Raw genomic sequence first — 54359 nt, 5'->3', positions numbered from 1 at the left:
TCCAGCAGCGGGGCGCTCACGACACGCACTCCGTCCGCAAGGCGTGACGGGGCGTCCGCGCCTCCAGCGGACGGGCGCACCGTACGCTCCGGACCCCGTCCGCCACCACCGGCGGCGCGAGCACACGGCACACCTCGTCCAGGACCCTGTCGCAGCGGGCGGCGAACACACACCCCGACGGGTCCTCGAGGAGGCTGAGCGGCACGCCCGGGATCGCCCGCAGCCGCGTGCCCCCGCCGTCGATCGCCGGCGTCGACGCCAGCAGCCCGGCCGTGTAGGGGTGGCGTGGCTGCTCGAAGAGGCCGAGCGCAGGTGCCTGCTCGACCACGCGACCGGCGTACATCACGTGGATGCGGTCGCAGACCGAGGCGGCGAGGTCGAGGTCGTGCGTGATGAACAGCATCCCCATGCCGCGCTCCCGCTGCAGCCGCCCGAGCAGCGCGACGATCTCGGCCTGGGTGGTGACGTCGAGCGCGGTCGTCGGCTCGTCGCAGAGCAGCAGCCGCGGGGATCCCATGAGGGCGCCGGCGATCATGACCCGCTGGAGCATGCCGCCCGAGAGCTCATGGGGGTACTGGCGCAGGTGCCGTCGCGGATCGGGCAGTCCCACCGCGTCGAGCAGCTCCAGCGCACGGGCCCGGGCGGCATCGAGGTCGCGTCGCCGACCGGTCAGGCGCGCCGACTCGGTGAGGTGGTCACCGATGCGCCGCATGGGGTTGATCCCGGCCCGTGGGTCCTGGAACACCATCGCCACCGACTCGGCGCGCAGCCGGCGTACGTCGGCGGCCGGAGCGCTGAGCACGTCGACGCCGTCGACCGTCACCCGCCCCTCCACCTCCGCCGTCGGAGGCAGCAGCCCCAGGGCGGCACGCGCGGTCACCGACTTCCCCGAGCCGGACTCGCCCACGAGCCCGACGATCTCGCCGGCGCCCACCTGCAGGTCCACGCCGGCGAGCACGGGCCTCCGCGCCACCTCCGGGAGACGGAGCCAGACGTCGGACATCTCCAGCAGCGGACCGCTCATGCGTCCCTCCTTGCAATCCGGTCGCCGAGCTCCTCGCCCAGCAGGTTGAAGGCGACCACGGTCACGATGACCGCCACCGAGGGCACGACGGCCGTCAGCGGCTGCCCGAGCAGCACCGCGCCGCGGCTCTCGTTGATCATGGCGCCCCAGTCGGAGGTGGGCGGCTGCACGCCGAGGCCCAGGAACGACAGTGCGGCGAGGTCCAGCAGCGCGTAGCCGAACAGGACGGTGGCCTGCGCAAGGACGACCGGGGCGATGTTCGGCAGCACGCGCCGCAGCGCGACGTCGACCGGGCCGAACCCCTGCACCGCGTACGCCGACACGTACGGCCGCGAGCGGGCCGACCGCACCAGGCCGCGCACCTGCCGGGCCACGAACGGCGTGTACGCGATGGACATCGCCATGACCGGCGCGGCGAGGCCCTTGCCGAACAGCGAGACGGCCAGGATCGCCAGCAGGAGGGCCGGGAACGCGAAGGCGATGTCGAGGACCCGGCTGAGGGTCGCGTCCAGCCAGCCGCCGCGCCAGCCGGCGACCATGCCGACCAGCACGCCCAGCACCGTCGACGTGACCACCACCAGGAGCGGCCCGACCAGGCTGGTCCGCGCGCCGTACAGCAGCCGCGACAGGGTGTCGCGCCCGACCTGGTCGGTCCCGAGCCAGTGCTCCGGGCTCGACGGCGCCAGGACGTTGCCCAGGTCGGTCGCGTCCGGGTCGTACGGTGCGAGCCACGGCGCGAACAGGCAGGCCGCGACGAACGCCACCAGGACCACGCCGGCGGCCAGGAGCACGGCGTCGCTCCGCAGCGAGCGGGGCAGGGACAGGCGGCCGGGCCGGACGACCGCGCCGAGCGCGCTCACCGGGCCGCCGTCCCGGCGATGGAGCGCGGGTCGATGACCGGCTGGAGCAGGTCGACCACGAGGTTCACCAGCACGAACGCGGACACCACGATCAGCACCACGGCCTGGACGACCGGGAAGTCCCCCTTGTCGACCGACTGGACGAGCAGCGACCCGAGGCCGCTGAGTCCGAACGCCGACTCGACGACGGCGCTGCTGACCAGCAGGCCGGCGACGAGGATCCCCGAGACGGTGGTGATCGGGCCCAGCGCGTTGCGCAGCACGTGGCGCCGCACGACGGTCCGCCGCGGGAGCCCGCGGCTGGTCGCCACCTCGACGTGCTCGCGGCCGAGCTCGTCGAGCATCGCCGACCGGGTGACCCTCGCGACCAGGGCGATGAACGTCAGTGCCAGCGCGATCGCCGGCAGCACCAGGTGGTAGACCCGGTCGGGCAGGCCCTCGCCGGCACCGAACGTCGGGAACCACCCGAGCCGGACCCCGAACACGGAGATCAGCAGGATTGCCGCGACGAACGACGGCGTGGCCGCCAGCAACGTCGTGGTGACCAGCAGCGCCCGGTCCGCTCGGCGGCCGGCGGTCAGCGCCCCCACGATCCCGGCGGCCAGCCCGGCCACCGTGATCAGCGCGGCGGACATGGCCATGAGCAGCAGGGTGGTGCCGAGCCGGCTGGCCACGATCGCGGAGACGTCGTCGCGGTACTGGAAGGACCGTCCGAGGTCGCCGTGCAGCACGCCGCCGAGCCAGTCGACGTACTGCCGCCAGAACGGCTGGTCGAGGCCGTACTGCGCCTCGACCGCCGCGATCGTCTCCGGCGACGGGCTCCGGCCCTGCACCAGGAAGTCCACCGGGTCCCCCGGCGCCACGTACAGCGAGGAGAAGACCAGGAACGACGACACCAGCAGGGTCACCACCACGGCCAGTCCCCGCCGCGCGACGTACCGGATCGCCGCGACCACCGACTCCGCGCGGGTCACAGCGAGGGCCACCAGGAGTCGTCGGTCCACAGGTCGAGCTCGCACTCCAGCGCGGCGCCGAGCCGGAAGACGGTCGGGTCGTCGTACGTGCGCCCGACGATCTGCATGCCCGTGGGCACGCCGTTCGGGGCGACCCCGGACGGGACCGCGAGCACGGGGACCCGGCCGACCACGTTGAACGGCATGGTCAGCAGGACGTCGGTCCAGGGGTAGGACTCGGAACCCACCGCGACGAGGTAGTCGACGCCCTCGGGCTCCGCGGGGATGGCCTGCGCCCCGACCGTCGGGCACAGCAGGGCGTGGTAGTGCTCGAGCACCTGTCCCAGCGGGCGGTAGAGCTCGGCCTCGCCCATCAGGCCGACGGCGTACGGCGCCGCCTCGGCCGCGCGCTCGGCGAAGGCCCGGGTGTAGGGCATGACCAGGTCGGCGTTGTCCCCGACGACCTCGTCGATGAACGGTCCCATCACCGCACCGAAGTGCGCCCAGGCGGTCTCGATCAGCTGCTCCCGGGTCCAGGGCAGGCTCACCTCGTCGACCGTGACGCCGACCGCGCGGAGCGCCTCGGCGGCCCGGTAGGTGTGGGCGGCGACCACCGGGTCGACGGGGTAGTCACCGAGGTCGACGCAGAGTGCCACCCGGAGCCCCTCGGCGGGCTCGGGCTGCAGCGGCAGCCGCACCTGTTCCCGCAACGAGGCCTGGTCCCACGGGTGCGCCCCCGAGAGCACGTTCTGCAGCAACGCGACGTCGGCGACGCTGCGGCCCATCGGCCCGTCCGCGCAGTAGGTGTCCTGGTTGAAGGGCGGCAGCCCGGGGACCCGCCCGAACGGGGGCTTGAAGCCGACCACGCCGCAGAAGGAGGCGGGGATGCGGATCGAGCCACCGATGTCGGAGCCGGTCGCGAGGATCGTCTGCCCGGCGGCCAGCGCCGCGCCGGAGCCTCCGGAGGACCCCCCGGGGGTGGCCTCGGTGTTCCACGGGTTGCGGGTCACCCCCCACAGCCGGCTGTGCGTGAACGGCGCGCAGGAGAACTCGGGCGTGGTCGAGCGCGCGTGGACGACGGCACCGGCGTCCCTGACCCGGTCGACCAGCGGGTGCGACACGTCGGACACCCGGCCCCTCTCGAGCAGGGAACCCTCCTCGATGGTGCGGCCGGCGATCGGCTGCTCCTCCTTGAGGACCAGCGGGATCCCCTCGAGGGGGCGCGGCTCCGGCCCGAGGCCGGCGTACCGCCGCTCGGCCTCGCGGGCCGACGCGTACGCCTCCTCGCGCATCTCCTCGGTGAGCGCGTTGACGATCGGCTCGGTCTTGTCGATCCGGGTGTTCACGGCGTCGAGCAGCTCCACGGGTGAGAGCTCGCGGCGCCGGAACAGGTCCCGTGCGCGGGTGGCGGTCAGGTGGTGCAGGTCCATCACTTGGCTCCGATCGTTGCGGCCAAGGGGTAGTAGAGGAAGGCGATCGAGGGCTGGACGCCGGTGATCCGGTCGCCGAGCCACATACTGGTGGGGGCGGTGTAGAGGGGCAGCCAAGGCAGCTCCTCCATGGCGATCCGGTCCGCCTCGGCCATGTCGTCGACGCGCTTGGGGTGGTCGACCTCGGCGTCCAGCGCCGCCAGCGCGGCCGTGTCGAACGCGGGGTCGGACCACGCGCCGTAGTTGCTGAACTGGCCGGTCCGCAGGACCCCGAAGAACTCCATCGGGTCCGCCAGCGAGGTGTACCAGTTGGTGAGGAACAGGTCGATCCCCTTGCGTGCCGCGGGGTCGCTGAACAGGGTCGTGTACTTGTCCGGCGAGATCGTCTCGATCTTCGGGTCGAGGCCGATGTCCCTGGCCGCCTGCGCGACGGCGGCGGTGATCACGTCGGCAGCCTGGAAGGCGGGCGTGGTGGCGATCACGATGCGCTGGCCGTCCACGCCGGCCTCCTTGGCCAGGGCCTTGGCCGCCTCGAGGTCGTGGTCGTACGTCGGCAGGGACTCGACGTGGTCCTGGACCTTCTCGTCGGGGACGCCGAGCCAGGTGTTGGCGGTGACCATCGACCGGGCGACGTCCGCCACGCCCTGCTCGCCGGCCTCGACGATCCCCTTGCGGTCGGTGGCCATCAGGAGGGCGCGGCGGACCCTCGTGTCCCCGAGGATCCCGGAGGTGTCGCTCACGATCTCGGAGGTGACCGAGGTGTTCTCGCCGTAGTAGAGGTCGCCGGCGTCGCTCGCGCGCAGCTGCGGGAACGCGTTCGCCGGAACCATCCAGCCCCCGTCGACCTGGCCGGACGCCCAGGCGTTGACGCGCGTGTTGGGGTCGGGAAGGAAGACGAACTCGACCTTGCCGGACCGGGCCCGGAGGTCGTCGTCCCAGTAGTCGTCGTACCGGCTGAGGGTGATCTTCTCGCCCTGCTGCCACGAGTCGAACTGGAACGGGCCGGTGCAGTTGACGCCGGACGAGGCGTTCCCGTAGTCCTTGCCCGCCGCGGCCAACGTCTTCGCCGACTCGATGGTCCCCGGGCTGACCGCCATGTACTGGTTGAACATCGAGTCCGGCTTCTTCAACCGCACGGTGACCTCGTGGTCCCCGGTCTTCTCGATCGACCTCACGTTGAGGAAGACCGGGCCCCCCAGAACGAGCCGACCGCCGGGTCCAGGTGCCGCTGGAGCGAGGCGACGACATCCTCGGGGGTCAGCGGCGAGCCGTCGTGGAAGGTGACGCCCTGGCGGATCGTGTAGACCCAGGTGGTCGGGTCCGGGTGCTCGTACTTCTCGGCCAGCCCGGGCTCGATCGAGAGGTCGGGGTTCCAGCGCAGCAGGCTCTCGCACACGTTGGCCAGCACCTGGTTGGGCGGGTAGTCGAAGGCGTAGGCGTAGTCGAGGGAGAACGGCTCCGCGTAGATCGACCACGTGAACGAGTCGAGGTCTCCCGAGGGCTTCGGGGTGGTCGTGGTGAGCTCGTAGGCGCTGCCTGCGTGCCCGGTCTCCGAGGAGTCGGCGGTGCCGCTGCAGGCGGCGGTCACCAGCCCGAGCGCCAGCAGGCCGGCGGCGGCAGCCGCCCGGCGGGGACCGGGTCGTCCGAGTCGTGGGTTCATGTCTGCTCCGGGGTCGTGGGGTCGGCGGGCCCGCGTGGGCTGCGTCACACCGTAGGTTTGGTCAACACTGGTGTCAACGGTGTTGACTACATCGTTGATGCCGGTCCAGAATCGCTCCAGGTCGCTGCCGTCCGCCGACCGTCTGGCACGATGCGGACGACCCCACGGAGCCGGGAGGACCATGAGCACCGCCGATGCCGACGGCACCCGCCGCAGGGCCCAGCTGACGCGCCCCGCGATCCTCGAGGCCGCCACCCGGCTGGCCGCGGAGGGTCGACCGCTCACGTTCCGGTCCCTGGGCACGGCGCTCGACGCCGACCCGACCGCGGTCTACCGGCACTTCCGCGACAAGGAGGACCTCGTCTGCGGCGTCCTCGACCGGCTCCTCGTCGAGGCCGAGGGACAGGTGGACCTGTCCGGGTCCTGGCGTGAGCAGATCCACCAGCTCGCGGAGCTGACCTGGGGGGTGTGCGCCCGGTACCCGTCGGTGTGCGCGGAGGTGCACGTCCTCACCACCGGCGGGCCCGGCGAGACGGCGTGCATGGAGCTCGTGCTCGAGCGGCTCCAGGACGCCGGGCTGGACCCGCAGGACGCGGTCCGCTTCTACGCGGTGGTGTCCAGCTTCATCGTCTCCGTCGGCTCGTCCGTCGCCGTGGAGCGCCTGCGCGTCGCGGCCGGGTCCCCGCGGACCTCGTGGACCGGCGAGCTCGGGAAGGTCGACGCACAGCAGTTCCCGGTCGTCGCCGGCCTGCGCGGCGACCTGATGGCGCTGGAGGACAGGGCGGTGCACCGGATGGGCATCGAGGTGATCCTGGATGCCGCGGCCGCAGCTGCCAGGCCATCGTCCAGCGGCAGGTCCTGACCGCGGCGCCCGGGCCCTACCCGGCGAGGGCCTCCGCGATCGGAGTCTCGCCGTTGTTGAACCGGATCGTCCGCCCGACCGTGCCGGGGTCCTCGAGGGTGGCGGCCACGACCAGCGCGACGTCCTCGCGGGTGACCGAGGACGAGGTCACGGTCGGGCCGGTCTCGATCCGGCCGGTGGCGGGATCGGTGGTGAGCCGGGACGGTCCGAGCACGGTCCAGTCGAGGTCGGTGCCGCGCAGGTGCTCGTCGGCGGCGGCCTTCGCCTCGGCGTAGGCGAAGAAGCCATCGTCCTCCGGGACGCCGTGGTCCGGCGACGCGCCGAAGTAGGACACCATCACGTAGCGCCGGATCCCGGCCTGGTCGGCGGCCGCCATCGACTCGACCGCGGCGTCCCTGTCGACGGCGTACGTGCGCTCCGGGTCGCCGCCGCCCGCGCCGGCCGACCACACGACGGCGTCGTGGCCGGCCAGCACCTCGGCCAGCTCGTCCACGTCGAGGCCCTCCACGTCCGCGACCACCGCCTCGGCACCCGTCGCCTCGACGTCGTCGCGGTGCGTGGGGTTGCGGACGATCGCGCTGACCTGGTGACCGCGCTCGGTCAGGATCCGGGCGAGGTGCAGGGCGACCTTGCCGTGGCCGCCGATGACGGCGATGCGGGACATGGGACCTCCTGGTGTGGGTTCAGCGTCGACCGTAACGGGTCGTTGGTCCCAGGCCCCGCGGCCCACCGGCCCTCCCCGCGAGGGTCCGCCCGGGCGACGCTGGAATGAACCCACGAACCTCGACAGAGAGACCGAAGGAGGTCGCCATGCGCACCGACGAGCAGTGGTACCCCGGTCATCTCCGCGACCTCGACGACAGCGAGTGCCGCGAGCTCCTGACCGAGAACCGGGTCGGCCGGGTGGCCTGGTGCGAGAACGGGATCCCGGCCATGGTGCCCGTCAACTACCGCTTCGACGGCGAGTACGTCGTGTTCCGCACGTCCGCGCACTCGCTGCTGGCCCGGCACTTTCGCGACGGGCCCAAGGCGTTCCAGATCGACGACCACGACGACTTCCAGCAGTCCGGCTGGAGCGTGCTGGTGCAGGGAGAGTCCGAGGTCCTCGAGTGGGACGAGCTCCCCGACCCCGCCGACCGCCCGCAACCGTGGATCGGGGGCAACCGGAACGTGCACATCCGGATTTCCGCGGAGCACATCTCCGGGCGTCGGGTGGTCCCGGCATGACCCGGCACGGTACAAGTGAGGCATGAGCATGATCCGGGTCTTCCTCCTCGACGACCACGAGGTTGTCCGCCGCGGCCTGCGCGAGCTCCTCGAGAGCGCCGGCGACATCGAGGTCGTCGGCGAGTCCGGCCTGGCCGCCGAGGCCACGGCCCGGATCCCGGCCCTCCGGCCCGACGTCGCGATCCTCGACGGGCGGCTGCCCGACGGCAGCGGCATCGACGTGTGCCGTGAGGTCCGCTCGGTGGACCCGACCATCAACGCGCTGATCCTCACGTCGTACGACGACGACGACGCGTTGTTCGCGGCGATCCTGGCCGGCGCCGCGGGCTACGTCCTCAAGCAGATCACCGGCCACGACCTGCTCGACACGGTGCGCCGGGTCGCCGCCGGGCAGCAGCTCATCGACCCGGCCCTGACCGCCCGGGTCCTGGAGCGCGTGCGCTCCGGCGAGCCCACGACGCCGGAGCTGGCCGACCTCACCGACCGCGAGCGCGAGATCCTCGGGCTCATCGCCGAGGGCCTGACCAACCGGCAGATCGGCGAACGCCTGTTCCTCGCCGAGAAGACCGTGAAGAACTACGTGTCGAGCCTGCTCGCGAAGCTCGGGCTCGAACGCCGTACCCAGGCCGCCGTCCTGGCCGCCAAGCTGCTCAAGTAGCCCTCGTCACACCAGACCGCCGCACGTCCTTGCTTGTGGGGACCAACGTCCTGCGCGGTCGCGACCGTCTCCCCTGCCCGCCGATCCCCCGCCAGAGAAGGCTGGAGCTGTCAGAACAAGGAACGACAGCGAAAGGCACCGAGATGGCCACCCTGCACCGCCACCACTCGCGTGACGCCGGCACCCCGGCGAACGCTCCTCAGGTCACCACCGACGTCGGCGCCGAGTCCGGCACCGTCCTCACCGCTGCGGGCGAGCAGCAGTCCCTCCGCGTGACCGGGTGGCTTGCCCGGTCCCTGGCGGTGCTGCGGATTGCCTTCGGGCTCACCTTCCTGTGGGCCTTCTTCGACAAGCTCTTCGCCCTCGGCTACCACACCGGCTACGACCAGGCCGGCAACCTCGACCGGTTCGGTGACGCCGCCTGGATCAACGGCGGCAGCCCGACCGAGGGGTTCTTGAAGTTCGGGGCCGACGGCCCGTTCAAGGACTTCTACAACGGGATCGCCGGAGACGCCTGGGCCGACTGGCTCTTCATGGCCGGCCTGCTCGGCATCGGGCTGGCCCTCACCCTCGGCATCGGCATGCGGGTCGCCGCCGCCACCGGCGCGCTGCTCTACGTGCTGATGTGGACCGTGGTCCTGCCCCCCGAGAACAACCCCGTCCTCGACGACCACCTGCTCGGTGCCATCTCCCTCGTGGTGCTGGCGCTGGCCCTGGCCGGCGACACCTGGGGCCTCGGGAAGCTCTGGGGCAGCGTGAAGATGGTCCGGCAGCACACCTGGCTCCGGTAACCATCGCCGCTGCGGGACCGCAGCACCTCCGCCCCGGTGGATCCCCCGTCCGCCGGGGCGGTCGCCTGTCAGGAGGACGCCGTGCCCTCGGTCGTCTCCACCGGCACCCGCCACTCCAGCCGGGTGCCGTGCGGCACCACCGGCTCGAGCCGCACCTCGCCGCCGGCGCCCTCGGCCCGGCGGCGCATGTTCGCCAGGCCGCTCTCGGTGCGCTCGGACGGCAGCCCCACCCCGTCGTCGGTCACCCGCAGCACGACGTGGGTGGTGTCCGCCTCGATCTCGACGACGACGCTGGAGGCTTGCGCGTGCCGGGCCGTGTTGGACAGCGCCTCGCGGAGCACGGTCAGCAGCTGCTCCGCGAGCATCGTGTCGGTCACCGTGTCGACCGGACCGTCGGCGCGGACGACGGGACTGAAGCCGAGCACCGCGCCGTACTCCGCGGCGAGGTTGTGCACCGACTGCCGCACGCTCTCCTGGCTGCGGCGGTTCAGCTCGAAGATCGTGGTGCGGATGTCGCGGATCGTGGTGTCGAGGTCCTCCACCGCCCGGTCGATCCGCTCCTCGGCGCCCGGCGTCGACACGGTCAGCCGCAGGCCCTGCAGGGAGAGGCCCGTGGCGAACAGCCGCTGGATGACCACGTCGTGGAGGTCGCGGGCGATCCGCTCACGGTCGGAGACGATCGCGAGCTCCTGCCGGTCCGCGAGCGCCTGGACCCGGTCGAGCGCCAGCGCTGCCTGGTCGGCGAACCGGGTGACCAGGTCGAGCTCGCCGGACAGCGACGGCGACAGCGCGTCGCGGGCATCCAGCACCACGATCAGCGCCAGGCCCGTGGACAGCCGGCCCGGCAGGGGCAGCACCAGCAGCACCCGCGACCGCTCCAGCGGCACCTGGTCCGGCTGCTCGCCGGCGGCCGCCTTCGCCACCACGTCGGCGTACTTCTCGGCCAGGGCGGGCAGGATCGCGGCGTCGCGCCCGTCCGCGATGAGCGTCTCGCAGTCCTCGCCGTCGGACTGCCGCACCACCCCCACCGCCGCCGACCGGGCCACGGCCCGGACCCCCGCGGCGACCTCGGCCAGCGCGTCGGACACCGCGACCGGTGGCTGCAGCGCGTCGGTCAGCCGGGCGGAGGCCTCCAGCCAGGTGCGCTGCCGCTCACTGAGCGCGTAGGCACGGGCGTTCTCGATCACGAACCCGGCCGCGCTCGCCAAGGCGTCGACCAGCACCTCGTCCTGCTCGGTGAACGCCTCACCGCCCTTCTTCTCGGTCAGGTAGAGGTTCCCGAACACGGTGCCGCGGATCCGGACCGGCACCCCGAGGAAGGTGGTCATCGGCGGGTGGTGCTCGGGGAAGCCGTACGACGCGGCGTGCTCCTGGAGACGGGGGAGTCGCAGCGGCACCGGGTGCTCGATCAGCTGGCCGAGGATCCCGCGCCCGCGCGGGAGGTCGCCGATCCGGGCCCGCAGGTCGTCGCCGATCCCGTGGGTGAGGAAGTCGGAGAGCTGGCCGTCGTCGCCGATCACGCCGAGCGCGCCGTACTGCGCGCCGGTGAGCTCGCACGCCGATACCACGATCCGGTCGAGGACGTGGTGCAGGTCGAGGTCGGAACCGATCGCCATGACCGCACGCAGCAGCACCCGCGAGGCGGGGGGAAGCCCCTCCACGTCCGGGGCGAGCGGCGTCGGCTCGGACTCGCTGGCCATGCGGCCATCCTGACATCCGGTGCAACGACGTCGCCCACCCGAATCAGGGGACGCCGGCCGCCACAGGGACCTACGCGGTCAGAGTGCGCGGCGGACCGGAAGCTCGTTGTCGTGGTTCCAGCCGGCGCCGATGCGGCGACCGGTGAGCTCGCGCCAGCGCAGCCGCACGTAGACCGGACGCATCCCGGCCGCCCACGGCCGGGGGTCCCAGAAGGCGCGGATCGACGCCAGCTCGGCGGGGTCGTCGACCACGCCGGCCCGCCCCCGCGCCACCACGCTCCAGCCGATCTGCCGCTCGTGGTCGGCGACGTCGATCTCGAACGCCATCAGGGCGCCCGGCGGCTGGCTGCCGAGCACGCTCCACGGGCTGGTCCGGAACACCACGGACTCGTCGAAGACGGCGTAGTTGACCGGGACGATGTGCGGGCCGTCCGGCGTGCTCACCGCGGCGCGGCCCAGGCCACCGGCGGAGAGCAGCTCGAGGCACTTGGCATAGCTGAGCTCGACGGGTTCGCGCATCACGACCGCCCGCTCTCGAGCGCCGAGAGCCGCTGCAGGAACTCGGTGTCGTCGATCTCGCCGGACGCCAGGCGCCGGCGCAGCAGCGCCTCGGCGTCGTCGACGTCCGGTCCGGCGCCGAGCTCACCGGCGGGGACCGCGTGGCCACGGACGAGCCGGGCCGGGAGTCCGCGCCGAGCAGCCAGCCAGCCGGCCGCGAACGCGGTGACCACGGTCAGCAGCCACACCAGGATCATCAGCGCGGTGACGGCAGAGCCGCCGTCCCCCATCGAGTCCATCATCGGAACACCTCCTTCACTCGAACCTAGGAAGCGGGGCTGCCCGGACCTAGGGCACAAGGTCCCGAGCCCGGGTGCGCTTGGTAACCGCGCGGCGGATCGGTCTGGTCGGGCAGGGTCGGCCCCCGCGTCGACGCGACCGGGCCCGGCGCGGACACGGCCGCCCGATTACCGGTGCCGAACCGGGGGCTGCCCCCTAGGATCGCGTGATGGAGGTCACACGCTTCAACGCGTTGCCGGTGGGAGCGGCACGCGAGGCGGTGGCCGGCTGCCTCGGCGTCCCCCGGTGGGTCGACGAGGTCGTCGACGGCCGCCCGTACGCCGACCCGGCCGACGCCCTGGCCCGCGGCCGGGAGTCGGCCCGCGCCCTGACCGACGACGAGCTGACCTCCGCGCTGACCCGCCACCCGCGGATCGGCGAGCGCCGCGAGGACGACGACGAGGAGGCCCGGATGTCGCGCTCGGAGCAGGCCGGGGTCGACCCGGCGGACGCGGCGCGGCTGCGCGCCGCCAACGCGGCCTACGAGCAGCGGTTCGGCCGGGTGTTCCTGGTCCGGGCGGCCGGCCGGTCGTCCGCCGAGATCCTCGCCGAGCTCGAGCGACGGCTCGGCAACGACGACGCGGCCGAGCGGGAGGAGACCGTCACCGCGCTGCGGGACATCGCCCTGCTCCGGCTGGAGGGGGTGCTCGCGTGAGCCAGGTGACCACGCACGTGCTCGACACAGCGGCGGGGCGTCCGGCAGCCGGGGTCGCGGTGACCCTGGAGCGCGACGACGGCACGGTGCTCGCGACCGGCGCCACCGACGCCGACGGCCGGGTCCGGGCGCTCGGGCCCGACCGCCTCGACCCCGCGACGTACCGGCTGCGCTTCGACACCGCGGCCTATCTCGGCACCCGGGCGTTCTTCCCCGAGGTGGTGATCGTGTTCCGGGTCGTCGGCGACGCCCACCACCACGTGCCGCTGCTGCTGAGCCCGTTCGGCTACTCGACGTACCGGGGCAGCTGATGGGGATCCGGCTCGGCGCCAACCACTACGGCAAGGCGGAGACCCGGGTCTTCCGGATCGTCCGCGACACCGCCCGGCACGTGGTGCGCGACCTCAACGTCTCGACGTCGCTGTGGGGGGACTTCGCCGACGCCCACGTGGCCGGCGACCAGGCCCACGTGCTGCCCACCGACACCCAGAAGAACACCGTGTTCGCCTTCGCCAAGCAGCCCGGCATCGGATCGCCCGAGGAGTTCGGGCTGCTGCTCGCCCGGCACTTCGTGGACGACGTGGCGCCGGTGGCTCGGGCCGAGGTGCGGGTCGAGGAGTTCACCTGGGAGCGGATCGACGACCACGACCACGGGTTCCGCCGCCGCGGCCCCGAGGTGCGCACCTGCACGGCCACGGTCGGGGACGGCGGCGCCGAGGTGGTCAGCGGGGTGCGGGACCTGGTGGTCCTGAAGTCGACCGGGTCGGAGTTCGCCGGGTTCCTGGTCGACGGGTTCACCACGCTCGCGCCCACGCGCGACCGGGTCCTGGCCACGTCGCTCACCGCCCGCTGGACGCACGAGACGGCCGACCGCGCCGACTGGGACGCGTCGTACGCCGCCGCCCGCGACGCCCTGCTGGAGCGGTTCACCGCCGTCCACTCGCTCGCGCTCCAGCAGTCGCTCTGGGAGATGGGCCGGGCGGTGCTCTCCGGTGACGACCGGATCGCGTCGGTCGACCTGGTGGCGCCGAACATCCACCACATCGGGGTCGACCTGGCGCCGTTCGGGCTGGAGAACCCGGGCGAGGTGTTCCACGTGACCGACCGCCCCTACGGCCTCATCGAGGTCACCGTCGAGCGGGACGGGGAGGGCGGCTGATGGAGTTCCTTTCCCCCGCCACCCTCGACGAGGCCCTGGCCGCCAAGGCCGCGCACCGCGACGCGGTGCCGATCATGGGCGGCACCGACGTCATGGTCGAGCTGAACTTCGACCGACGCCGCCCCGACGTGCTGCTCGACCTGACCCGGGTCACCGAGCTGCGCGAGTGGGACGTCGTGGACGGACACGTCCGGCTCGGCGCCGGCGTGACCTACGCCCGGGTGGTCGACGAGCTCGGCGGCCACCTGCCCGGCCTGGCCCTCGCCTCGCGCACCGTCGGCTCGCCGCAGATCCGCAACCGGGGCACCGTCGGCGGCAACCTCGGCGCCGCGTCCCCGGCCGGCGACGCGCACCCGCCGCTGCTCGCGGCGTTCGCCGAGGTGGAGCTGGCCTCCGCGGGCGGCGTACGCCGGGTTCCCGCGGCGGAGTTCTACACCGGCGTGAAGCGGCACGCGGGCGCCGACGACGAGCTGGTCACCGCGGTCTGGGTCCCGACCGCCACGGGGCCGCAGCAGTTCAGCAAGATCGGCACCCGCAACGCGATGGTGATCGCGGTCGCGGCGTTCGCGCTGGCGCTGCACCCCGAGGAGCGGCGGGTGGGCACCGGCATCGGGTCGGCCGCGCCGACGCCGCGCCGGGCCCGGGAGGCCGAGGACCTGCTGGCCGGCGAGCTGGACTGGGAGGGCCGCGGCGCGCTGCGCGAGACCGTGGCCGCGGAGTTCGGGCGGCTGGTCGCGGCCGCCGCGGACCCGATCGACGACGTACGCGGCACCGCGGCGTACCGCCGGCACGCGCTGGGCGTCATGGCCCGCCGCTGCCTGGGCTGGGCGTGGGCGGAGCAGCAGGACAGGCACCGGGAAGGGGGGCACTGATGCGGGTCACGGTCACCGTGAACGGCGAGCGCCGGACCGCGGACGACGTCTGGGAGGGCGAGAGCCTGCTGCACGTGCTGCGCGAGCGGCTCGGGCTGCCCGGGTCCAAGAACGCCTGCGAGCAGGGAGAGTGCGGCTCGTGCACGGTCTACCTCGACGGGGTCACCTGCTGCGCCTGCCTGGTGGCGGCCGGGCAGGCCGACGGTCGCGAGGTCACCACGGTGGAGTCGCTCGGCGACGCCGAGGCGCTGCACCCGCTGCAACGGGCGTTCGTCGACGCCGGTGCCGTGCAGTGCGGGTTCTGCACGCCCGGCCTGCTGGTCGCCGCGCACGACCTGCTCGCCCGCGACCCCGACCCGGAGGACTCCGACATCCGCGAGGCGCTGGCCGGGAACCTCTGCCGGTGCACCGGCTACGAGAAGATCATCGATGCCGTGCACCTGGCTGCGGAACGGATGGCTGCGCCGGCGGACGGGGGTGCCCGATGACCCGGACCGTGCTGGACGGCTGCGCCGTGGTCACCATGGACGACGCCCGCACCGAGCACGCCGCCGGGCACGTCGTGCTCGCCGGCAACCGCGTCGAGTCCGTCGGCGACGGCCCGGCGCCCGCCGATCTCCCGGACGCGACGTACGTCGACGCGCGGGGGTGCCTGGCTACCCCCGGCCTGGTCAACACCCACCACCACCTCTACCAGTGGCTGACCCGCGGGCTGGCCGTCGACCACACGCTGTTCCAGTGGCTGACCACGCTCTACCCGATCTGGGCCTGCCTCGACGAGGACACCGTCCGCACCGGCGCCAGGGGCGCGCTGTCCCAGCTCGCGCTGACCGGCTGCTCGACCACGATGGACCACCACTACGTCTTCCCGGCCGACGGCGGTGACCTGCTCGGCGCCGAGGTCGAGGCCGCCCGCACCGTCGGCCTGCGGTTCCTCGCCACCCGCGGCTCCATGGACCTCGGCCGCAGCCGCGGCGGCCTGCCGCCGGACCACGTGGTCGAGGAGATCGACGCGATCCTCGACGCCACCGAGGCCGCGATCGACCGGCACCACGACCGCTCGCCCGACGCGATGCTGCGGATCGGGGTAGCGCCCTGCTCCCCGTTCTCGGTCACCGGCGAGCTGATGGAGGAGGCCGCCGACCTGGCCCGCGACCGCGGGGTCCGGCTGCACACCCACCTCGCCGAGACCACCGACGAGGAGGACTTCTGCCGAGAGCACTTCGGCTGCTCCCCCGTCGAGTACGTCGAGCGGCTGGGCTGGCTGGGCGAGGACGTCTGGCTGGCCCACGGCGTCCACCTCGGCGACGACGCGATCAAGGCGCTGGCCCGCACCGGCACCGGCGTCGCCCACTGCCCGTCGTCCAACGCCCGCCTCGGCGCCGGGATCTGCCGCACCCACGACCTCGTCGACGCGCAGGTCCCGGTCGGGCTCGGCGTCGACGGGGCGGCCTCCAACGAGGCGGCCTCGCTGGTCGAGGAGGTCCGGCACGCGGTGCTGTTCGCCCGCGCCGCCGGCGGCCCGCAGGCGCTGACGGTCCGGGCCGGGCTGGAGCTGGCCACCATCGGCGGCGCGCGGGTGCTCGGCTGGGACGACCGGATCGGCTCCCTGCAGCCGGGCAAGCAGGCCGACGTCGCGCTCTGGCGGCTGGACGGGGCCGCGCACGCCGGCATCGCCGACCCGGTCGCCGCCCTGGTGCTGGGCTCGCCGCCGCCGCTGGAGCTGCTGCTGGTCGACGGGCGCGCGGTGGTGCGCGAGGGCCGGATGGTGACCGTCGACGAGGAGGGGCTGGCGCACGACGTACGCACCGCGTCGGCGACGCTGCTGGAGCGAGCGGAGGCGCGATGACGGACACGACCAGTGGTTTCGGGACGGGTTTCGAGACGCTCGCTGGCGCTCGCTCCTCGACCACCGAGGGTGGGGTCGGGACGTCGCCGGAGCGCCCGGACGGGGTGCTCAAGGTGACCGGCGACTTCGCCTACGCCAGCGACCTGTGGCGCGACGACATGCTCTGGGGCGTCACCCTGCGCAGCCCGCACCCGCACGCCCGGATCCGCGGCATCGACCTGACCGAGGCGCTCACCCTGCCCGGCGTGTTCGCGGTGCTCACCCACGAGGACGTGCCCGGACGGAAGACCTACGGCCTCGAGCACCAGGACCAGCCGGTGCTGGCGATCGACACGGTGCGCTACCAGGGCGAGCCGGTCGCGCTGGTGGCCGCCGACCACCCCGAGGTCGCCCGGCGCGCGGCCGCCCGGATCGCGGTCGACTACGAGCTGCTGGAGCCGGTGACCGACGCGGTCGCGGCGCTGGCGCCCGAGAGCCCGCAGGTGCACGCCGCCGGCAACCTGGTCCGGCACGTGAAGGTACGCCGCGGCGACCGGACGGTGCGCGGCGAGGTCGTGGTCTCCGGCGACTACGAGGTCGGCATGCAGGACCAGGCGTTCCTCGGCCCGGAGTCCGGGCTGGCGGTCCCCGACGGCCTCGGCGGCGTCGACCTGCTGGTCGCCACCCAGTGGCTGCACGTCGACCAGCGCCAGGTGTGCTCGGCGCTCGGCCTGCGCCCCGACCAGGTCCGCCTCCAGCTGGCCGGGGTCGGCGGCGCGTTCGGCGGCCGCGAGGACCTCTCCATGCACGTGCACGGCTGCCTGCTCGCGCTGCACACCGGCAAGCCGGTGAAGATGGTCTACAACCGCGAGGAGTCCTTCTTCGGGCACGTGCACCGGCACCCCGCCCGGATGCACTACGAGTACGGCGCCGACCGCGACGGCCGGCTCGTCCACGCCACGGTGACCATCCACCTCGACGGCGGCGCCTACGCGTCGAGCACCCCGGCCGTGGTCGGCAACGCCGGCACCATGGGACTCGGCCCCTACGAGATCCCGAACGTCGAGGTCGACTGCTTCGGCGCCTACACCAACAATCCACCCTGCGGAGCGATGCGCGGCTTCGGCTCTGTCCAGGCGGCGTTTGCGATCGAGGCCGTGATGGACCGGCTCGCCGACGCGGTCGGGCTCGACCCGGTCGAGATCCGGGTCCGCAACGGCTTCCACGAGGGGTCGGTGGCCCCGACCGGACAGGTCGTCGACAGCGCGGCCCCGGTGGCCGAGCTGATGCAGCGCCTGCAGGCGATGCCGCTGCCCCCGGGCGGCGCCGAGCTCGACCTGCGCCGACTGCCGGGCGGCGTCTCCAACACCACCCACGGCGAGGGCGTGCGCCGCGGCGTCGGCTACGCAGTGGCCTACAAGAACGTCGGGTTCTCTGAGGGCTTCGACGACTACTCCACCGCCCGGGTCCGGCTGTTCGCCGCCGGCGGGGTGCCGATGGTCACCGTGCACACCGCGGCCGCCGAGGTCGGCCAGGGCCTGGTCACGGTCGAGCAGCAGATCGCCCGCACCGAGCTCGGCGTCGACGTCGTGGTGCTGGCCGCCAAGGACACCCAGGTCGGGTCGGCCGGCTCCAGCTCGGCGTCCCGCCAGACCTACGTGACCGGGGGCGCGGTCAAGGCCGCGTGCGAGAGCGTCCGCCGGCTGACCCTGACGATGGCGGCGACCCGGCTGGGCCGCGACGTCGACGACCTGCGGCTCGAGCACGGCGACGTGGTCGACCGCACCGGCGGCACCGTGGTCGCGCTCGCCGACCTGCTGGGGGACGCCGCCGTCGAGGACACCGTCGAGTGGCGGCACCGGACGACGTACCCGATCGACCCGGAGACCGGGCAGGGCGACGCCCACGTGCAGTACGCCTTCGCCGCGCACCGCGCCGTCGTCGACGTCGACGTGGAGCTCGGGCTGGTCAAGGTGGTCGAGCTCGCCTGCACCCAGGACGTCGGCAAGGCGGTCAACCCGCAGGCCGTGGTCGGGCAGATCCAGGGCGGCAGCACCCAGGGGCTCGGGCTGGCGCTGATGGAGGAGATCCAGGTGGTCGACGGCAAGGTCACCAACCCGTCGTTCACCGACTACCTCATCCCGACCATCCTCGACGTGCCCCCGATGCCGATCGAGGTCCTCGAGTACGCCGACCCCCACGCGCCGTACGGCGTGCGCGGGGTGGGCGAGGCACCGACGATCTCCTCCGGCCCGGCGGTCCTCGCCGCGGTCCGGGCGGCCACCGGGATCGACGTACGCCGGGTCCCGGTGCGGCCCGAGGACCTGACGGGGACGCGATGATCACCCCATCCGAATGCTCGCGTCGCTCCGCTTCGAACGGGGGCCCCGATTGAACACCATCCTCAGCGACGAGGCGGTCGCGTTCGTCGCCGACCTCGAGCGCCGGTTCGGCGGCCGCCGCCGCGAGCTCCTCGACGCCCGCCGGAAGGCCGGCCCGCCGCGCGACTTCCCGGTCGAGACCGCCGAGGTCCGCGTCGCCGACTGGCAGGTGGCCCCGGCACCCCCGGCGCTGCGGGACCGGCGGGTCGAGATCACCGGCCCGACCCAGCCGAAGATGGCCGTCAACGCCCTCAACTCCGGCGCCAGGGTCTGGCTGGCTGACCTGGAGGACGCCAACACCCCGCACTGGCCCAACGTGCTCGAGGGACAGCAGGTCCTGTCCGACGTCGCGCGGCACCGGCTCGAGCACACCTCCCCGGAGGGGAAGCACTACGCGCTCCACGACGGGCCGCTCGCCGTACCCGTGGTCCGGCCGCGCGGCTGGCACCTCGACGAGAAGCACCTCCCCGTCGACGGCCGACCGATGACGGGCGCGCTGTTCGACTTCGGCATGCACTTCTTCCACAACGCCGCCGAGCTGGTCGAGCGCGGCGAGGGGCCGTTCTACTACCTGCCGAAGATGCAGTCCCACCTCGAGGCACGGCTCTGGAACGACGTGTTCACGCACGCCCAGCAGGCGCTGGGCATCCCGCACGGCACCGTCCGGGCCACGGTGCTGATCGAGACCGTCAACGCGGCGTTCGAGATGGACGAGATCCTCTTCGAGCTGCGCGACCACGCCTCCGGGCTCAACGCCGGACGCTGGGACTACCTGTTCAGCATGATCAAGAGCTTCCGCGACGCCGGGCCGGAGTTCGTGCTGCCGGACCGGGCCGCGGTCACCATGACCACGCCGTTCATGAAGGCCTACAGCGACCTGCTGGTCGCGACCTGCCACCGCCGCGGCGCGTTCGCGATGGGCGGGATGGCCGCGTTCATCCCGACGAAGGACCCGGTCACCAACGAGGCCGCGCTGGCGAAGGTGCGCGCGGACAAGGAGCGCGAGGCCACCGCCGGGTACGACGGCTCGTGGGTCGCCCACCCCGGCCTGGTGGGGATCTGCGCCGAGGAGTTCGGCTCGGTCCTCGGTGACCGGCCCAACCAGCTCGACCGGCAGGTGCCCGCGACCGTGACCGCCGCCGACCTGCTCGACGTCGCCTCGGCCGGCGGCGCGGTCACCGAGGCCGGGGTCCGCGGCAACGTGTCGGTCTCGCTGCGCTACCTCCTCGCCTGGCTGTCCGGCAACGGCGCCGCCGCGATCGACAACCTCATGGAGGACGCCGCCACCGTGGAGATCTCCCGCAGCCAGCTCTGGCAGTGGATCCGGCACGGCACCACCACCGACTCCGGTGTGGTGGTCGACCGGCATCTCGTCGAGGGCGTGCTGGCCGAGGAGCACGCCCGGCTCGCGGCCGCCCTCGACGACGCCGCCCGGACCCGGCTGGACCAGGCCCGCGACCTCTTCGGCCGGGTCGCGCTGGCCGAGGACTACCTCGACTTCCTCACCGTCCCCGCCTACGAGGAGTACGTCGCGTGACCAGACCCCGCCTCCGGTCCGAGGACCTGGCGCTGGTCGACGCGGTGCTGGCCGGGGCCGACCAGGAGCTGGCCGTCCGCCATCCCGGGCAGCCGGGCACCCGCCAGCCGGTGCACACCGTCTACGTCCCCGCCGACCGGGTCACCGCCGACCTGCCGGCCCGCTGGGGTGCCGCGGCGCAGGACGCCCTGGACGAGCACGCGCCCGACCCGGACGCGATGGCCGGCGTCGTCGGCGCCGACCCGGCCGCGGTCGCCGACGCCTGGCCGCTGGTGCTGGCCAAGCTGGAGGCCGAGCCGGTCGAGGACCTGCGCATCGACCTGGAGGACGGCTACCGCGGCACTGACGAGGACGGCGACGCCGCCGGTGCCGTCGGCGAGACCGCCCGGGCCGCGGTCGGCGGCACCGCGCCGGCGTACTGGGGGCTGCGGTTCAAGTGCCTCGAGGCGCCGACCAGGGCCCGCGGGCTGCGCACGCTCGACCTCGCGCTGGGTGCCGCGCTGGAGGCCGGGCCGCTGCCGGCCGGGTTCCGGCTGACCCTGCCCAAGGTCACCTCCGTGGAGCAGGTGACCGCGATGGTGCTGGTCTGCGAGCGGCTCGAGGCGGCGTACGCCCTGCCCGCCGGGCGGCTCGGCTTCGAGGTCCAGGTCGAGACCCCGCAGGCGGTGCTCGGCGCCGACGGCACCGCGACGGTGGCCCGGATCGTGCACGCCGCCGAGGGCCGGTGCACCGGCCTGCACTTCGGCACCTACGACTACACCGCCGCGCTCGGCATCGCCGCCGGCCAGCAGGCCCTCGACCACCCGGTCGCCGACCACGCCAAGCAGGTGATGATGCTGGCCGCCGCCGGCACCAGCGTCCCGGTCGTCGACGGCTCCACGAACCTGCTGCCGGCGGGCACACCGGGGCAGGTGCGGGCCGGCTGGGCGACCCACTTCCGGCTGGTCTCGCGGGCCCTGCACGGCGGGCTGTGGCAGGGCTGGGACCTGCACCCCGCGCAGCTGCCCACCCGCTACCTGGCGACGTTCCTGTTCTTCCGGGCGGGGCGCGATGCCGCGGTGGCGCGGCTGGCGGACTACCTCGGCGGCACCGGCTCCGCGGTCCTCGACGAGCCGGCCACGGTCCGGGCGCTGGCCGGGTTCCTGGCCCGCGGGCTGCGCTGCGGCGCGCTCACCGCCGACGAGGTGGCCGCGGCCACGACCCCGGAGCGCCTCGACGAGCTGACCCGGCTGCGGGGCTGAGGGTGGCCGCCGAGCTCGCGATCGAGGGGGAGGTGCTGGTCGACGGCGCGGTCCAGCCGGCGGTGGTCACGGTCGTCGCCGGACGGGTCGCCGACGTCCTCGCTGCCGGTACGCCGGTCGAGGCGGCGCAGCGGGTCGTGCTGGCCGCCGACGAGGTGCTGCTCCCGGGGCTGGTGGACTCCCACGTGCACGTCAACGAGCCCGGTCGGACCGCCTGGGAGGGCTTCGCCACCGCGACCCGGGCCGCGGCCGCCGGTGGGGTCACCACGATCGTGGACATGCCGCTGAACTCGATCCCGGCCACCACCGACGTGGCCGCCCTGCAGGCCAAGCGGCGCGCCGCGGCCGGCCAGTGCCACGTCGACGTGGCGTTCTGGGGCGGCGCGGTGCCGGCCTCGCTCGGCCGGCTCGTCGAGCTGCACGAGGCGGGCGTGCAGGGCTTCAAGTGCTTCCTCGTCGACAGCGGCGTGCCCGAGTTCCCGCCGTTGTCGTGGGAGCAGCTCGACGCGGCGCTGGCCGAGGTGGCCGCGTTCGACGGACTGATGGTCGTGCACGCGGAGGACGCCGAGGTGCTGGCCGAGGCACCCGGGTGCGCCGGCCCGTCGTACGCCTCGTTCGTCGCCTCCCGCCCGGCCGAGGCCGAGCAGGCCGCGGTCACCGGGCTCCTGCTGGCGGCAGGCCGGCACGACACCCGGGTGCACGTGCTCCACCTCTCGAGCGCGGCCGCGGTGCCGCGGCTGCGCCGCGCCCGGCGGGCCGGGATCCGGGTGAGCGTCGAGACCTGCCCGCACTACCTCACCCTGAGCGCCGACCGGATCGCCGACGGCCGCACCGAGTTCAAGTGCTGCCCACCGATCCGCGACACCGCCAACCAGGACCGGCTGTGGGACGCCCTGGCCGAGGGCGTCATCGACTGCGTGGTCTCCGACCACTCGCCGTCGACGCCCGACCTCAAGCGCCTCGACACCGGTGACTTCGACGCCGCGTGGGGCGGGATCGCGTCGGTCCAGCTCGGGCTGCCGGCGATGTGGACCGCGGCCCGCGCCCGGGGCGTGCCGCTCACCGACGTGGTCCGGTGGATGTCCGAGGCACCGGCCGCCGTCGCCGGGTTGCCGCAGAAGGGGGCGATCGCGCCGGGCAACGACGCCGACCTGGTGGTGTTCGCCCGCGACGAGGCGTTCGTCGTCGACCCGGCCCGGCTGCAGCACCGGCACCCGCTCACGCCGTACGCCGGGCAGGAGCTGACCGGCGCCGTGCGCCGGGTCTGGCTCGGCGGGCAGACCGTGGTGGCGGGCGGCGAGCCGGTCGGGCCTCCGACCGGGCGACTGCTGAGGAGGCAGCCATGACCGACTTCCGGGGCCTCACCGACCTGGCCTCGCGCGCGTTCGGTGGCAGCGTGGTGGCCGCGAACGACGAGTTCTTCGCGCCGCGCGAGAACCTCGTCCGGCCGGAGCCGCCGCAGGCGGTGCACACGTTCGGCCACAAGGGCAAGGAGTACGACGGCTGGGAGACCCGGCGCCGTCGGGAGCCAGGCTCGGACTGGGCGGTGGTCCGGCTCGGCGAGCCCGGCGTGGTCCGCGGGGTGGTGGTGGACACCGCGTTCTTCACCGGCAACTACCCGCCCGAGGTGTCCGTCGAGGCCGCGGTCGTGGACGGCTACCCCGCCGCCGACGAGCTGCCGGCCCTCACCTGGACGACGCTGGTCGAGCGGTCCGCCGCCCTCGGCGACACCGCGAACGCCTATCCGGTGGCCGACGACCGGGTCTGGACCCACGTCCGGCTGACCATCCACCCCGACGGCGGCGTGGCCCGGTTCCGGGTGCACGGCGAGGCACGCCCGGACCCGCGGTTCGCCGGCGGCACGGACCTCGCCGCACGCGAGAACGGCGGCAGCCTGGTGGCGTGCTCCGACGCCTTCTACGGCTCGGCGGCCCGGCTCATCGAACCGGGCCGGGCGCGGCACATGGGCGAGGGCTGGGAGAACGCCCGGCGCCGCGACGGCGGCAACGACTGGGCGCTGTTCCGGCTCGGGCTGCCCGGCCTGGTGCGCCACGTCGAGCTCGACACGTCGTACTTCCTGGGCAACGCGCCCGGCGAGTTCCGGCTGTCCGGCTGCTCGGCCGCGGGAGCGGACCTCGACGACCCGGCCGAGGCGTTCGACGAGGTGGCGTGGTTCGACCTGGTCCCCCGCCGGCCGGCGCGGCCGGACACCCGGCACCGGTTCCTGGTCGCGGAGCACCGGACCGTCACCCACGTCCGGGTCGACGTCTACCCCGACGGCGGGATGGCCCGGCTCCGGGTCTGGGGGGACCCGGTCCCCGCTCCCTAGACTCCGGGCCATGAACACCCCAGTGAGCGACCTGCGCCACGGGATCATCCCGATGTCCGGCCGCGACCCCGACGAGCACCACCGGGCGGCCACGCCGCTGGAGCTGATGTTCGACCTGACCTTCGTGGTCGCGTTCGGGATCGCCGCCGACGAGCTCGCCCACTACCTCGCCGAGGACCAGGTCCGGGTCGGGGTGGTCGGCTTCTGCTTCGCCACCTTCGGCATCACCTGGGCCTGGATCAACTTCTCCTGGTACTCCTCCGCCTACGACACCGACGACTGGGCGCACCGGCTCAGCACGATGGTGCAGATGCTCGGCGTCCTCGTGTTCGCGCTCGGGCTCTCCGACATGTTCGCCTCGCTCGACGGTGCCGCCCACGTTGACAACGGGGTGATGGTCCTGGGCTACGTCGTGATGCGCGTGGCGATGACCTTCCAGTGGCTCCGGGCGGCGCGCCAGGACCCCGACCGCCGGACCGTCTGCCTGACGTACGTCGGCTACGTGCTGGTCGCGCAGGTCGGCTGGATCGCGCTGCTGGTCGCGAAGACCGGCGTGCTCACCATGTTCCTGTGGGCCGGTCTGCTGATCCTGGTGGAGATGGCCGGGCCGTTCGTCGCCGAGCACCGGGGCACCGGGACGCCGTGGCACGCGCACCACATCGCCGAGCGCTACGGCCTGTGGTCATCATCGCGCTCGGCGAGGGGATGATCGGCACGATGGCCTCGATGAGCGCGATCGTCGGACCGCACGGCGAGGGCTGGTCGGTCGACTTCGTGCTGGTCGGCCTGGCCGGAGTGGTCCTGGTCTTCGGGCTCTGGTGGACCTACTTCGTGATCCCGCACGGGACGATCCTGAGCCGACGCCGCGAGCGCGGCTTCGGCTGGGGCTACGGCCACATCCCGCTGTTCGGGGCGGTGGTCGCGGTGGGCGCCGGGCTGCACGTCGCGGCGTACTACCTCGAGCACCACTCCGAGCTCGGCACCTTCGGCACGACGATGAGCGTGACGATCCCGGTGGGGATCTACGTGGCCCTGCTCTACCTGCTCTACGCCCACCTCTCGCACAGCTACGACCCGTTCCACTGGGTGCTGCTCGCCGGTTCGGGGGTGCTGCTTGCGGCGGCCGTCCTGCTCGCCTCCGCCGGCGCGTCGCTCGCGGTCAGCCTGGTCGTGCTCTCGCTCGTCCCGTGGGTGACCGTGGCCGGCTACGAGCTGGTCGGGCACCGCCACAACGCCGAGGTCGTGGCCGCCCTGTGACGACGGCACGCACGGTCCCGGTCACCACGGAGATGGACGGCGACGAGCTCGACGCCGAGGACGCCTGGCGGATGGTGCGCCGGCACGGCGTGCGCCGGATCGCGGTCGACTCGTTCGTGCGCTTCCGGTACGGCGACGGGTTCACCAACAGCCGCGCCCTGGCTCTCCAGGCCTGCCTGGCGGTGGTGCCGTTCCTGCTCGCGCTGACCGGCCTGGCCGCCGACCTCGACCAGGAGCGGCCGTCCCGGGTGGTGGCGCAGACCATCGAGGCGGTCTCCCCCGGCAGCAGCGGGCAGGACGCGCTGGCCGGTGCCGTCACCGGTGAGGACACCAGCGAGGAGGCCGGCGAGCTGGCGCTGGCGCTCGGCCTCGGCTTTGCCCTGCTGTCGATGACCACGGCGATGGCGCAGGTCGAGCGCGGCAGCAACCGGATCTACGGCATCCGGCGGGACCGGAGGGCGGTCGCGAAGTACGGCCGCGCCGCCGTGCTGACCGCGGTGCTCGCCGCCCCGGTCGGCATCGGGTTCCTGGTGGTGGTCGCCGGCGGCGCGTTCGGGGACGCGATGGCGCGCTACTACGGCTGGTCCGAGGGGATGGTCGACGCCTGGGACGTCGTGCGCTGGCCGATCGGGCTGGCGCTGCTGGTGTTCGCGATCGCAGTGCTGCTCGACCACGCCCCGCGGCGCACCCAGCCGGCCCTGTCCTGGCTCGCACTGGGGTCCGGCATCGCGGTGACCGCGAGCATGCTCGCCACCGCCGGGCTCGCGGCGTACGTGAAGCTGAGCGGGTCGTTCGGCGACGTCTACGGCCCGCTGGCCGGGGTGTTCGCGCTGCTGCTGTGGTCGCTGCTGTCGGCGATCTCGTTCTTCTACGGCGTCGCGGTCTGCGCGCAGCTCGAGGCGCTGCGGGCCGGCGAGGGCGACCCGGTGTACGCCGACCCCGGGCGTCCGCACGGCCGGGTGGTGTCCGGCTGACCCACGACGACCGGAACCGTGCTTGGATCGGCACATGGGCAGGAGGTCCGACCGGCGCAAGGTGCTGCGGCTGCGCGGTGACGCGGCGACCGCGCGACCCGACACGCTGGCCGTCGAGGAGCCGCTGGAGATCCGGGTCGACGGCACCGCGGTCGCGGTGACCATGCGCACCCCCGGCGACGACGTCGAGCTGGCCGCCGGGTTCCTGGTCTCCGAGGGCGTGGTCGGCGCCGCCGACGACGTCGTCGCGATCCGCTTCTGCGACGACGGCCGGCCGGACCCGACGCACAACGTCCTCGACGTGACCCTGGCACCACATGTCGCGGTCCCCGACTTCGCACGCAGCTTCTACACCTCGAGCTCGTGCGGGGTGTGCGGCAAGGACAGCCTCGACGCCGTCCGCACGACGGCTCGCTGGTCGGTCGCCGACGACGCCGTGCGGGTGCCGGCGACGCTGCTGGCCGCGCTCCCCGACCGGCTCCGTGACGCCCAGGCGGTGTTCGAGCGCACCGGCGGCCTGCACGCGGCCGGGCTGTTCACCGCGGCCGGCGAGGTGCTGTGCGTCCGCGAGGACGTGGGCCGGCACAACGCCGTCGACAAGGTGGTCGGCTGGGCGCTGGCGGAGGGCCGGCTGCCGCTGGCCGGGACGCTGCTGCAGGTCAGTGGGCGCACGTCGTTCGAGCTGGTGCAGAAGGCCTGGATGGCCGGGGTGCCGGTGCTCTCCGCGGTCTCCGCCCCCTCGACGCTGGCCGTGGACCTGGCCGAGGAGGCGGGCATGACGCTCGCCGGGTTCGTCCGCGACGGCGGGATGAACGTCTATGCCGGCGCGCACCGGGTCGCGGTGGCCGCTCCTGCCGCTGGATAGGTTGGGCGGCATGGACGCCACGGCCTGGAACCAGCGGTACGCCGACAAGGAGCTCGTCTGGTCGGCGACGCCCAACCAGTTCGTCGCCGCCGAGCTCGCCGACCTGGCGCCGGGTCGGGCGCTCGACCTGGCCGCCGGTGAGGGTCGCAACGCGCTCTGGCTGGCCTCGCTCGGCTGGGACGTCACGGCGGTCGACTTCGCCCAGGCCGGGCTGGACAAGGGGCGGGCCGTCGAGAGCTCGCTGGCCAGCGACCACCGGGTCACCTGGGTGTGCGCCGACGTGCTCACCTGGGAGCCGGACGGCCCCTACGACCTGGTCGTGCTCGCCTACCTCCAGCTCCCCGCCGACGAGCGCAGGACCGCCGTACGCCGGGCGGTGGGGGCGCTGCGCCGGGGCGGCACGTTCTTCCTGGTCGCCCACGACACCTCCAACCTCACCGAGGGCACCGGCGGACCGCAGGACGCCTCGGTGCTGATGACCGCCGAGGACGTGCTCGGCGACCTTGCCGACCACGACGTCGAGGTGGTCACCGCGGGCCGGTTCGGGCGCGCGGTCGCCGGCGCGGGCGAGACGCTGACCGCTTGGGACGCGGTGGTGCGGGCGGTCCGCCGAGGCTGAGCGAACCCCGGGTCGGGCGCCCGCCCCGGCGCTACGATCCCCTCGTGACTCCCACGCAGCTGAGGGCATTCGCCTGCGTGGTCCGACTCGGCTCGGTGAAGGCGGCCGCGGGCGAGCTCCAGGTCAGCGAGGCCGCCGTGTCCATGCACGTGGCCCAGCTCCGCAAGGAGCTGGACGACCCCCTGTTCACGCGCACCGGCTCCGGGATCGCGTTCACCCCCGGCGGGCTGCGCCTGGCCAGCCGGGCGGTGGAGATCCTCGGCCTCCAGGACCGGACCGTGGAGGAGGTCAGCCAGGCCGGGCACGGCCGGCGGGTGCTGCGGGTGGCCGCCGCCGACCTGTTCGCCGAGCACGCCGCCCCCGGGCTGATCGAGCTGTTCGCGAGCCGCGCCGACGACCTCGAGGTGGAGCTCAGCGTGCACCCGGCCGACCAGCTCCCGGCATTGCTCGCCGCCCGCGGTGTGGACGTGGCGGTGGGCCCGGCGAGCGACCCGACGCCGGACGGCCTCGTGCAGCACCCGTTCCTCAACTACGAGGTGCTGGCCGTGGTCCGGCCCTCGCACCCGCTGGCCGGTCGACCGGTGCGGCCCGACCAGGTCCGCAGCCAGATCTGGCACCTCGGTCCCGCGGCCGTGGTCGAGGGCGGCGTGGTCCGCGGCCTGCTCCGTGACCTGGCCGTCCCGGAGGCCAACCAGCGGATCTTCCAGAGCGAGGCCGCGGCGCTGGAGGAGACCAAGCGCCGGGACGGGGTCGCGCTGGCACTGAGGTTCGCGGTCACCGGCGACCTCGCCGCGGGCCGGCTGGTCACCCTGGACGGGCCACACCTGCGCGCCCGCGGGACCTGGGCGGCCACGGCGCTGCAGAAGCCCGGGCAGACCCCGGCCGCCGCGGAGCTGCTGCGGTTCATCTCCACCCCCCGCGCGGTCCAGGCGATGGTCCGGGGTGCCGGGGTGCACCTGGGCCGGTTCAAGCCGGCCGTGCACGTCACGCTCTGGAGCTGACCCCGGCGATCGCGTCGAAGACCTCCGGCAGAGCGCGCAGCGTGTGGGCCGGGAGGAACGCGTCGCAGTACGGCAGTGCGGCCGACATCGAGCCCACCCGCGGCTCGAAGCCGGGCGCCGCGGCGCGCGGGTTCAGCCAGACCACCCGGCGGGAGCGGCGGCGCAGCCGGGCCATGGTGGCGGCCAGCAGCTCCGGCGGGTCGCTGTCCCAGCCGTCCGAGGCGACCACCAGCACTCCGCCGCGGAGGGCCTGCCCGTGCCGCGAGGTGAGCAGCTCCCGCAGGCAGGAGGCGAGGTGGGTGCCGCCGTACCGGTCCACCACCCGTTGCTCCGCCTGCGCGATCGCGACCTCGACCGACCTGTGCGCCAGCGCCGGGGTCAGCCGGCTCAGCGACGTGGAGAACGCGAACGTCTCGGCCCGGCCGGTGCGGGCGAAGACCCGCATCAGGTGGAGGTAGGCCGAGGCGTAGCTCTGCATCGACTGGCTGACGTCGCAGACCAGCGTGACGGTGAGCGGGCGGCGTACGGGCTGGTAGTGCTGGAGCCGCATCGGCTCCCACCCGGTGCGCCGGGACGCCGCGATCGTGGCCCGCAGCGCCACCCGCCGGCCGTTGGGCCGGACCCGGACCCGGCGGCTGCGGCGGGTCGGCCACCGGTGTGCGGACTCCTCCAGCCAACGCCCGAGCAGGGCCAGCTCCGCCGGGTCGAGCTCTTCCATCGGGGTGTCCGCGATCCGGGCCACGGCGCTGGGCAGCAGCTCCGGCAGCACCCGGCCGGCCTCCTCCTCCGGGGTGGGCTCGGACGCGACCAGGCTGGCGCGCGTGTGCCAGGGCAGGTCGCCGGCACAGCCCTCGGCCGCGCCGCGGCCCTCGACCTCCGCGTCCCGCGGGGTGGACGCCGGGAGCTCCTGGCGCCGGGCCTGCGGGTCGACCGCGAGCACCGAGTCGCGGAACGCCGCGTCGAAGACCCGGTCGAACGCCGGCAGGTCGTCGTGCCGGCTGACCAGGGTGACCCGGGCCAGCCAGTAGAGCGCCGGCACCCGGTCCGGCGGGGCCGCGGCCAGTGCATCGACGAACGCCGCGAGCCCGGTCACCCCGACCGGTACGCCGTCGCTGCGCAGCCTGCTGCCGAAGGCGCTCGCGAACGCCGCCCGGTCCACCCCGGCCAGCAGCGAGGGCGTGGTCATCGTGGCTCAGCCCAGCGCCCGGGCGTCGAGCTGCGCGAGCACGTGGTCCCGGTCGTCGGGGGTCTTGGCGAGGGCGCCGAGGGTGGCCACCACCCCCTCGCGGGTGAGCTCGGTGGCCCCGAGCTCGGCCAGGGCCGCGACCCAGTTGATCGCCTCCGCGACGCCCGGCGGCTTGTCCAGGTCGAGGGCCCGGACCCGGCCCACGAACTGCGCCGCGGACTCCAGCAGCGGCTCTCCGGCGGCCGGCGTCGTGCGCCGCAGGATCGCCACCACGCGGGTCGCCTCCGGGTAGTCCAGCCAGTGGTAGAGGCAGCGCCGGCGCAGCGCGTCGTGCAGCTCGCGGCTGCGGTTGGAGGTGAGCACCACGATCGGCGGCTGCCGGGCGGTGAAGGTGCCCAGCTCCGGCACCGTCACCGAGCCCTCCCCGAGCGCCTCGAGGAGCAGCGCCTCGAACTCGTCGTCGGCCCGGTCGACCTCGTCGATGAGGAGCACCGGCGGCCGCGGGCCGTCGTACCGGATGCAGCGCAGGATCGGGCGCTCGACCAGGAACTCCTCGCTGAACAGGTCCGCCTCCGCGAGCGGCTGGTGCCGGGCCTCGGCGACCCGGATCGCGAGCAGCTGGCGCTGGTGGTTCCAGTCGTAGAGGGCCTCGTTCGCGGTCAGTCCCTCGTAGCACTGCAGCCGCACCAGCGGGGCGTCCAGCACCTCGGCCAGCACCCGGGCGGCGGCGGTCTTGCCGACCCCCGGCTCGCCCTCGAGCAGCAGCGGCAGGCCGAGCCGCAAGGTCAGGAAGACCGCGGTGGCCATGCCGTCGTCGGCGAGGTACCCGTGCTCGTCGAAGCGTCGCCGCAGCTCCTCGGCGGACGCCGGCATCGCCGTCGGGGTGCTCACCGGTCCGCCTCGAGCAGCGCCTCGTAGTCGTCCCAGGTGTCGACGTCCGGGGGCACCGTGCCGGGCACCGGCACCCGGGCCACGTCGTCGGCGTGCTCGACCAGCTTCCACACGGCCTTGTCGCCGTGCAGCCCGGTCAGGGTCGCGAACATGGTCCGATCGAACCACAGCGGGTGGCCGGGCCCGTCGTCGTACGCGCAGACGCCGACGGCGTGCCCCGCCACCCCGGCCAGCAGTGCGTGCACCGCCTCGGGGGTGACGCCTGGCTGGTCACCGAGCAGCAGCACGATCCCCGCTGCGTCGTCGCGCACGTGGGTCAGCGCCGAGCGGATCGAGGTGGCGCAGCCGTCGCCGAAGTCGGGGTTGCGGACCACGTCGGCGCCGGCGAGGTCGACCCGCGCGACCACGTCGTCCGCGGAGCCGCCGAGCGCCACCACCACCTGAGCGGGCGCGGCTGCCCTGGCCGTGGCCAGGGTGGCGTCGAGCAGGGTGGCCCCCCGGTAGTCGAGCAGCTGCTTGGGCCGGCCGAGCCGGCGGGACCCGCCCGCGGCCAGCACCACGACCGCCACCGGGGCGGGCCGCGATGCCCTCACGCGTGCTGCTCCAGGAAGCGGGTCCGGCAGCCGGGGTTGCAGAACCAGTGGTCGATGCCGTCGACCCGGGCATGCGGGGTGTCCGGGCCGATGGTCACCGTCATGCCGCAGACCGGGTCGACGGCCCGGGTCGGTCGGGGCGCCTGGGGGACGCCGGTGGCCAGCCCCTCGAGCCGCAGCGCCCGGACCACCTCGCCGAGGATCGACAGTGCCACCTCGGCCGGCGTTCGGGCGCCGATGTCGAGGCCGACGTGCGGGTGCACCCGGGCCGCCTCCTCCGCCGGCAGGGCCAGCTCGGCCATCAGGGCCGCTCCCCGGGTGCGGCTGCAGACCACGCCGACGAAGTCGACGCCGGCGTCGAGGGCGGCCCGCACCGGACCCAGCTCGTCGCCGTGGGTGGCGACCACGACCGCGGTGGCGCCCGCCTGCTCCTCGTCGCTGCCGCGGACCACGAAGCCGAGGGCGGCACCGAGCGTGGCCACCGCCTCGGCGGTGGGCGAGTCTCCGACCACCGCGACCACCGGGGCCGGCAGCAGCGGCTCGAGGTAGATCTCCAGGGCGCCGCCGGACAGGCACGGGTTGACCACCACGGTGGCCCCCGGTGACTCCGGGAACGCGGCCTGGCCGTCGGGGAGCACCCGCAGCAGCATGCTCTCGCCGGTGCCGAGGACGTCGAGGGCCGCCGTACGCACCGATCCGGCGGCGCAGTGCCCGCCGACGAAACCCTCCATCGAGCCGTCGGCCAGGATGATCGCCCGGTCCCCGGGTCGGGCCGAGCTCGGCTCCTGGGCCCGGACCACCGTCGCCTGGACGAACGGCACGCCCGAGGAGCGCAGGGCGTCGGCCCGCGCGGTCAGGGTGCTGGTCACGCCGGGCGCCTCCTCGGGTCGTTCCTGCTCTCCAGTGTTGCTCGCTCCCGTCCGTCCCGGGGCCGGATCAGATCGGCGGGGTGGGCCGGCCCTGCATCGCGTCCCACACCCGCGAGGGGGTGAGCGGCATGTCGGCGTGCCGGATCCCGAACGGCTTCAGCGCGTCCACGACCGCGTTGACCACTGCCGGCGGCGACCCGACCGTCGCGGACTCGCCGATCCCCTTGGCCCCGATCGGGTGGTGCGGCGACGGGGTGACCGTGTGCCCGGTCTCCCAGTGCGGCACCTCGAGGGCGGTCGGGATGAGGTAGTCCATCAGCGACCCGGCGATGCAGTTGCCGTCCTCGTCGAACGAGATCATCTCCATCAGCGCCATGCCGACCCCGTCGGCGAGGCCGCCGTGCACCTGGCCCTCGATGATCATCGGGTTGATCCGGGTGCCGCAGTCGTCGACCGCGACGAACCGGCGGACCTTCACCTCGGCGGTGCCGGGGTCGACGTCGACCACGCACACGTACGCGCCGAACGGGTAGGTGAGGTTCGACGGGTTGTAGCAGATCTGCGCCTCCAGCGCTCCCTCGAGCCCGTCGGGCAGGTCGCCCGCGCCGTGCGCCCGCATCGCGATGTCCTGGATGGTGACCGAGCGGGTCGGGTCACCCTTCACGGCGAACGCGCCCTTGGTCCACTCCAGGTCGGCGACCGAGACCTCGAGCATCCCGGAGGCGATGATCTGCGCCTTGTCGCGGACCTTCCGCGACACCAGGGCCGCGGCCGCCCCCGAGACCGGGGTCGACCGGCTGCCGTAGGTACCGAGCCCGAACGGCGTCTGGTCGGTGTCGCCGTTGACCACCTCGATGTCGGCCGGCGGGATCCCGAGCTCCTCGGCGACGATCTGGGCGAACGTCGTCTCGTGGCCCTGGCCCTGGCTCATGCAGGAGACCCGGAGCACCGCCTTGCCGGTCGGGTGGATCCGCAGCTCGCTGCCGTCGTTCATGCCGAGGCCGAGGATGTCCATGTCCTTGCGCGGGCCGGCGCCCACCGCCTCGGTGAAGAACGCGACCCCGATCCCCATCAGCTCGCCACGGGCCCGCTTCTCCTCCTGCTCGCGGCGCAGGTCGTCGTACCCGGCCAGGTCGAGGGCGAGGTCGAGCGCCCGTTCGTACTCCCCGGAGTCGTAGACCCAGCCGGTGCGGGTCGTGTACGGGAACTGCTCGGGGCGGATGAGGTTGCGCCGCCGCAGGTCGACCGGGTCCACCTGGAGGTCGTAGGCCAGGCAGTCGACCAGGCGCTCGATGAGATAGACCGCCTCGGTGATCCGGAACGAGCAGGCATAGGCCACGCCGCCGGGGGCCTTGTTCGTGTAGACCGCGGTCATCGAGCAGTACGCCGCCTCGAGGTCGTAGCTGCCGGTGAAGACGCCGAAGAACCCGGCGGGGTACTTGATCGGGGCCGCGGTGCCGTTGAACGCGCCGTGGTCGGCGAGCACGTGGGTGCGGACGGCGAGGATCTTCCCGTCCCTCGTCGCCGCGATCTCGCCGCGCATGACGTAGTCGCGGGCGAAGCCGGTGGAGACGAGGTTCTCGGTGCGGTCCTCCATCCACTTGACCGGCTTGCCGATCACCAGCGAGGCGACGATCGCGCAGACGTAGCCGGGGTAGATCGGCACCTTGTTGCCGAAGCCGCCGCCGATGTCGGGCGAGATCACCCGGATCTTGTGCTCGGGCAGCCCGGACACCAGGGCGTAGACGGTGCGGTGCGCGTGCGGTGCCTGGCTGGTCGTCCAGAGCGTGAGCTTGCCGCTGACCCGCTCGTAGTCCGCGACGCAGCCGCAGGTCTCCATCGGGGCCGGGTGCACCCGCGGGTAGACGATGTCCTCGGTGACCACGACGTCGGCCTTCTCGAACACCGCGTCGGTGGCCGCCCTGTCGCCGGTCTCCCAGTCGAAGCAGTGGTTGTCGGCCTTGCCCTCGAGGTCGTCCCGGATCACCGGGGCGTCCGGCGCCAGCGCGCGTCGTACGTCGACGACGGGCGGCAGGATGTCGTAGTCGACGTCGATGAGCTCGAGCGCGTCGCGGGCGGCGTACCGGTCCTCGGCGACGACGAACGCGACCTCCTGGCCCTGGAACCGGACCTTGTCGGTGGCCAGCACCGCCTGGACGTCGTTGCTCAGCGTGGGCATCCACGCCAGCCCCTTCTCCGCGAGGTCGGCGCCGGTGATCACCGCCTTGACCTTGGGGTGCGCCTGCGCGGCGGTGGTGTCGACCGAGACGATCCGGGCGTGCGCGACCGGCGACCGCAGGATCGCGAGGTGCAGCATGCCGGGCAGCTGGATGTCGTCGACGTAGTGGCCCATGCCGCGGATGAAGCGCGGGTCCTCCTTGCGCAGCATCCGCCCGTGGCCGACCGGGTGCTGGTCGTTGTCGACGTGCTCGAGGTCCTCGGGCACCGGGGGCCGGTCGGTGGCGGTCATGACTCGCTCCCCACCGGCTCGGCGTCGGCACTCGCCGCGTCGCGTTGCGCCTTCGCCGCCCACTGCACCGACCGGACGATCGTCGTGTAGCCGGTGCACCGGCAGATCTGCCCGGAGATCGCCTCGCGGATGGTGTCCTCGTCCGGGTCGTCGTCCCGGTCGAGCAGCGCGCGGGCGGTCATCAGCATGCCCGGGGTGCAGAAGCCGCACTGCAGCCCGTGGCAGCGCATGAAGCCCTCCTGCACCGGGTCGAGCACGCCGTCCTGCTCCAGCCCCTCGACGGTGCGGACCTCGCGGCCGCCGGCCATCGCCGCCAGCACCGTGCAGCTCTTCACCGGCTCGCCGTCCAGCCAGGTCACGCAGGTGCCGCAGTTGCTCGTGTCGCAACCCCAGTGGGTGCCGGTCAGCCCGAGCTCGTCGCGCAGGAAGTGGACCAGCAGCATCCGGCCCTCGATCTCCCTGGTCACCGTCTCGCCGTTGACGGTCATCGTCACCTGCATGTCAGCTGCCTCCTCGCTGGTCGCCTGCGATCCCTGCCTCGATCCTCTCCACGGCCAGCCGGAGCGTGCGCCGGGTCAGCTCGTCGGCGAGGTGTCGCTTGTAGTCGGCGGTCCCACGGTTGTCGGTCACCGGGGAGCAGCTCTCCGCGGCCAGCGCCCCGGCCCGCGCGAAGAGCTCGTCGGAGGGCGCCTGCCCGCGCAGCGCCTCGGAGATCGTCGGGATGCCGGTGGTGTTCGGCCCGACCGCGGCCAGCCCGACCCGGGCGTCGGTGATGGCGCCGCCGTCCATCCACACCGCGGCTCCGGCCGAGGTCACCGCCCAGTCACCTGCCCGCCGCTCGACCTTGGCGTAGGCGCTGGACCCGTTCGGCCGGACCGGGATCCGGATCTCGGTGAGGATCTCGCCGTGCTCGACCGCGGTCTCGTACGGCCCCCGGTGGAAGTCGGCCATCGACACCACCCGTTCGCCGCCGCTGCCGCGGATCACGCAGCTCGCGTCGAGCGTGGTGCACACCGCGGTCAGGTCCTCCGACGGGTCCGCCTGGCACAGCGAGCCGCCGATGGTGCCGCGGTTGCGGACCACCGGGTCCGCGATGACCTTCTCGGCGTCGGCGAAGATCGGGAACAGCGCCCCGAGCTCCGGTGACTCCAGGAGCTCGCGGTGCCGGGTCATCGCCCCGATCCGGACCTCGTCGGTGCCGACCCGGACGTACCCGAGCTCGTCGTGCAGGTCGTTGATGTCGATGACGTACTCGAGGTTGACCAGCCGGAGCTTCATCATCGGGATCAGGCTGTGGCCGCCCGCGACCAGCCGTGCCTCGCTGCCCAGCCGCTCGAGGAGCCCGATGGCCTCCTCGACCGTGGACGCGCGTTCGTAGTCGAACGGTGCAGGTACCTGCATGGGAGCCTCCGTGTGAGCCGTGTCACACGACTGTCGCCCGGCTCCCGGGTCCCGTCAACGGCGACCTCAGCCTTCCCTTAACCCGCCCATCGCTCGATACTCCCAAACGTTCGAGGGCACGGACCGGCCCGGATCACCCTCAATTGTTTGGGACTATCCCGGCAAGGGTCAGACCAGCGGCACCAGCATCGCGGCCATGGTCGCGCCCATGAGCACTTCGCAGGCGGCGTCGAGACGGGTGCGGGCCGGCTCCCCGCGCCGTACGACGGCGGTGAGGCGGAGCGCGACCACGGCCGCCAGGAGCACCACCAGGACCAGCAGCAGGGCCGTGGGGACGTCGACCGCGGCTCCCCCGCTCGCCCCGGTGGGCGCCGCGTGGTGCATGCCCTCCATCCCGGCCATGTGGTGCCTGCCCGCCGTGCCCTCGGTGCCGCTCGCCGCTGACGCCGCCGGCGCGGTCGCCACCGGGACCAGCATCGCCGCCATCGCCGCGCAGCCGACCCCCAGAGCGACCGAGGGCCACCGGCCCGTCGACCGCAGCGCCCGGACCAGCGACCAGGCCAGGCCGGCACCGAACAGCACCAGACCGGCGGTCGCGAGCGGTCGGCCGAGCGGCGCCAGCAGCATGACGGCCATCCCGGCGCCCATCACGGCGTGCCACGCGTCGAGGTCGCGCCGGTGTCCGTCGGGCCCCGGTCCGCGGGTCAGCGACCGGGCCAGGCACCACCCGGCGACCCCGACCATCACGACGCCCAGCCCGACGTCCAGCCCGACACCCAGCCCGACACCCAGGACACCCAGCACTGCCGCCACCCGCCGAGCATCCGCGCCTCCCGGCGTACCGGTCAACGCCCTCCTCAGTCTTCCCTTAACCCACTCCCGGACCCGTCAGCCCAGCCCCGGACGGATAGTCCCAAACGAAACGGCTGCCGATCCGGCCCGATGACGACCATTTCGTTGGGGACTACCGGGCGATCGAGTCGGTGGTCCGCGACGTCCTGGTGCGAAATCCTGGTGCGAAATCGGGAGCCGGACGAGCCAGAAGGTCGCGGACCATCCCGTCGCGGGGCTGGATGCTCCCCAACGTTCGAGGGGTCGGACCGGCCCGGATCCCCCTCGAACGTTGGGGACGATCCCGGCAAGAGGGTCAGTGGGGCTGGGGCTTGCGGGGCTCGGAGTCGGGGTCGGCGACGGTGTCGCCGTAGACGCCGGCGTCCTTGGCCGCCTGGGCCTTGCGCAGCTGGCGGACGAAGCTCCAGCACAGGAGCGCGGTGGCGGCGACGAGACCCATGAAGATCCAGAAGGCCAGCCAGCCCGCCTTCACGTCCTTGGCCTCGGGGGTGCCGTCGGCGAGCACCAGCAGGAAGGTCGCGACCACGGTGTTCATGCGTCCAGTCTCCCACCCGCGCGGGACGGACCGGTCACTCGGGGGTGATCCCGGCGAACAGGTCGTCCTCGGGGTTCGCGGAGTCGACGTGGCTGTGCACGAGCTCGTAGTCCTCGGTCGGCCAGATCTTCTCCTGCAGCTCCCGCGGGACTGCGAACCAGAAGCCGTCCGGGTCGATCTGGGTGGCGTGCGCGAGCAGCGCCTGGTCGCGGGTGCCGAACCACTCGGCGCAGGGCACCCTGGTGGTGATCCGGGCGTCCCACTCCGGGTCCGGCTTCCACTCCTCCAGCCGCTCCGCCCACGGCGACTCCAGGCCGTGCGCAAGCATCGCGTCGTGCAGCGCCTGCATCCGGGGCCGGTTGAAGGAGTGGTGGTAGTAGAGCTTCAGCGGCTGCCACGGCTCTCCCGCCTCGGGGTAGCGGTCGGGGTCGGCCGCCGCCTCCCAGGCCGCCATCGTCACCTGGTGGCACATGATGTGGTCGGGGTGCGGGTAGCCCCCGCGCTCGTCGTACGTCGTGATCACGTGCGGCCGGAAGGACCGGATCAGCCTCACCAGCGGCGCGGCCGCCTCCTCCAGCGGCACCACGGCGAAGCAGCCCTCCGGCAGTGGCGGCTTCGGGTCGCCCTCGGGCCACCCGGAGTCGACGAACCCGAGCCAGTCCTGGGTGACGCCGAGGATGTCGCGGGCCTCCTCCATCTCGCGGCGCCGGATCTCGGTGATGTTCGCGCGGACGTCGGGCCGGTCCATCTTCGGGTTCAGCACGGAGCCGCGCTCACCGCCGGTGCAGGTCACCACGTGCACGTCGACGCCCTCGTGGACGTACTTCGCGGTGGTGGCCGCCCCCTTGCTCGACTCGTCGTCGGGGTGGGCGTGCACGTGCATGAGCCGGAGGCCGGTCCGGGGCTGGTTCTGCATGCGAGGAGTCTAGGTGGGACGATTCGGGGGTGACCTCCGACCTCGCCGAGCGCTACGGCACCCACCGCCGCGGCCGCCGTACGGCGCTCGTGGCGGTCTCCGTGGTCGTCGCGGTGGCGTTCCTCTCGTGGCTCGCCTGGGCGACCTGGTTCCACAGCAACCCGGCCGTGGAGTCCGACCTCGCGACGTACAAGATCGTCGGCCAGCACGAGGCCTCCGCGGTCGTGGACGTGGTGCTCGGCGACGAGGCGCAGGACCCGAGCTGCCGGCTGCGGGCGCTCGCGGAGGACCACAGCGTGGTCGGCGAGCTGGCGTTCGCGCCGACCGACGGCCGCAACACCGTCAGCGTGCGCACCGAGCGGGTCGCGAACTCGGTGGAGCTGCTCGGCTGCACCGCCGACGGCCAGCCCCGCCCGCAGTAGGCCCCCTCGGCCGACAGGGCCCGCGCCGGGAGTCGCCCCCCGGTGGCGCCCGTTGCTAGACTCGTTCTTTCGCCAACCTCGAGCAGGGCCGCGGTGCCGCCGACGGAGCGGGCCGACGCCCTCCCCCGGTGACAGTCACGATCCTGGGCAGGACGAGGTGGACCACGACGTTGCGGCGCTGCGCCGCATCCGCATGGAAGTACAGGAGTGACTCGCATGACCGAGCAGCAGGAAACGATCTGGCTGACCCAGGACGCTTTCGACAAGCTCCAGGCCGAGCTCGAGAACCTCAAGGGCCCCGTTCGCCAGGAGGTCATCGACCGCATCTCCAACGCGCGCGACGAGGGCGACCTCAAGGAGAACGGCGGCTACCACGCCGCCCGCGAGGAGCAGGGCAAGGTCGAGGGGCGGATCCGCCAGCTCGAGGACATGCTGCGCCGGGCCGAGGTCGGGGAGACCCCGGCGAACGACGGGGTCGTCGAGCCGGGCATGGTCGTGACCTACAAGTTCGTCGGCGATGACGACGACGAGGCCGAGAAGTTCCTGCTCGGCGCTCGCGAGATCGAGCCCGAGGGCCTGACCGTCTACTCCCCGCAGTCCCCGCTGGGCACCGCGATCAACGGCCACAAGAAGGGTGAGACCGTCAGCTACGAGGCGCCCAACGGCGTCCAGCAGGTCGTCATCCTCGACGCGGTCCCCTACACCAGCTGACTCACTCGAAGACCTTGTAGCCCCGCTCGCGCAGCCGGCTGAGCACCAGCTCGGCGTGCTGCTCGCCGCGGGTCTCCAGCTGCACCTGCACCTCCACCTCGTCCATGTTCAGGGTCGGGGAGATGCGCTCGTGCGCGACCTCGAGCACGTTGGCCTGGGCCTCGGCGAGCTCCGTGAGCAGCCGGGCCAGGCCACCGGGCAGGTCGGGGATGCACACGCGGAGGTGCAGGTAGCGGCCGGCCGCGGCCATGCCGTGCCGGATCACCTTTCCCAGCAGCAGCGGGTCGATGTTGCCGCCCGAGAGCACCGCCACCGCGGGCGTCTCGAAGGCAGTGGCGTCGTCCAGCAGCGCGGCGACCGCGGCGGCGCCGGCCGGCTCCACGACCATCTTGGCGCGCTCGACCAGCGCCAGCACGGCCCGCGCCAGCGACTCCTCGGAGACCGTCACGCAGGTGTCGACGTAGGCCTGCACCGCCCGGAACGGCACCTCGCCGGGGCAGCCGACCGCGATGCCGTCGGCCATCGTGGTCATGTGCTCCAGCGGCACCGGGTGGCCCTCGGCCAGTGACGCGGGCAGGGCCGCCGCCCCGGCCGCCTGCACCGCGACCACGCGTACGTCGGGTCGCAGGGCCTTGATGGCCGTGGCCATCCCCGCCACCAGCCCGCCGCCGCCGGTCGGCACCAGCACCGTGCGCACGTCGGGCACCTGTTCGAGCACCTCCAGCCCGCACGTGCCCTGGCCGGCCACGATGTCCTCGTGGTCGAAGGGGTGGATCAGCACCGCCCCGGTCTCGTCGGCGAAGCGTCGTGCGGCCTGCAGCGCCTGGTCGATGTAGCGGCCCTCGAACACCACGTGCGCGCCGTACCCCCGGGTCGCCTTCTCCTTGGGGATCGGCGCCCCCTCGGGCATGAAGACCGTCGCGGTGATCCCGAGCATCTGCGCGGCCAGCGCCACCCCTTGCGCGTGGTTGCCCGCGGAGGCCGCGACGACGCCGGCCGCCCGCTCCTCCGGCGAGAGACGTGACATCCGCAGGAAGGCGCCGCGGATCTTGAACGAGCCGGTGCGCTGGAGGTTCTCGCACTTGAGGAAGACCGGCCCGCCGGCCAGCCCGGTCAGCCACCGGGACTCCTCCATCGGGGTGTAGATCGAGACCCCGTCGAGCGCGGTGCGGGCGGTCTCGATGTCGGCCAGGGTGACGGTGGGGATGGGGGTGTCAGGCACGGTCGTCCTCGTCTGCTGTGTCGTCGTGGTCCTCGGGACGCGGTGGCTCCCCCTGCCGGACGCGGTCCTCCTCGAGTCTCTCCTCGGGCTCGTCGTCACCGACCAGGGTGTAGCCGGCGAGGTGCTGGACCACGGCGTTGCCCACCGCTGCCAGGGGTACGGCGACCAGCGCGCCCGCGATGCCGGCCACCAGCACGCCGCACGCGATCGCCACGATCACGCCCAGCGGGTGCAGCGAGACGAACCGTCCCATCAGGAACGGCTGGAGGATGTGGCCCTCGATCTGCTGCACCAGGATCACGCCGCCGAGCATCAGCAGCGCGGTCAGCGGGCCCTGCGCGACCAACGCGACCAGCACCGCCACGGTGCCGGCGACGGTCGCGCCGACCATCGGCACGAACGCGCCGAGGAAGACCAGCACGCCGATCGGCAGCACGAAGGGCACCTTCAGGATCGCGGCCACGATCATGATCCCGACCGCGTCGGTCAGTGCCACCAGGACGGTGGCCCGCACGAACTGGGTCAGCGACACCCAGGCGATCCGGCCGGAGGAGTCGACCCGACGGCGCGCGGCGCGCGGGAAGACGCGCACCAGCCAGGCCCAGATCCGCTCGCCGTCGGCGAGGAAGAAGTAGGTCGAGAACAGCACGATGAAGAAGCCGGCCACCACGTGCCCGACCGCCGTGCCCACCTCGGTGACCTGCCCGACCACCTCGGCGTCCTTGCTGCGCTCGGTGATGGACCGCTGGACCTCCTTGATCCAGCCGTCGATCTGGGAGTCGCTGGCGTGCAGCGGTCCGTCCCGCAGCCACTCGCGGATGTCGTCGAGGCCCTTGACCACCTGGTCGGAGAGGTCCTGCGCGCCCGCGGCGATCTCGCGTCCGACGAACGTCAGGAGAGCGGCGACCGCCAGCAGGCCGGCCAGGACGACCAGCCCCGCGGCGAGCCCGCTGGGCAGGCCGATCCGGCGCAGGCCGTGCACCACCGGGTTCGCCAGGGCGGCGATGAGCAGCGCGACGACCAGCGGCAAGGTGACCACGGCGAAGAACGTCAGGAGCCGCAGCACGACGTACGTGCCGACACCGATGACCAGCAGCCGCCACGACCAGGCCGCCGCCAGGTCGAGCCCCCAGGGCACCTGGGCGCGGGTGAAGTTCGAGGGACCGGTGGCGATCGAGACCGGTTCGTTGCGCTGGGCGCGGATGGCGGCCCACTGCTGGGCCAGCTGGTGCGAGAAGCGTTCGCCGATGGTCTCGGCGTGCTCGGTCTCGGCGCGTTCCCGCTGGCTCCGGTCGAGCTCCTCCGCGGTCTCGCTGGCGCGGCTGCCCGCACCCGTGCCGGGGGTCTTCTCTCCCCCGGTGCCGTCAGCCTCGTTGCTCACGGCGACAGGCTACCCACCGGCGACGGGTGCGCTCGCGAGGGCGCGGGTCAGGAGGTACGCCGACTCCGGGTGGTCCGCGGCCAGCAGCCCGGCCGCGGCCAGGACGTAGTCCCGGTCCACGACCACGCGGGCGTCCCGGGGCAGCTGCCAGCCGCCGGGGACCTCGCCGACGAGGCCGTCCAGCACCCGGTGCTCGACGCCGTCGCGCCCGTTGCGGAACACGCCGCCGGAGGCGACCAGCAGGTCGACCTCGCGCAGGTCCTTGCCGCTGCGCTCGACCACCCGGCCGGCGGGGCCGGTGTCGTCGGCGGTCGAGAGCACCACCCGGGCCCGGCCGGCGTGCCGGCGCAGCGCGAGCCCGGCGGCCAGCGCGGCGATCGCCTCGTCGTCGTCCGCCCCGGCGTCGTCGCCGGGCAGCAGGTCGGGGTCGGCGGTGCGCGCCGCTGCCGCCGCGGCCAGCCGCCCGGGCACGTCGAGCCCGGCCGCGGTGGCCGCCTCGACCGTGTGCGCGGCCGACCAGCGCAGGCCGAGGTCGCCCTCGACGGTGCGGGTCACCGCGGTGGTCGCGACCACCTCGCGGGCCAGCCCGTCCTCGGTGAGCGCGGTGTCCGGGTCGGGCTCGACCACGGAGTGGACGTCGGTGGTCGCCCCGCCGACGTCGACCACGACCACGTCGCCGGCGCCCTCGCGGCCGTCGATGCCGCGGGCCAGCAGCTCGACCCCGGTGAGCACCAGGTCGGGGGTGGCCCCGCGGACCATCGCGGTGAAGTCGGCCCGCGACGAGAGGTGCTTTCCGCCGATCACGTGGGCCAGGAACATCTCCCGGATCGCCGCACGGGCCGAGTCCGGTGCCAGGATCCCGATCTTCGGCACCACGTTGTCGGCGAGGACGTGCGGCACCCCGGCCCCGCCGAGGATCTCCGCGACCTGGTCCCGGACGTCGACGTTGCCGGCGACCACGACCGGGCCGGACCAGCCGGCGTCCGCGAGCTCGCGGGCCGCGCCGAGCAGCACCTCGGCGTTCCCGCCGTCCGTGCCGCCGGTCAGCAGCACCACGTCCGGCTCGGTCGTCCGCACCACGGGGAGCCAGGGCCCCTCCTCCGGCGGACGACTCGCGACGCCGACCACGCCGACCACCTTGCCGCCGCTGCTCAGCGCCACCCGGCGGCCGGCCTCGGCGGTCACCAGATCCTCGTTGCCGACCACGGCGATCCGCAGCCCGCCGCCGGCGCTGGAGCAGGCCAGCACCGCCGCGTCCGCGGCGCGCGCGTCCGCGGCGACCAGGGCGGCCCGGCACGCGTCGTACCCGTCGAGCACGTCGGTGTCGATGGTGGTCCGGTGCGAGGCGGCCGCAACGATCCGCCCCGCGGCCAGGTCGACCAGGGCGGCCTTGGTGAACGTCGACCCGAAGTCGACGCAGATGACGGCGCTCATCGGCGGCGGCTCACAGCAGCACCGAGATCGCCGCCGCGACCAGGCACAGGATCACGGCGGCGGCCAGCAGGTGCACGGCGGGGTTGGCGGGCAGCGGCTCGCCGGCGTTGATCGCGGCCTCGACACGGCGGAAGCGCAGGTACCCACCGATGGCGGCGATCCCGCCGGCCACGAGCAGCAGCAGGCCGAACGAGGTCTGGCCCCAGCCCTCGAACAGGTGCAGCACCGCGATCCCCGCCGCGACCAGCCCGATCGCGGTGCGCTCGTAGGCCAGCAGGGTGCGCTCGTTGGCGAGCGTGAACCGGTAGTCGGGCTGCACGGCTGGTCCGGTCAGGCCAGCGCGCGGTCGAGGTCGGCGAGCAGGTCGTCGGCGGTCTCGATGCCGACGCTGAGCCGGATCAGGTCCGCGGGCACCTCGAGGTCGGTGCCGGCCACCGAGGCGTGGGTCATCCGGCCGGGGTGCTCGATCAGCGACTCGACGCCGCCGAGCGACTCTCCCAGCGTGAACACCTCCGCCTTCGCGCACACGTCGAGCGCGTGCTGCTCGCCGCCGGTCACCCGGAACGACACGATGCCGCCGAAGCGCTTCATCTGGCGCTTCGCGACGTCGTGGCCGGGATGCGCGGCGAGGCCGGGGTAGATCACGTCCGCGACCTTCGGGTGGTCCTCCAGGAACGCGACCACCTTCTCGGCGTTGTCGCAGTGCCGGTCCATCCGGACGCCGAGCGTCTTCAGGCCGCGGTGCGTGAGGAACGCGTCGAACGGGCCCGCGACGGCGCCCATGGAGTTCTGGTGGAAGGCGACCTTCTCGGCCATGTCGAGGTCGCTGACCACGAGCGCCCCGCCGACCACGTCGGAGTGGCCGCCGCAGTACTTCGTGGTGGAGTGCACGACGATGTCGGCGCCGAGGCCCAGCGGCTGCTGGAGGTACGGCGACGCGAAGGTGTTGTCGACCACGAGCAGCGCGCCGGCGTCGTGCGCGACGTTCGCCAGCGCCTCGATGTCGCCGATGTTGAGCAGCGGGTTGGTGGGCGTCTCGACCCACACGATCCTCGTCTCGCCGGGACGGATCGCGGCGGTCACGGCCGCGACGTCCGAGACCGGGGCCGGGCTGTGCGCCAGGCCCCAGACCTGCTCGACCTTGTCGAACAGGCGGAAGGTGCCGCCGTACGCGTCGTCGGGGATGACCACGTGGTCGCCGGGCCGGCACAGTGCGCGGACCAGGGTGTCCTCGGCGGCCAGGCCGGAGGCGAAGGCGAAGCCGCGCTCGCCACCCTCCAGGGCCGCGATCACGCCCTCCAGCGCGGTGCGGGTCGGGTTCGCGGAGCGGCTGTACTCGTAGCCGCCGCGCATCCCGCCGACACCGTCCTGCTTGTAGGTGCTGGTCGCGTAGATGGGCGGGATGACAGCGCCGGTCATCACGTCGGGCTCGTAGCCCGCGTGGATCGCACGCGTCTCGAATCCGGACTTGTTCTGGTGCTCCTGGGTCACGTGGCGAGCCTAGACCCGGGCGCTCCCGTCCCGGCGCCCGGGCGGGAACGGATCGGGGCACCACGTTGTTGGGATGATCCGATGAGTCTTCCCCCGTGAAGGAGGGACCGTGTTCAACCGCAAGCCGTCCGCCCTGCCCACCGCCGCCGAGGCGCTGCCCGGCCGCGAGACCCGCCCGTTCCCGCTCGCCGAGCGGCACCTGGTGCTCGACGCCCCGCTCGAGGCCGCGGTGCCTGAGGGCTACCAGGAGGCGATCTTCGGCCTGGGCTGCTTCTGGGGCGCCGAGGAGGTGTTCTGGAAGGTCCCGGGTGTCTACAGCACGTCGGTCGGGTACGCCGGCGGGATCACGCCGCACCCGACGTACGAGGAGGTGTGCACCGGTCGCACCGGCCACACCGAGGCGGTCCGGGTGGTCTACGACCCCGAGCAGGTGTCGTACGCCGACCTGGTCAAGGTGTTCTTCGAGGTGCACGACCCCACCCAGGGCATGCGCCAGGGCAACGACGTCGGCACGCAGTACCGCTCGGCGGTCTACTGGACGACCCCCGAGCAGGAGGCCGTCGCCCGCAAGCTGATCGAGGCCTACCAGCCGGCGCTGACCGCGGCCGGCTACGGCGATATCACCACCGAGGTGGCGCCGGCCCCGACGTACTACTATGCCGAGGACGTGCACCAGCAGTACCTGTACAAGGTGCCGAACGGCTACCGCTGCCACGCGGCCACGGGCGTGCCGTTCCCCGAGACCGCCTGACCCGCGGCCCGCGGTGGCAGCATGGACCCATGAAGGTGACACCGACCGATCCGCGGGCCATCGGGCAGATCACCGACGAGCCGGCGTACGTGGTGGTCCTGCACCGTGGGAGCGATGCCGAGGGGTTCCGGCTGACGGGCACGCTCTCGGTGCACGAGGTGATGGCGTGGGCAGAGGCCAGGGCTGCGGGGCGCACCGTCCAGGTCTTCGTCGAGGTCGACACGGGAGACGACCGGCAGGCGCTGCGCCTGCTGGGGCGTGCTCCCGCGTCGGGTCGGGGTCGTTGACCTGACGCATGGACGCGCTCGCGGAGCATGCCCGCGCGGCGTAGGCTCCTCGGTTGGGGAGGGGTTCCGATGGGACATTTCGACGACGACATCGCCCTGCTGGACGCGGAGCTCTCGGTGGTGCTGGACACCTTCACGGGGCTGGCCGACGACGACTGGGCCCGCCCGACCCATCTCGTGCCGCTCGACCCTGACCTGCCGCACTGGACGGTGTTCGAGCTGGCCGGCCACTTCGACATCTCGATCGGGCTGACCCGGATGCTCATCGACAGCGCGCAGGAGGGGCAGCCGGGTCGCGACCGGACCAGCTTCTTCATCTTCCCGCGGTCGGAGGTGGCTCCGGCGGTCTACGACTACGCGTACACGATGGTCGAGGGCAAGCGGCCCGGCGACATGCCCGGGGTGCTCGCCGAGACGTTCGGGAAGACCGTGGAGGAGTCTCGGGCCACCCCGGGGGACACGGTCGGGTCGGGGTACTACGCACTGATGCGCCTCGACGAGTTCGTACCCAGTCGCGTGGTCGAGGCGGTGGTCCACGGCCTGGACCTGACCGATGCGCTGGACCGTGAGCCCGTGGCGACCACCGCCGGCGTGGCGACGACGGCCGGCATCCTGGACGAGCTCCTGGCCCGCCGTACCGTGGCCGGCCGGCCGGACGACCTGGCCGACGACCTGGCCTGGGTGCGGGCGGCCTCGGGCCGGGCGCCGCACTCCGACCCACGACTCCCGCTCATCGGTTAGGGCACCGGGCCGCCGTACCCTCCCGTCAGTCGGCGTGCCGGTCGGGCGTGGTCGAGGGCGGCTGGACCGACCACGCCGGCGGCTCGTCGCGCCCGGCCTCCTCGTCGGCCCCGGCGGCGGCAGCAGTGGGCTGGACGATCCCGGGCGCGTGGTGGACGGGCGCGTAGACGGCGTACAGGCGCATGTCCTCGTCACCGGTGTTGACGACGTCGTGCCAGGTGCCGGCCGGCACCACGACGCACCAGCCGTCCTCGACGTCCTGCTCGAAGGTCAACCGGTCGCGGGCTGGCCCCATCCGGACCTGCCCGCGGCCCGCGTCGAGGCGCAGGAACTGGTCGGTGTCCGGGTGTGACTCGAGCCCGATCGACTCGCCGACCGGGATCGACATCAGCGTGACCTGGAGGTACCTGCCGCTCCAGGCGACCGCGCGGTAGTGCGGGTTCTCGGTGGTGGCGGTCTCGAGGTCGAACGCGTTCGGCTCCGGACCGACGTCGGCGATGCTCATGGCGCCCCCTTGTGCCGGTTCCCGTCACCGTACTCCCGGGCCGGGGCGACGACTGGACCGGCGCAGTCCCGGCGGCTCGCCCGGTCCTACGCTGGGGGATGCACGCGGTGCGCTCCTCGATCGTCGCGGCCCTGCTGGCCCTGGCCGTGGCGTGCGGGTCCGACGACGGCGGCGAAACCCCGGCCGCCTCCGCCCCGACCGGCTCCCCCACCCGGGACGTGATGGCCGAGCCCACCGTGTCGGGCACCTTTCCCGTCGGCGGTGACCAGCTCGTGATGCGGTGTTGGGGCACCGGGGCGCCGGCGTTTCTCTTCGAGGCCGGCACGGACGGCTCCGGGCTGCTGGCCTTCCCGACCGCCCTCGTGCGTCCCCTCGCGGAGGACCACCAGGCCTGCCTCTACGACCGGGTCGGCACCGGCTCCAGCTCCCAGCCGGTCACGCCGCGCCGGACCATCGACGAGGTGGTCGGGCGCCTGCACCGCCTGCTCGGCAAGGCGGGCGTGGAGCAGCCGGTGGTGCTGGTCGGGCAGTCCGGAGGCGGCAACCTGGCCGTGCAGTACGCCGCCCGGTTCGGGGAGGGCGTCGCCGGCCTGGTCCTGCTCGACGTCCCCGCCCCGGCCGACGACCTGGGCAAGGAGTTCCCCGGGGCGAAGGCGTGGCGCAACCCCGAGCACATCGACTGGGTCGACGCGGAGTCGCGGCAGGCGCGCATCCGCATGCCGGTCGGAGACTTCCCGGTGCTGGTGGTCACCGCGACCGACGGGCAGTCGGACGAGCAGGACCAGTCCTACTGGCTCGACCTCTCCGACCACTCCGAGCAGGTCCTCATGGAGGGCAGCCACGACATCCACGAGGACGACCCCGAGGGCGTCGCCGAGCACATCAGGGCGGCCTTCGGCGGTTGACGGTCCGGCGCGCTACATCCCCGCGCCGAAGCTCGGACCGGGCTCGAACTCCGGGCCGTCGTCGGTGTACTCCGCTTCCTCTTCCTCGGGGAGCGGGTCGAGGGGCGCGACCTCGCTGGGGTGGTGGTGCTCGTGCAGCGGCTGGGGCGGCGTCTCGGCGGCCTTCTCCGGTCCCGTCCCGGTCTCGTCGTCGGGTGCCATGGGGTCCCCCTCGATCTCGACAGTGGGTTACCTGCAATTGTCACGCTCTCGACGCCCGCGCACAGGCAGGACTAGTCCGGTCGCGGACGTGGCCTAACGTGGCGCCGTGGCCGACGACCTCTTCGAGCACCCCCGCCTGGCCCAGGTGTACGACGCGCTGGACCGGGACCGCAGCGACCTCGACGTGTACGCCGCGATCGCCGGCGAGCTGGGCGCCGCCAGCGTGCTCGACCTGGGCTGCGGGACCGGCACCTTCGCGCTGCTGCTCGCCGACCGCGGCCTCGAGGTCACCGGCGTCGACCCGGCCGGCTCCTCGCTGGACGTCGCCCGCCTCGCCGTGACCGACGTACGCGACGCGCCGGACCGGCCGGGCCGCGAGCTGGTGTTCGTCGCCCGGCGCCACTGAGCGGCCCGTCCTCCGGCGGTCCGGCCTCAGTCCTCCGGCGGGTGGTACAGCTCCTGCACCGCCGCCCGGATGTCCTGCTCGGTCGCCTCGACCTGCTCCATGTAGAGCCGCGCCTCCGCGACCCGGTCGTCCCGGACCCTCAGCACCATGACGCCGCACATCGCGAACCGGGACCCGTCGAGGTGGGTGCCGTGCCACTCCCACTCGCCCCACTCGGTGTCGCCGTCGATGCTCGACGCCACCAGCACCGAGGCGAAGTCAGGGATCCCGGCGAAGACCGAGGTCCAGTTCTCCTGCACCTGCCCGTTGCCCGTGAAGGCCCGGCCCGGGTGCGCCGGCTGGCTGCTGCGGTAGTCGTCCGCGAACAGGGCCGCCATCCCCACGGCGTCGTGCGCGTTCGTCACGTCGCGGAGGCGCTCCACCATCGTCGCCATCCTTCGACGGTAGCCCTCCCGGCGTGGTCCGGCGCCGCTCAGGACGACTCGAAATCGATCTGCTCGGCGACCAGCACCAGCTCCTCGATCGCGACGTCCTTGCCCTTCGCGGACAGTGCCGGGCCGGACCACTTCCGCGGCTGGGCGCCCAGCAGCACCCAGCGGCAGACGACGTTGCGGGCCTCGTCGAGCAGCGTGATCGTGACCGTACGGCGGTCGAAGGCGCCCTGCCGCGTCGCGTCGAGCCAGGCAAAGAGCCGGGTGTCGCCGATCAGGCCGCGCTTGAGGGTCACGTCACCGGTCTTGTGCAGCGTCGGGATCTTGCGGACGTGGCTCTCGCGGTCGTTGCCGTTGCGGTACTCGGCGTACACCACCTCGGTCTCGAGCCCCGACACCTCGGAGAAGCCCCCGCCGACGGTGTCCGCGTCGCCCGGCCCGAGGTCGACCAGGAAGTTGAACCGGCCGTAGGGATCGTTGCGGGTCGCCATGCCCCATGAAGGTACGCCGTGCGGCCGGGCGCCGATAGTCTCCGGCCATGGAGCGCGAGCCGCTGGCAGCGAGCAGCTTCGAGGTCGAGGCCGGTGAGGACCGGATCGGCTGCAGCGAGGTGCTCGGCCTGGCGTTGGAGCCGGGGGCGGAGCCGGCCGCGACCGTGACCCTGCGCCGGGCCGCCGGGGTCGACGACGCGCTCGTGGCGTGGGCCCGCCGTCCCGAGCCGCGCCGGGTGGTGGTGACGGTGCTCGACGCACGCCACGAGCCGGCCTGCCGCTACGTGCTGGACGAGGCCCGGCCGGTCCGCTGGACGGGCCCGGCTCTCGACGCGCTCTCGGCGACGGTGGCGGTGGAGGAGCTGCTGCTCGAGGCCGCCGACCTGCGTCAGGAGTAGCGCGCCGGGGCAGGCGGTCAGGCCAGGAAGGCAACGATCCTCCGCAGCGCGGTCTTGGCCTCGGGCACCGGCAGCAGCGCGTAGACGTGGATCATCCCCAGCGCACTGACGAAGTCCAGCCCCCAGCCGGTCTGGTGCGCCCGGCGGGTGAGCTCGACGCAGGCCGGGTGCAGCACGTCGCGGGTGCCGCACAGCACCAGCGCCGGCGGCAGGCCGGTGAGGTCGCCGAGCGCCGGGGACACCTCCGGTCGGGCCAGCTCGGCCGGGTCGTCGGACCCTGCCCAGAACCCGGCGTACACCGGGAGGTTCTCGTGGGCCAGCCACGGGTCCCGCCGCCCTGCCGCCTCGGTGCCGGGCGCCGAGGTGGTCAGGTCGACCCACGGCGAGACCATCACCAGGTGGGTCGGCTGCGGGCCGCCACGGTCGCGGACCCCCTGGGCCACGGCCAGGGCCAGTCCACCGCCGGCGGAGTCGCCGGACAGCGCGACCGGGCCCTCGGCGGCCAGCTTGGCGACCAGGCCGACCAGGGCGTCGTGCGAGTCGCGCCAGGTGTGCTCGGGGGCAAGCGGGTACGCGGGGAAGACCAGCCGCGCGCCGGTCGCCGCCGCGACCCTGGTGGCGAACAGCCACTGGGCGGGGTGCGCGACCGCGGTGAACGAGCCGCCGTGCAGGTGGACCAGGGTGCGGTTCCGGGCGCCGGACCGCGGGGTCAGGACGTACGCCGGGAACCCGATGTCGCGGGTCTCCACCTCCCAGTGCCGGTGCACCCACCGGGGCGGGTGCGTCTGCCGGGCCCGGTTGAGCGCGACCAGCTCGGCGCGCTTGCCGGCCGCGTCGGTGACCGGCGGCACCCGGCGGGTGCGGTGCACGACGGCGGCGGCGACGGCGTGACGGAGGCTGGGACGTCCGAACGGCACGCGCTCAAACTAGCGGGAGGTGCATGACGTGCAGCCCGACGTACCCGTGGGTGGGCGAGTGGAACGCGCCGGGGACGGTGCCGACGATCCCGAACCCGAGCGACTGCCACAGCGCGACCGCCGCGGTGTTGGTCTCCACGACCGCGTTGAACTGGATGCCGCGGAAGCCCTGCTCGCGGTGCCAGGCGACGCAGTACTCCCCCAGCCGGCGGCCGACGCCGCGTCCCCGGGACTCCGGGTCGACCATGAAGCTGGCGGTGCCGACGTGGGCGCCGTTGCCGGGCCGGTTCGGGCCCATCCGCGCGGTGCCGAGCACCCGGCCGTCCTCCTCGAGGACCACGACGTGGGCGTCGGTCATCCAGAGGTCGCGGCCCTGCTCGGCGGCCAGCTCGGCGGGGTAGGCGTAGGTCTCGCCGGCCTCGACGGTGGCCCGGAAGAACGGCCAGATCGCCGGCCAGTCGGCATCGGTCGCGGGACGGATGGCGGGATCGGTCACTCGCCGGTCGCCCCGTCGATCGACTCGCGGATCAGGTCGGCGTGGCCGTTGTGGCGGGCATACTCCTCGACCAGGTGGGTCAGGATCCAGCGCAGGTCGAAGTGCCCGCCGTCCCGGCTGGGCAGCGCGGAGCGGGTGTCGAGGCCACCGTCGGCGAGGGCCGCGCGGATGATCTCGTCCGACGCCGCCCGGGACGCCGCGAACAGGGCCTTCAGCTCCTCCGGGGTGTCGTCGGCAGCGCTGTGGAACTCCCAGTCGCGGTCGGTGCTCCAGTCGAAGGACTCGAACGGCTCGATCATCGGCCGCCCCAGCAGCCGTCGGGACAGCCAGCTCGACTCCACCAGCGCCATGTGCTTGAGCAGGCCCCCGAGGGTGAGCGCGGACGGCTCCAGCCGCTGGGCGAGCTGCTGCTGGTCGAGGCCGTCGGCCTTCAGCAGCAGGGTGTCGCGGTGGAAGTCCAGCCAGGCGACCAGGCTGGTCTGCTCGTCGGAGGTGGTGGGCGGGTCGACACGGTCGATCGTCATGGCCGCCAACCTAGTGAGGTCCGGCGTACGACGTCACCGGGGTTTCCCACCGGCCGGGCGCCCAACCGCCATGATGGGGTCGTGGCCCTGACCCTGCACACCGCCGCCGAGCGCCCCGACCTGTGGGAGCGCGGGCTCGACTCCGCGACGGTGTGGCCGGAGTACAACCTGCACGGCGACGTCCTGAACCAGTGGTGGGGCCATCTCGACGAGGAGCTCCCCGACTTCCAGTTCGTGCTCCACGACGACGAGACGGACGAGGTGGTCGCCGAGGGTCACACCGGGCCGCTGTGGTGGGACGGCGACGACGCCACCCTCCCCGCCGGGATCGACCCGGCGATCGAGCAGGTCTTCGCCGACGCCCGCGCCGGCCGGACCGTCAACACCCTGTGCGCGCTGGCCGCCGAGAGTCCCCGTGGCGGGCGCCGCCGCGGCCTGGCGGTGCAGCTGCTCGGCGGCATGCGCACGCTCGCCGAGCGGCACGGGCTGACCCACCTGGTGGCGCCGGTGCGGCCCTCGCTCAAGGAGCACTACCCGCTGACCCCGATCGAGCGGTACGTCGCGTGGCGGCGCGACGACGGCCAGCTGCTCGACCCGTGGATGCGGGTGCACGAGCGGCTCGGCGCGCGGGTCTCGACGCCGCTGCCCACCTCGCTGCGGATCACCGGGACCGTCGCGGAGTGGGAGTCGTGGACCGGCCTCGCCCTCCCGGAGGACGGCGACTACGTGTTCCCCGAGGGGCTGGCGCCGCTGCACGTCGACCGCGGCCGCGACCTCGCGTCGTACTGGGAGCCGAACGTGTGGATGATCCACCCCGACCTCGAGCGCTGATCCCTCACCGGCCGCCAGTGGCGGGGTCCCGGTCGGTCACGCAGTACGGCGCGCCGGCGGGGTCGCGGAGCACCGTCCAGCCGCGCCCCTCGGCGTCGAGCGCGGCGCCGAGCCCGACGTGCCGGCGTACCTCCCCGGCCCGGTCGTCGGCGGCGAGGTCCAGGTGGGCGCGGACCCGCCCGGAGGTCTCGCGGAGCCGCTGCAGCAGGAAGCGGAGCGGCTGCTCGGCGGGCACCCGGAGCCGGGTGAACTCCGGGCCCGGCACGTCGTGGTGCTCCCATCCGGTCAGCGCCGCCCAGAACGCGCACTCCTCGTCGTACCAGCCGGACGGGATGTCGAGGCAGACCTGGTCGACGAGGCTGGTGGTGCCGTCGTCGTGCTCGACCGGCTTCGGGCGGGTCGAGGCGGGGTGGGTGACCAGGCAGAACGTGAACCCGCCGGGCGAGCGCATCACGACGTACCCCCGGTCGGCGACCTCCTCGGCGCCGAGAGTGGCCGCCACGTCCGCGGCCGCTCGCGGTTCGGGCACGTGCAGGTCGAGGTGGATCCCGCCGGGTCCGTCCTGCACCCGCTGGACCCGCAGGTAGTCGTCGCCGTCGGGCGGCACCAGGGTCGCGAACTCGCGGCGCTCCCCGCGCGGCTCCGAGAGCCGGGAGCCGGTGACCGCCGCCCAGAACGTCGTGGCCCGGTCGAAGGTGGCGGCCGGGAGGTCGAGGAAGGCGGAGACCCAGAACGGTTCGATCACCCGGCCAGCCTAGGCGGGCCACTAGCGTGTCCGCGTGAGCCTCCAGCGACCCTGCCCGTGCGGCTCGGGCACGCCGTACGACGCGTGCTGCGGGCGGCTGCACCGCGGATCGGCCCAGGCGGTCACCGCGGAGGAGCTGATGCGCTCGCGCTACGCGGCGTACGCCGTCGGTGACCTCGACCACGTCTTCCGCACCTGGCACCCACGCACCCGGCCCGACGACCTCGTCCCGCCCCCGGGCCTCACCTGGACCGGGCTGGAGATCCTCGACACGGTCGCCGGCGGCCCGGACGACGACACCGGCGTCGTGGAGTTCCGCGCGTCGTACCGCACGGAGCCGGGTGTGCCGTCCGCCGGCCCCGACCACAGCGGTGTCCTCCACGAGCGCAGCACCTTCGCCCGCCGCGCCGGCCGCTGGGTGTACGTCTCCCCCACCTGACCCGCGCCGAAGTGCCCTTTCTTGCGCTTCGAGGTGCCCCGAACTGCGGCCGGGACCCTCACGATTCACCGGTCGACCGGTGAATCAGTGGGTGGTCAGGTGTTTCGACGCCTGACAACCCACTGATATCCCTGACCACTGCCGCATCGACGCCACCGCACCGCACGACCGGGCACCTCGACCGACAAGACCGGGCA

The 54359-nt window shown here is 73.6% G+C and carries 63 protein-coding genes and 1 pseudogene (1 of these 64 running past the window's edge); 30 read left to right on the top strand and 34 right to left on the bottom strand.

Annotated elements, in window-relative coordinates; translation table 11 throughout:
• The 7 genes in view from EKO23_RS02805 to EKO23_RS26385 are tightly spaced (each overlapping or abutting the next) and all read right to left on the bottom strand, a layout consistent with a single transcriptional unit that may run on beyond the window.
• Positions 1-20, bottom strand: the start of a protein-coding gene (locus tag EKO23_RS02805) for an ATP-binding cassette domain-containing protein (protein ID WP_134713865.1). Its footprint begins 820 nt before the window's first position; only the first 20 of its 840 coding nucleotides appear in the window; its start codon is at positions 18-20; the stop codon falls past the left edge of the window.
• Positions 17-1024, bottom strand: coding sequence for an ABC transporter ATP-binding protein (locus EKO23_RS02800; protein ID WP_134713863.1), 1008 nt, complete (start codon positions 1022-1024; stop codon positions 17-19). Before EKO23_RS02800 ends, EKO23_RS02805 begins: the two co-directional genes overlap by 4 nt.
• On the bottom strand, positions 1021-1884 hold the full coding sequence (locus EKO23_RS02795; RefSeq protein WP_134713861.1) for an ABC transporter permease: 864 nt from the start codon (positions 1882-1884) through the stop codon (positions 1021-1023). The genes EKO23_RS02800 and EKO23_RS02795 overlap by 4 nt, the downstream gene beginning before the upstream one ends.
• Positions 1881-2870 (bottom strand): ABC transporter permease, encoded by a 990-nt coding sequence (locus tag EKO23_RS02790; RefSeq protein WP_217702422.1) that lies wholly within the window; start codon positions 2868-2870, stop codon positions 1881-1883. Before EKO23_RS02790 ends, EKO23_RS02795 begins: the two co-directional genes overlap by 4 nt.
• Positions 2855-4267: an amidase gene (locus tag EKO23_RS02785; protein ID WP_134713857.1), complete on the bottom strand. Its 1413-nt coding sequence runs from the start codon at positions 4265-4267 to the stop codon at positions 2855-2857. The genes EKO23_RS02790 and EKO23_RS02785 overlap by 16 nt, the downstream gene beginning before the upstream one ends.
• The gene (locus EKO23_RS02780; RefSeq protein ID WP_217702421.1) at positions 4267-5442 is read right to left on the bottom strand and encodes an ABC transporter substrate-binding protein; all 1176 of its coding nucleotides are present in this window, start codon (positions 5440-5442) and stop codon (positions 4267-4269) included. The genes EKO23_RS02785 and EKO23_RS02780 overlap by 1 nt, the downstream gene beginning before the upstream one ends.
• Positions 5439-5927, bottom strand: coding sequence for an ABC transporter substrate-binding protein (locus EKO23_RS26385; protein ID WP_217702420.1), 489 nt, complete (start codon positions 5925-5927; stop codon positions 5439-5441). The genes EKO23_RS02780 and EKO23_RS26385 overlap by 4 nt, the downstream gene beginning before the upstream one ends.
• 181 nt (positions 5928-6108) lie before the next feature.
• On the opposite strand from EKO23_RS26385, the gene EKO23_RS02775 reads away from it, so the two are divergent.
• Positions 6109-6789 carry a TetR/AcrR family transcriptional regulator gene (locus EKO23_RS02775; protein WP_167880293.1) on the top strand — a complete coding sequence of 227 codons (681 nt, stop codon included), beginning with the start codon at positions 6109-6111 and terminating at the stop codon, positions 6787-6789.
• Positions 6790-6805: 16 nt separating this feature from the next.
• Here EKO23_RS02775 and EKO23_RS02770 read toward each other — a convergent pair whose 3' ends face one another.
• Positions 6806-7453, bottom strand: a complete 648-nt coding sequence (locus tag EKO23_RS02770; RefSeq protein ID WP_134713853.1) for an NAD(P)-dependent oxidoreductase — start codon at positions 7451-7453, stop codon at positions 6806-6808.
• A gap of 146 nt (positions 7454-7599) precedes the next feature.
• Here EKO23_RS02770 and EKO23_RS02765 point away from each other — a divergent pair, with 146 nt between their 5' ends.
• The 3 genes from EKO23_RS02765 (at position 7600) to EKO23_RS02755 (ending at position 9465) form a co-directional block, all read left to right on the top strand.
• Positions 7600-8016 carry a pyridoxamine 5'-phosphate oxidase family protein gene (locus EKO23_RS02765; protein WP_167880292.1) on the top strand — a complete coding sequence of 139 codons (417 nt, stop codon included), beginning with the start codon at positions 7600-7602 and terminating at the stop codon, positions 8014-8016.
• 22 nt (positions 8017-8038) lie between these two features.
• Positions 8039-8674, top strand: a complete 636-nt coding sequence (locus EKO23_RS02760) for a response regulator (protein ID WP_425464380.1) — start codon at positions 8039-8041, stop codon at positions 8672-8674.
• 143 nt (positions 8675-8817) lie between these two features.
• The gene (locus EKO23_RS02755) at positions 8818-9465 is read left to right on the top strand and encodes a hypothetical protein (RefSeq protein ID WP_134713849.1); all 648 of its coding nucleotides are present in this window, start codon (positions 8818-8820) and stop codon (positions 9463-9465) included.
• 68 nt (positions 9466-9533) lie between these two features.
• On the opposite strand, the gene EKO23_RS02750 is transcribed toward EKO23_RS02755, so the two are convergent.
• From EKO23_RS02750 to EKO23_RS02740, 3 genes are all read right to left on the bottom strand, one after another.
• The gene (locus EKO23_RS02750) at positions 9534-11165 is read right to left on the bottom strand and encodes a GAF domain-containing sensor histidine kinase (protein WP_134713847.1); all 1632 of its coding nucleotides are present in this window, start codon (positions 11163-11165) and stop codon (positions 9534-9536) included.
• Between the two features lie 78 nt (positions 11166-11243).
• Positions 11244-11684, bottom strand: a complete 441-nt coding sequence (locus tag EKO23_RS02745; RefSeq protein ID WP_134713845.1) for a pyridoxamine 5'-phosphate oxidase family protein — start codon at positions 11682-11684, stop codon at positions 11244-11246.
• The gene (locus EKO23_RS02740; RefSeq protein ID WP_134713843.1) at positions 11684-11965 is read right to left on the bottom strand and encodes an SHOCT domain-containing protein; all 282 of its coding nucleotides are present in this window, start codon (positions 11963-11965) and stop codon (positions 11684-11686) included. The genes EKO23_RS02745 and EKO23_RS02740 overlap by 1 nt, the downstream gene beginning before the upstream one ends.
• Before the next feature lie 206 nt (positions 11966-12171).
• On the opposite strand from EKO23_RS02740, the gene uraD reads away from it, so the two are divergent.
• From uraD to EKO23_RS02660, 16 genes and pseudogenes are all read left to right on the top strand, one after another.
• Positions 12172-12657, top strand: a complete 486-nt coding sequence (gene uraD / locus EKO23_RS02735) for a 2-oxo-4-hydroxy-4-carboxy-5-ureidoimidazoline decarboxylase (protein ID WP_134713841.1) — start codon at positions 12172-12174, stop codon at positions 12655-12657.
• Positions 12654-12968, top strand: coding sequence for a hydroxyisourate hydrolase (gene uraH, locus EKO23_RS02730; protein WP_134713839.1), 315 nt, complete (start codon positions 12654-12656; stop codon positions 12966-12968). Before uraD ends, uraH begins: the two co-directional genes overlap by 4 nt.
• Positions 12968-13816: a factor-independent urate hydroxylase gene (gene pucL, locus EKO23_RS02725; protein WP_134713837.1), complete on the top strand. Its 849-nt coding sequence runs from the start codon at positions 12968-12970 to the stop codon at positions 13814-13816. The genes uraH and pucL overlap by 1 nt, the downstream gene beginning before the upstream one ends.
• Positions 13816-14688: an FAD binding domain-containing protein gene (locus tag EKO23_RS02720; protein ID WP_134713835.1), complete on the top strand. Its 873-nt coding sequence runs from the start codon at positions 13816-13818 to the stop codon at positions 14686-14688. Before pucL ends, EKO23_RS02720 begins: the two co-directional genes overlap by 1 nt.
• Positions 14688-15176, top strand: a complete 489-nt coding sequence (locus EKO23_RS02715) for a (2Fe-2S)-binding protein (protein ID WP_134713833.1) — start codon at positions 14688-14690, stop codon at positions 15174-15176. Before EKO23_RS02720 ends, EKO23_RS02715 begins: the two co-directional genes overlap by 1 nt.
• Positions 15173-16537: an 8-oxoguanine deaminase gene (locus tag EKO23_RS02710; protein ID WP_134713831.1), complete on the top strand. Its 1365-nt coding sequence runs from the start codon at positions 15173-15175 to the stop codon at positions 16535-16537. The genes EKO23_RS02715 and EKO23_RS02710 overlap by 4 nt, the downstream gene beginning before the upstream one ends.
• Positions 16534-18858: a xanthine dehydrogenase subunit D gene (pucD, locus tag EKO23_RS02705; protein WP_134713829.1), complete on the top strand. Its 2325-nt coding sequence runs from the start codon at positions 16534-16536 to the stop codon at positions 18856-18858. The genes EKO23_RS02710 and pucD overlap by 4 nt, the downstream gene beginning before the upstream one ends.
• Positions 18859-18907: 49 nt before the next feature.
• Entirely contained in the window at positions 18908-20434 is a 1527-nt protein-coding gene (gene aceB / locus EKO23_RS02700; RefSeq protein ID WP_246050865.1) for a malate synthase A, read from the top strand.
• Positions 20431-21675 (top strand): DUF6986 family protein, encoded by a 1245-nt coding sequence (locus tag EKO23_RS02695; protein ID WP_134713825.1) that lies wholly within the window; start codon positions 20431-20433, stop codon positions 21673-21675. The genes aceB and EKO23_RS02695 overlap by 4 nt, the downstream gene beginning before the upstream one ends.
• A gap of 2 nt (positions 21676-21677) precedes the next feature.
• On the top strand, positions 21678-23021 hold the full coding sequence (gene allB, locus EKO23_RS02690; RefSeq protein ID WP_175582653.1) for an allantoinase AllB: 1344 nt from the start codon (positions 21678-21680) through the stop codon (positions 23019-23021).
• Positions 23018-24004 (top strand): allantoicase, encoded by a 987-nt coding sequence (alc, locus tag EKO23_RS02685; protein ID WP_134713823.1) that lies wholly within the window; start codon positions 23018-23020, stop codon positions 24002-24004. The genes allB and alc overlap by 4 nt, the downstream gene beginning before the upstream one ends.
• Before the next feature lie 10 nt (positions 24005-24014).
• Positions 24015-25261: pseudogene (locus tag EKO23_RS02680) on the top strand (low temperature requirement protein A).
• Positions 25258-26235 carry a YihY/virulence factor BrkB family protein gene (locus tag EKO23_RS02675; protein WP_217702419.1) on the top strand — a complete coding sequence of 326 codons (978 nt, stop codon included), beginning with the start codon at positions 25258-25260 and terminating at the stop codon, positions 26233-26235. Before EKO23_RS02680 ends, EKO23_RS02675 begins: the two are co-directional and overlap by 4 nt.
• A 34-nt stretch (positions 26236-26269) precedes the next feature.
• A complete protein-coding gene (fdhD, locus tag EKO23_RS02670) occupies positions 26270-27100 on the top strand; it encodes a formate dehydrogenase accessory sulfurtransferase FdhD (protein WP_134713821.1) in 831 nt (276 codons plus the stop codon).
• Positions 27101-27110: 10 nt separating this feature from the next.
• Positions 27111-27719 carry a class I SAM-dependent methyltransferase gene (locus tag EKO23_RS02665; RefSeq protein WP_134713819.1) on the top strand — a complete coding sequence of 203 codons (609 nt, stop codon included), beginning with the start codon at positions 27111-27113 and terminating at the stop codon, positions 27717-27719.
• Positions 27720-27763: 44 nt separating this feature from the next.
• Positions 27764-28720, top strand: a complete 957-nt coding sequence (locus EKO23_RS02660) for a LysR family transcriptional regulator (protein WP_134713817.1) — start codon at positions 27764-27766, stop codon at positions 28718-28720.
• On the opposite strand, the gene EKO23_RS02655 is transcribed toward EKO23_RS02660, so the two are convergent.
• The 10 genes from EKO23_RS02655 to mca form a co-directional block, all read right to left on the bottom strand.
• Positions 28704-29906, bottom strand: a complete 1203-nt coding sequence (locus EKO23_RS02655; RefSeq protein ID WP_134713815.1) for a vWA domain-containing protein — start codon at positions 29904-29906, stop codon at positions 28704-28706. The two genes, EKO23_RS02660 and EKO23_RS02655, sit on opposite strands and share 17 nt — an antisense overlap.
• Before the next feature lie 6 nt (positions 29907-29912).
• Positions 29913-30797, bottom strand: coding sequence for an AAA family ATPase (locus EKO23_RS02650; RefSeq protein ID WP_246050864.1), 885 nt, complete (start codon positions 30795-30797; stop codon positions 29913-29915).
• Positions 30794-31390, bottom strand: coding sequence for a nucleotidyltransferase family protein (locus EKO23_RS02645; protein WP_134713813.1), 597 nt, complete (start codon positions 31388-31390; stop codon positions 30794-30796). Before EKO23_RS02645 ends, EKO23_RS02650 begins: the two co-directional genes overlap by 4 nt.
• Complete coding sequence (locus EKO23_RS02640; RefSeq protein ID WP_175582652.1) at positions 31387-32259, bottom strand: XdhC family protein; 873 nt, start codon at positions 32257-32259, stop codon at positions 31387-31389. Before EKO23_RS02640 ends, EKO23_RS02645 begins: the two co-directional genes overlap by 4 nt.
• Positions 32260-32326: 67 nt before the next feature.
• Positions 32327-34729, bottom strand: coding sequence for an aerobic carbon-monoxide dehydrogenase large subunit (locus EKO23_RS02635; protein WP_134713811.1), 2403 nt, complete (start codon positions 34727-34729; stop codon positions 32327-32329).
• Positions 34726-35229 carry a (2Fe-2S)-binding protein gene (locus EKO23_RS02630; RefSeq protein ID WP_134713809.1) on the bottom strand — a complete coding sequence of 168 codons (504 nt, stop codon included), beginning with the start codon at positions 35227-35229 and terminating at the stop codon, positions 34726-34728. The genes EKO23_RS02635 and EKO23_RS02630 overlap by 4 nt, the downstream gene beginning before the upstream one ends.
• A gap of 1 nt (position 35230) precedes the next feature.
• Positions 35231-36130: an FAD binding domain-containing protein gene (locus EKO23_RS02625; RefSeq protein WP_134713807.1), complete on the bottom strand. Its 900-nt coding sequence runs from the start codon at positions 36128-36130 to the stop codon at positions 35231-35233.
• Between the two features lie 168 nt (positions 36131-36298).
• Complete coding sequence (locus EKO23_RS02620) at positions 36299-36943, bottom strand: DUF5134 domain-containing protein (RefSeq protein WP_134713805.1); 645 nt, start codon at positions 36941-36943, stop codon at positions 36299-36301.
• Positions 36944-37277: 334 nt separating this feature from the next.
• Positions 37278-37517: a hypothetical protein gene (locus EKO23_RS02615; protein WP_134713803.1), complete on the bottom strand. Its 240-nt coding sequence runs from the start codon at positions 37515-37517 to the stop codon at positions 37278-37280.
• 34 nt (positions 37518-37551) lie between these two features.
• Entirely contained in the window at positions 37552-38433 is an 882-nt protein-coding gene (gene mca, locus EKO23_RS02610; protein ID WP_134713801.1) for a mycothiol conjugate amidase Mca, read from the bottom strand.
• Positions 38434-38462: 29 nt separating this feature from the next.
• Here mca and EKO23_RS02605 point away from each other — a divergent pair, with 29 nt between their 5' ends.
• Positions 38463-38855: a DUF4307 domain-containing protein gene (locus tag EKO23_RS02605; RefSeq protein WP_134713799.1), complete on the top strand. Its 393-nt coding sequence runs from the start codon at positions 38463-38465 to the stop codon at positions 38853-38855.
• Between the two features lie 216 nt (positions 38856-39071).
• A complete protein-coding gene (greA, locus tag EKO23_RS02600; protein WP_134713797.1) occupies positions 39072-39566 on the top strand; it encodes a transcription elongation factor GreA in 495 nt (164 codons plus the stop codon).
• 1 nt (position 39567) lies between these two features.
• On the opposite strand, the gene ilvA is transcribed toward greA, so the two are convergent.
• The 5 genes from ilvA to EKO23_RS02575 are packed head-to-tail and all read right to left on the bottom strand — an operon-like array spanning position 39568 to position 45094.
• On the bottom strand, positions 39568-40788 hold the full coding sequence (ilvA, locus tag EKO23_RS02595) for a threonine ammonia-lyase (RefSeq protein ID WP_175582651.1): 1221 nt from the start codon (positions 40786-40788) through the stop codon (positions 39568-39570).
• Positions 40781-42169 carry an AI-2E family transporter gene (locus EKO23_RS02590; protein WP_246050863.1) on the bottom strand — a complete coding sequence of 463 codons (1389 nt, stop codon included), beginning with the start codon at positions 42167-42169 and terminating at the stop codon, positions 40781-40783. Before EKO23_RS02590 ends, ilvA begins: the two co-directional genes overlap by 8 nt.
• Positions 42170-42178: 9 nt before the next feature.
• The gene (locus EKO23_RS02585; protein WP_134713795.1) at positions 42179-43603 is read right to left on the bottom strand and encodes a glutamate mutase L; all 1425 of its coding nucleotides are present in this window, start codon (positions 43601-43603) and stop codon (positions 42179-42181) included.
• Between the two features lie 10 nt (positions 43604-43613).
• Positions 43614-43922, bottom strand: coding sequence for a YidH family protein (locus EKO23_RS02580; protein ID WP_217702418.1), 309 nt, complete (start codon positions 43920-43922; stop codon positions 43614-43616).
• Between the two features lie 11 nt (positions 43923-43933).
• The gene (locus EKO23_RS02575; RefSeq protein WP_134713793.1) at positions 43934-45094 is read right to left on the bottom strand and encodes a cystathionine gamma-synthase; all 1161 of its coding nucleotides are present in this window, start codon (positions 45092-45094) and stop codon (positions 43934-43936) included.
• Positions 45095-45203: 109 nt separating this feature from the next.
• On the opposite strand from EKO23_RS02575, the gene msrA reads away from it, so the two are divergent.
• The 3 genes from msrA (at position 45204) to EKO23_RS02560 (ending at position 46873) form a co-directional block, all read left to right on the top strand.
• Positions 45204-45845, top strand: coding sequence for a peptide-methionine (S)-S-oxide reductase MsrA (msrA, locus tag EKO23_RS02570; RefSeq protein ID WP_134713791.1), 642 nt, complete (start codon positions 45204-45206; stop codon positions 45843-45845).
• A gap of 29 nt (positions 45846-45874) precedes the next feature.
• Positions 45875-46132, top strand: a complete 258-nt coding sequence (locus EKO23_RS02565; RefSeq protein ID WP_134713789.1) for a hypothetical protein — start codon at positions 45875-45877, stop codon at positions 46130-46132.
• Positions 46133-46201: 69 nt separating this feature from the next.
• Positions 46202-46873 (top strand): maleylpyruvate isomerase N-terminal domain-containing protein, encoded by a 672-nt coding sequence (locus EKO23_RS02560; protein ID WP_167880290.1) that lies wholly within the window; start codon positions 46202-46204, stop codon positions 46871-46873.
• A 25-nt stretch (positions 46874-46898) separates the two neighbouring features.
• Here EKO23_RS02560 and EKO23_RS02555 read toward each other — a convergent pair whose 3' ends face one another.
• Positions 46899-47378: a cupin domain-containing protein gene (locus tag EKO23_RS02555; protein ID WP_134713785.1), complete on the bottom strand. Its 480-nt coding sequence runs from the start codon at positions 47376-47378 to the stop codon at positions 46899-46901.
• A gap of 98 nt (positions 47379-47476) precedes the next feature.
• Between EKO23_RS02555 and EKO23_RS02550 the strand changes: the two genes are divergently transcribed.
• Positions 47477-48283 (top strand): alpha/beta fold hydrolase, encoded by an 807-nt coding sequence (locus EKO23_RS02550; RefSeq protein ID WP_134713783.1) that lies wholly within the window; start codon positions 47477-47479, stop codon positions 48281-48283.
• A 12-nt stretch (positions 48284-48295) separates the two neighbouring features.
• On the opposite strand, the gene EKO23_RS02545 is transcribed toward EKO23_RS02550, so the two are convergent.
• Positions 48296-48484, bottom strand: coding sequence for a hypothetical protein (locus tag EKO23_RS02545; protein WP_134713781.1), 189 nt, complete (start codon positions 48482-48484; stop codon positions 48296-48298).
• Between the two features lie 106 nt (positions 48485-48590).
• Here EKO23_RS02545 and EKO23_RS02540 point away from each other — a divergent pair, with 106 nt between their 5' ends.
• Complete coding sequence (locus EKO23_RS02540) at positions 48591-48890, top strand: class I SAM-dependent methyltransferase (protein WP_134713779.1); 300 nt, start codon at positions 48591-48593, stop codon at positions 48888-48890.
• Between the two features lie 26 nt (positions 48891-48916).
• On the opposite strand, the gene EKO23_RS02535 is transcribed toward EKO23_RS02540, so the two are convergent.
• A complete protein-coding gene (locus tag EKO23_RS02535) occupies positions 48917-49324 on the bottom strand; it encodes a nuclear transport factor 2 family protein (RefSeq protein ID WP_134713777.1) in 408 nt (135 codons plus the stop codon).
• Between the two features lie 38 nt (positions 49325-49362).
• Positions 49363-49812 carry a phage tail protein gene (locus EKO23_RS02530; RefSeq protein ID WP_134713775.1) on the bottom strand — a complete coding sequence of 150 codons (450 nt, stop codon included), beginning with the start codon at positions 49810-49812 and terminating at the stop codon, positions 49363-49365.
• A 47-nt stretch (positions 49813-49859) separates the two neighbouring features.
• Here EKO23_RS02530 and EKO23_RS02525 point away from each other — a divergent pair, with 47 nt between their 5' ends.
• On the top strand, positions 49860-50210 hold the full coding sequence (locus tag EKO23_RS02525; protein WP_134713773.1) for a phage tail protein: 351 nt from the start codon (positions 49860-49862) through the stop codon (positions 50208-50210).
• Between the two features lie 17 nt (positions 50211-50227).
• Here EKO23_RS02525 and EKO23_RS02520 read toward each other — a convergent pair whose 3' ends face one another.
• From EKO23_RS02520 to EKO23_RS02510, 3 genes are read right to left on the bottom strand one after another with little or no spacing between them, the layout of a single operon-like run.
• Positions 50228-51127, bottom strand: a complete 900-nt coding sequence (locus EKO23_RS02520) for an alpha/beta hydrolase fold domain-containing protein (RefSeq protein WP_134713771.1) — start codon at positions 51125-51127, stop codon at positions 50228-50230.
• A gap of 4 nt (positions 51128-51131) precedes the next feature.
• Positions 51132-51623 carry a GNAT family N-acetyltransferase gene (locus EKO23_RS02515; protein WP_134713769.1) on the bottom strand — a complete coding sequence of 164 codons (492 nt, stop codon included), beginning with the start codon at positions 51621-51623 and terminating at the stop codon, positions 51132-51134.
• The gene (locus EKO23_RS02510; protein ID WP_134713767.1) at positions 51620-52147 is read right to left on the bottom strand and encodes a DinB family protein; all 528 of its coding nucleotides are present in this window, start codon (positions 52145-52147) and stop codon (positions 51620-51622) included. The genes EKO23_RS02515 and EKO23_RS02510 overlap by 4 nt, the downstream gene beginning before the upstream one ends.
• An 81-nt stretch (positions 52148-52228) precedes the next feature.
• Between EKO23_RS02510 and EKO23_RS02505 the strand changes: the two genes are divergently transcribed.
• Positions 52229-52978, top strand: a complete 750-nt coding sequence (locus tag EKO23_RS02505) for a hypothetical protein (protein WP_134713765.1) — start codon at positions 52229-52231, stop codon at positions 52976-52978.
• A 4-nt stretch (positions 52979-52982) separates the two neighbouring features.
• Here the strand turns inward: EKO23_RS02505 and EKO23_RS25010 are convergent, their stop codons facing one another.
• On the bottom strand, positions 52983-53723 hold the full coding sequence (locus tag EKO23_RS25010) for a VOC family protein (protein ID WP_217702417.1): 741 nt from the start codon (positions 53721-53723) through the stop codon (positions 52983-52985).
• 34 nt (positions 53724-53757) lie between these two features.
• Here EKO23_RS25010 and EKO23_RS02495 point away from each other — a divergent pair, with 34 nt between their 5' ends.
• Positions 53758-54162 (top strand): YchJ family protein, encoded by a 405-nt coding sequence (locus EKO23_RS02495; RefSeq protein ID WP_134713762.1) that lies wholly within the window; start codon positions 53758-53760, stop codon positions 54160-54162.
• Positions 54163-54359 lie beyond the last annotated feature (197 nt).

The organism is Nocardioides guangzhouensis, from assembly GCF_004519545.1.
Taxonomy (GTDB): domain Bacteria; phylum Actinomycetota; class Actinomycetes; order Propionibacteriales; family Nocardioidaceae; genus Nocardioides; species Nocardioides guangzhouensis.
Note: the sequence above shows the minus strand (reverse complement) of the source record. Positions and strands in the feature narration are given on the sequence as shown.

Bases quoted from the DNA above. Each gene is read 5' to 3' on its own strand.
- EKO23_RS02800 (WP_134713863.1), bottom strand. From the start codon at position 1,024: ATGAGCGGTCCGCTGCTGGAGATGTCCGACGTCTGGCTCCGTCTCCCG.
- EKO23_RS02785 (WP_134713857.1), bottom strand. From the start codon at position 4,267: ATGGACCTGCACCACCTGACCGCCACCCGCGCACGGGACCTGTTCCGG.
- EKO23_RS26385 (WP_217702420.1), bottom strand. From the start codon at position 5,927: ATGAACCCACGACTCGGACGACCCGGTCCCCGCCGGGCGGCTGCCGCC.
- EKO23_RS02775 (WP_167880293.1), top strand. From the start codon at position 6,109: ATGAGCACCGCCGATGCCGACGGCACCCGCCGCAGGGCCCAGCTGACG.
- EKO23_RS02770 (WP_134713853.1), bottom strand. From the start codon at position 7,453: ATGTCCCGCATCGCCGTCATCGGCGGCCACGGCAAGGTCGCCCTGCAC.
- EKO23_RS02765 (WP_167880292.1), top strand. From the start codon at position 7,600: ATGCGCACCGACGAGCAGTGGTACCCCGGTCATCTCCGCGACCTCGAC.
- EKO23_RS02760 (WP_425464380.1), top strand. From the start codon at position 8,039: ATGAGCATGATCCGGGTCTTCCTCCTCGACGACCACGAGGTTGTCCGC.
- EKO23_RS02755 (WP_134713849.1), top strand. From the start codon at position 8,818: ATGGCCACCCTGCACCGCCACCACTCGCGTGACGCCGGCACCCCGGCG.
- EKO23_RS02750 (WP_134713847.1), bottom strand. From the start codon at position 11,165: ATGGCCAGCGAGTCCGAGCCGACGCCGCTCGCCCCGGACGTGGAGGGG.
- EKO23_RS02745 (WP_134713845.1), bottom strand. From the start codon at position 11,684: ATGCGCGAACCCGTCGAGCTCAGCTATGCCAAGTGCCTCGAGCTGCTC.
- EKO23_RS02740 (WP_134713843.1), bottom strand. From the start codon at position 11,965: ATGATGGACTCGATGGGGGACGGCGGCTCTGCCGTCACCGCGCTGATG.
- uraD (WP_134713841.1), top strand. From the start codon at position 12,172: ATGGAGGTCACACGCTTCAACGCGTTGCCGGTGGGAGCGGCACGCGAG.
- pucL (WP_134713837.1), top strand. From the start codon at position 12,968: ATGGGGATCCGGCTCGGCGCCAACCACTACGGCAAGGCGGAGACCCGG.
- EKO23_RS02720 (WP_134713835.1), top strand. From the start codon at position 13,816: ATGGAGTTCCTTTCCCCCGCCACCCTCGACGAGGCCCTGGCCGCCAAG.
- EKO23_RS02715 (WP_134713833.1), top strand. From the start codon at position 14,688: ATGCGGGTCACGGTCACCGTGAACGGCGAGCGCCGGACCGCGGACGAC.
- EKO23_RS02710 (WP_134713831.1), top strand. From the start codon at position 15,173: ATGACCCGGACCGTGCTGGACGGCTGCGCCGTGGTCACCATGGACGAC.
- pucD (WP_134713829.1), top strand. From the start codon at position 16,534: ATGACGGACACGACCAGTGGTTTCGGGACGGGTTTCGAGACGCTCGCT.
- alc (WP_134713823.1), top strand. From the start codon at position 23,018: ATGACCGACTTCCGGGGCCTCACCGACCTGGCCTCGCGCGCGTTCGGT.
- fdhD (WP_134713821.1), top strand. From the start codon at position 26,270: ATGGGCAGGAGGTCCGACCGGCGCAAGGTGCTGCGGCTGCGCGGTGAC.
- EKO23_RS02665 (WP_134713819.1), top strand. From the start codon at position 27,111: ATGGACGCCACGGCCTGGAACCAGCGGTACGCCGACAAGGAGCTCGTC.
- EKO23_RS02655 (WP_134713815.1), bottom strand. From the start codon at position 29,906: ATGACCACGCCCTCGCTGCTGGCCGGGGTGGACCGGGCGGCGTTCGCG.
- EKO23_RS02635 (WP_134713811.1), bottom strand. From the start codon at position 34,729: ATGACCGCCACCGACCGGCCCCCGGTGCCCGAGGACCTCGAGCACGTC.
- EKO23_RS02630 (WP_134713809.1), bottom strand. From the start codon at position 35,229: ATGCAGGTGACGATGACCGTCAACGGCGAGACGGTGACCAGGGAGATC.
- EKO23_RS02625 (WP_134713807.1), bottom strand. From the start codon at position 36,130: ATGCAGGTACCTGCACCGTTCGACTACGAACGCGCGTCCACGGTCGAG.
- EKO23_RS02615 (WP_134713803.1), bottom strand. From the start codon at position 37,517: ATGAACACCGTGGTCGCGACCTTCCTGCTGGTGCTCGCCGACGGCACC.
- mca (WP_134713801.1), bottom strand. From the start codon at position 38,433: ATGCAGAACCAGCCCCGGACCGGCCTCCGGCTCATGCACGTGCACGCC.
- greA (WP_134713797.1), top strand. From the start codon at position 39,072: ATGACCGAGCAGCAGGAAACGATCTGGCTGACCCAGGACGCTTTCGAC.
- EKO23_RS02585 (WP_134713795.1), bottom strand. From the start codon at position 43,603: ATGAGCGCCGTCATCTGCGTCGACTTCGGGTCGACGTTCACCAAGGCC.
- EKO23_RS02565 (WP_134713789.1), top strand. From the start codon at position 45,875: ATGAAGGTGACACCGACCGATCCGCGGGCCATCGGGCAGATCACCGAC.
- EKO23_RS02560 (WP_167880290.1), top strand. From the start codon at position 46,202: ATGGGACATTTCGACGACGACATCGCCCTGCTGGACGCGGAGCTCTCG.
- EKO23_RS02555 (WP_134713785.1), bottom strand. From the start codon at position 47,378: ATGAGCATCGCCGACGTCGGTCCGGAGCCGAACGCGTTCGACCTCGAG.
- EKO23_RS02550 (WP_134713783.1), top strand. From the start codon at position 47,477: ATGCACGCGGTGCGCTCCTCGATCGTCGCGGCCCTGCTGGCCCTGGCC.
- EKO23_RS02545 (WP_134713781.1), bottom strand. From the start codon at position 48,484: ATGGCACCCGACGACGAGACCGGGACGGGACCGGAGAAGGCCGCCGAG.
- EKO23_RS02535 (WP_134713777.1), bottom strand. From the start codon at position 49,324: ATGGCGACGATGGTGGAGCGCCTCCGCGACGTGACGAACGCGCACGAC.
- EKO23_RS02530 (WP_134713775.1), bottom strand. From the start codon at position 49,812: ATGGCGACCCGCAACGATCCCTACGGCCGGTTCAACTTCCTGGTCGAC.
- EKO23_RS02525 (WP_134713773.1), top strand. From the start codon at position 49,860: ATGGAGCGCGAGCCGCTGGCAGCGAGCAGCTTCGAGGTCGAGGCCGGT.
- EKO23_RS02510 (WP_134713767.1), bottom strand. From the start codon at position 52,147: ATGACGATCGACCGTGTCGACCCGCCCACCACCTCCGACGAGCAGACC.